Raw genomic sequence first — 57,671 nt, 5'->3', positions numbered from 1 at the left:
CAAGAACCGGTCGTTCAATAATGCCAAACAGAGACAGTGCGATCGCGTAATTGGCGATGATGATTTCCGCATGGTCCGCACGGCCGAGTGTTCCGTTGATGATCACATGGGTTATGGACGTCAGGCTGGCCGAGAAGCCCAGCGGGATAAAAAACGCGAGCATCTTCATCAGTGAAAAATTGGGGTTTACCTGTTCCAAGTTTTATGGCTCCCTCCTTTCTTATTCACCAACGCTATACCCAAATTCACACTATTTCAACTTTTTAAAATTGACAGGTGTATATTTTTGCAGTTATTCGATTCCAGGAATTAACTTATGCGCGAATTTGTAGTGATTATCCGCGAAACAGGAGCTTTTATCCGCTAACGGGCTCATTTTGCGTTTCCAAAAATTAACTTACTCTCAAATCGACATCAATTATTCTCAAAGATCCACGATTTATTCTCAAATCCGGTTCATTTATTCTCAAAAACATCCGATTTATTCTCAAACTGTTTAAGCCAAATGCATTTCAACAATTCTCGCTACGTTTATTTCATAATAAAAGGCTAACCCGTTACCCGGATTAGCCTTCATCTCTCATTCTATTACTTCAAATCTTCCATATTAACAACATCCATGTCATCAAAGGTATAATTTTCTCCACCCATAGCCCAGATGAATGTATAGTTGCTCGTTCCAACTCCGGAATGGATGGACCATGGTGGAGAGAAGACGACTTGTTCATTTTTCATAACGATATGGCGGGTCTCATTCGGTTCGCCCCTGAAGTGGAAGACGCGTGCCTTTTCGTCAAGATCAAAATACAGATAAACTTCCATTCGGCGATCGTGCACATGCGCAGGCATCGTGTTCCACATGTTATTGGGCTCAAGCAAAGTCATTCCCATCATAAGCCGGCTCCTTTGATACCGTTTTCGTGGATGTACTTGTAGATGGTACGCTTATTGGATTCGCTGTCGGCATCACTAAAAAAAGGCCCGCTTTTCGGGCCCTTTTCGGTACGGATCATTTTCTGGGTCTGGATCAGGAGTTTTTGTCGTGATTGTGAAAGTCGAGAACAGCGATTACAAACATTCCAAAGCTGAGCATTAACGAGATGACTTCAAATGTGTTCATCAGCATCGTCCTCCTTTACCTTCATTGTCCCCGGGACCAAACTTGTCCTATACGCGAAATTAGAAAATTTTTATTAAAAAGAAAAAAGGGTTTTGAAAGCTGAGTTTATGCGGTCGATTCGACAAAGTTGCCCGGACATTCGCCAAAGTTGCCGCAAACTCATGAAACTTGCCCGGAAAAGCCAGAAATTCGCCCGCAAATCTCTCAAGCAAACCAAAAGACTAGCCCGAATCCCGAGCTGCCAACTTCTTCCTGAAGGCACAAAAAAGGCCCTCAACAGGCCTTTTTCTTACTTCTTTTTCATGATAGCCATAGTGCAGCGGGACACGCACACCAATTTCCCGGCTTCATCGGTAATTTTAATGTCCCAAACCATGGAGGTTCTGCCCTTATGTAGCGGTGTTGCGGTAGCTGTTACGAGTCCATCCTTTTTGCCGCGGAGGTGGTTGGCGTTGATCTCCATTCCGACGGCCATCTCGGTGTTTTCATCAATAAAATGATAGGTTCCAATACTCGCAATGGTTTCTGCCAACGCTACGGATGCTCCGCCATGCAGCAGTCCAAACGGCTGGTGTGTCGCCGAATGGACCGGCATGGTCGCGACCGCCTTCTCATCGGAAAGTTCAACAATCTCGATGCCTAGCGCACCAAGCATCGTGTCTTTCAAATCTTTCATTTTCACTTCACTCATCCCCTCTCTGTTCCCATACCATCAGCATACCTCTCTGAAGCAAGAAAAGGAAGAAATCGCTTTCAATATAGCTAGTTTTTTAACAGTGGGGTCTCTAATTTCTTGATCCAATCCTTTGGGCACTCACATTAAAGATCTGTCGGGGCATTCTCTTTTTTTGCTGCAGGAGAAGTACCTGACCCGCCAGTATATCGACGGCTATTTCAAAAGCCGTGGCCTTCAGATCAAACCGGCCGTTGAACTGTCGGACATGCATTCGCTTCTTCATATGACCATATTGAACCAGGGCATCACCATTTTGCCCAAGTCCTATTTGAACACCGTTGACACCCGGAAAATACGCCAAATCCCCATCATTCCTTCCATTCCGCTGAAAGAAGCTGAATCGTATACCGGAAAAAAATTCATGGGTTCCACCATTAAAGAATTCATAGAACACATGCTGCAAAGCTATCAATCGGTATAAAAAAACAGCCACTCTGCCAAAAATACACAGAGTGACTGTTTACTTTCCATTCAATTAAACAATTGTTTAACGGTTCTTCCCTGCTTCCACTGCTTTCTCCAGTGTTTCAATCGGGCTATTTTTCGTTGACTTGATCTCATAAACCACTTTTCCTTTTTGCCACTGAACGGTCGTCACTCCGGAGTCTTTAAATCCATTAACTTTCACAATCCCTTTATCCTTTGGGGCCGGCAGATAGTGAGTTTCCAAATAGGCAACAATCTTCTTGGAAAACCCTAACCCATCTACATTTTTATCTATTGCATATTGGGGATCGGATGGATAATTCACCTGGATCAGCCAGCGGCCTTCATTCCATGAAAGATATTGATGACCCGCCGCCCCCTCAGCAAAAGCTTTAATATCATGCCCCAGATCCACATTCGTCTGCTCCATTTTTTCGTAGCCCTTTATCGCTTCCGCAGCTTCCTCGTTGGTTTTATAGGTTGTTTTGTTAACATCCTGGTCATGGACATCGTGTGATGAAGGTTTATCGTTGTTGTCCTCAGTGCTGTTATTTGCTTCGGCTGAAGGATCATTATCGCTTGAGGAGTCTCTTTCTTGATTCGCTTTGGAATCATTTGTTGCACCTTTCTCTTCCTTTGTAGACTGCGGCTTGCCGGAGGAGTTATCTTTGGATGCCGTATTTCCGAAATTGCACCCGGCTAGCATGAATACGGTCAATAGTATGGCTGCTGCCAAAAAACGAAACTTCATTTGATGAACCCACCCTTGTAAGGATTTGTATATTTTGTCTTCTCCTCCTTATGAAGGCAAAACATAAAAGAACTTATGAGGGCATATAGAAAAAAATAACTTATCAATTCACATTTCTAATGTTAACCTTTAATTATATAAAGTTTACATTAATAAAGAAAGGAAGACATGCTATGGACCAATCCACACGTTTGCGCACGACCATCATCTGCGCCTTGTTTGTGGCGATGACAGCGATTTTGGCGCAAATTGAAATCCCGCTTCCCCTTGTGCCCATCAGTGGACAGACACTTGCTGTGGGAATCACCGCTACCATTTTGGGTAGCCGTTTTGGTGCACTGACCATGATCGGCTATATGGCCGTTGGGGCTGCAGGAGTACCTGTTTTTGCCGAAGCAAAAAGCGGCTTAAGCGTCATTATCGGACCAACCGGAGGCTACATCATCGGATTTATCTTTGCCGCATTCATTACAGGCCTCCTCCTTGAAAAAACGTCTTTTACTCTTACAAACGCCATGATGGCCAACACTGCCGGAATGGTAATCACGCTTTTATTCGGTGTCATCCAGCTCAAATTTGTGGTCGACCTCAGTGGGACCAAGGCATTGGCCGCTGGGGCTTATCCGTTTATCGTAGTCGGGCTGATCAAAGCGTTCCTCGCCAGCTGGATCGGCATTACCGTTCGTTCCCGGTTGGAAAAAGCACGGCTACTGCCGAACGGCCGAGTGAAGAAGGCTGTGTAATAGACAAAGAAAAACCGGGAAGGGCAATCTCCTCCCGGTTTTTGGCTTGTAGTTAAGCTTTTCTAAATTCCTTAAGAAAACCTGCGATTGCTATTACAATACCAATGATACCTCCTAAATTCTGCAATATAAAAATCCCCATCTCGTAAATACCGAATGAGAAATCCTCCACCAAAAATGATGACCATGCCGACACCGAAAAATAGTAACCAATTCTTCAAATGCCTTCCCCCATTATTTTCTCATCTTCTTCAGTTCATTCCCGGTCTTATCATACATCGGGTGAAAAAGAATAATGGAACCGGGCTTCGCATTTTTCACTATATAATTCACCTTGTCTTCCACCGAGGTGTAATAGGGGTCCGGCTCGAGGCAAGTTAAAATACAACAAGGCAGGCTGCACGTGTTGAAAACAAACTTCAATAGAACCGAGGAATACCGTTTTTTCATTAATCATTTTGGAAGTCTACAATCGCTATCGAAAAAAACCCCAAGCTGCAAAGGATCATCAAACGTAAAAAAGTGACATGCGATTCTCTCACATGTCACTTTAACTTTTTTATCTGAACAAGTTGGTCTTGGCCAGATCGACCAATTCATCTCCTTTTCCGTTCAGCACAGTCTTGAGCATCCACATTGTAAAGCCGTGCGCCTGCTCGAACTCGATTTTCGGCGGAAGGGCAAGCTCCTGGCGGTTGACAACAACATCCAGAAGTACCGGACCGTTATGATTAAACGATTGTTTAACCGCATCCTCCAGGTCACCTGGATCCTCGACACGAATGCCTTTAATGCCCATTCCTTCAGCTATTGAGGCATAATTGAATTGCCCAAGCGAAGTCCCGGTCTCCAGATATCCGGCTGCCTTCATCTCCAATTCTACAAAGCTTAATGAAGTGTTATTGAAGACCACCACTTTGACCGGCAACTTATGAACCTTCAGGGTGAGAAGATCCCCCATAAGCATGGCCAGTCCACCGTCTCCTGATAAGGAGATCACCTGTGCATCCCTTCTTGATACTTGGGCGCCAATGGCTTGCGGCAAAGCATTGGCCATCGTTCCATGGTTAAATGACCCCAGCAGGCGGCGTCCTTCACTCATTTGAAGGTAACGGGCAGCCCATAACGTCGGCGTTCCTACATCACATGTAAAAATCGCGTTTTCCGAAGCATAGTCACTAACGACCTTGGTTAGATATTGAGGGTGGATTGGCCCCTTGCCTTTTTTACCAGTTGCCATCTTATCAAGATCTTTGCGCACCTTGGCGTAGTCTTTGACGTGCTTATCCAGATGGCCGGTATCTTTCTTCACCTTCAATAACGGAAGCAGTGCCTCAATTGTATGCTTCACATCACCAACCAGCCCATAGCTGAGCGCGGCTCTTCGTCCAAGGTGTTCCCCACGGATGTCGATCTGAAGGATATCCGCTTTTTCAGGGAAAAACTGACGGTATGGAAAGTCGGTTCCGAGCATGAGCAGCACGTCGCACTCCATCATGGCGTGATAGCCTGAGGCATATCCTATGAGCCCGGTCAGACCAACCGAATATGGATTGTCGTACTCCAGATGTTCCTTCCCTCTAAGCGCAATAACCATCGGTGATTTCAGGGCATCACAGAGGGCGATGACCTCCGTATGCGCGCCTGCACACCCTGCACCGGCAAGAATGGTCACTTTTTTTCCTTTATTTAAATAACCCGCCAGCTTTTCAAGTTCTTCATCCGATGGGCGCACGACTGGCTTGGTCACATGAATCACCTGCGGAGGTACCGTTTCTTCATCATGAAGTGAAGCCACATCTCCTGGCAAAATGATGACGGATACCCCCTCCTGGCTAATGGCGTGCTGCATGGCCATCGTGACCATGCGCGGCATCTGCTCAGGACGTGTCAGCACCTCGCAATAATGGCTGCAATCCCGGAATAAAAGCTCCGGACGGGTTTGCTGGAAGTATTGCCCGCCAAGCTCGTTACTTGGAATATGAGCCGCAATGGCCAGAACCGGTATCCGGTTACGGTGGCAATCATAAAGCCCGTTGATCAAATGCAGGTTCCCCGGACCGCTGCTCCCTGCACAAACTGCGATACTGTTGCTTAACATGGCATCTGATCCGGCTGCAAAGGCAGCAACTTCCTCATGGCGGACCGAAATCCATTCAATTTTTCCAGAACGACGGATGGAGTCCAGCACAGCGTTCAATGAATCTCCCACAATTCCGTAAATCCGTTCAATACCGGCACTTCTCAACGACTCGACCAACAGATCAGCAACTGTTCTCTTCATAAGCACACTCCTTTTTTGAATACTGTCACGAATAGTACAAATACTTCCATATTATCCCTTGGGCGGCAGAGAATATGCAGTTATTTTCCGTACAAACCACCTTGGAGAGACACTACCCATACAAATGAAAACGAAAACCTTTGTCTGAGGCGTCCAGAGACAGAACAGAAGCATCGGAACAACTGTTTTACTCACGGTTTCGTGCTGATTACTCACGGATTTTTTTGTCTTACTCTCCGTTCTCCTCCAATTACTCACGGAAATCAGGTCATTACTCACCATTTTTGAACAATTACTCACCAAACCAATCATTTTCATAAAAAAAGACGACGTAGAGATTCCGCGTCATCCAATTCGTTTTATTTAGCTTTTCACGGCGCCAACTTTTTCTTTAAAACTGAGCTTTCCAATCTCCGCAGCCGGCATCTGCCCCTCATTAAAAGGTTTCAGGCGGACGGCAAACTGAAAATCCCCCGTGTGCAGCTGATATTTATTCAATACATCCGGGCCGCAGCTGGCAGACCCAAGCCCATGCTGCTGATAATCCAGATGCAGCACAATATGATTTTCTTTTACTAACTCATGCGTATGCTTGGCGGCCTCTAACGTTTCCACCGAATAACGGGAAGCACCGAAATCGATCACGGGTATTCCTCCTGCAAACAATCCTGTGCCATAATGATTGGTAAACGACGCCCAGCGGACTTCGTGCCGGTTGCCGTTTTCCTGTGGCAACACGTATGGTGTGTAAAGCCCATTTACATTGGTACTCCAGACTCCAATTCGTCCAGCTTGCTTGCTGTCAATGTAGGATTCTCCTGGTCCGCGGCCATACCACTTCACCTGATCCAATTCGTTCGGCAGCTCAAGCTGCAGTCCGATTCTTGGGAGTGTGGCCGGATGGTTCCCTTCAGGCCGACCCTTAGCTTTTAAAACCATATCGCCGCTTCCATAGAACTCATAGGTTAAAGTTGCTAAAATCCCCCAGCTTAGCTTAGCCGGTGCAATCCGGTACTTTGCCTCAATTACAACGCTCTTATCATCAGCAGAAACCTCATATGTGAAAGAGAGTAACCTCTCCTGCAGATGGTTCACGCCGAATTCCACCCACTGGTCATAGGAAGATACCGCCTTCCATCCCGAATTTGCCAAAGAATCATTGTCAATCGGCGCCCTCCAGAAGTTTAGCTTTGGTCCTTTTTCCAGCACCGGAGACCCCTCATGTGTCCAGGATTCCATCCGTCCATTTAATTTGTTGAACACGGCCTCAAACATCTGGCCTTTTACGTGCACTTTATGCGGCTCTTCCACTGTTTTCAAATCGGGCATTAAACGTCTGTCCATTACCTGTGCTTCTGACTGAATAGGAAGCTTGAACTGGGACCAGGCGACCTCATGCCCCGCTTTTGCCCAAGCAGTATCAGTGATCAAGGTAAACGAAAGGTTCAGCCAGTAATCTGTTCCAGGCTGAATGACAACCGGAAGAGCATATGGAACAACGACTTCCTTCGTTTCACCTGCTTGAATATCCTCCAGTAACTCGACTCCACTGCTCATTCGTTTGCCACCGGCTTCAATGGACCAGTTTAACTGCAGATGATTGAGCGAGAGAAAATCGTAACGGTTCAGAATGGAAACTTTTCCGTTTTTCAAATCCCGTTCTTCCACGAAAACCGGCTCTATGACCTTTTTGTACTCGGCCAATGCAGGTGATGGTGTATGATCTGGCATAACCAGTCCGTCGATCACGAAATTTCCGTCGTGAGGCTGCTCGCCAAAGTCTCCACCATAGGCAAAGTACTCTTCACCATCTGCTGTTTGTTGGCGAATGCCGTGATCAAGCCACTCCCAGACAAAACCGCCCTGCAGGCGGGGGTGGTTATGGAAGGTTTCCCAATATTCCTTTAATGCGCCTGGCCCATTTCCCATCGCATGCGCATATTCACATAAAATATGGGGTTTTTCCAAATCGGTCCGGCTCCCCAATTGGTCCATGATCTCAACTGCGGTATACATGGTGGTAAACACATCAGAGGCAACGGGTTCGCGTTTCGGGTTGTTGTCATCCTTGACCATGATTTCCCGTACTTCTCCCTCATAATGAACGAGACGCGAAGGATCTCGTTGTTTGGCCCATTCTGCCATCGCCACATGGTTCTGGCCGAATCCAGACTCATTTCCAAGCGACCACATAATAATGGAAGGATGATTTTTATCCCGCTCGACCATGCGGCGCATCCGGTCCATATACGCTTCCTGCCAGTCCGGATCCTCACTGAGCTGGTGCATATTATCAGTAAATACAAAGCCATGGCATTCAAGATCAGCTTCATCTATCACATATAATCCATACTCATCACACAGGTCATAAAATTTCGGATCGTTTGGATAATGAGAGGTTCTCACGGCATTGATGTTATGAGTCTTCATCAACCTCACATCTTCGATCATCCATTCCAGCGGAACCGCACGTCCAAAATCAGGATGATGGTCGTGCCGGTTAACCCCTTTCAGCTTGATCGGTACTCCGTTAACAAGGAATAATCCGTCCTTTAGTTCAACACTGCGGAATCCTGTTCTGGCTGCTAGTTCTTCGATCGTATTTCCTTGATCATCTTTAAGCGTAAGAAGAAGGTGATACAAATACGGTGATTCTGCTGACCATTTTTCAGGATTCATTACGGGCATCGACAGCGTTAGCCGTGCTTTATCGAAAGGATCAACTGAGATTTCCTCTCTTTTATCAACACCATTTACAGCTTTAAAATCCGTGTCCAATAACGATACTTCTATGTGGTAGCCCTTACATTTTTTCGAATGATGATTATGCACGTCCACATCCAAATGAAGAACAGCGTCCTGATAGTTTTCGTCCAGCTCTGTCCGGATAAAATAGTCGTTCACATGAACCCGTGGCTGTGCAATCAAAGACACATCCCTGAAAATCCCGCTCAGCCACCACATATCCTGATCCTCTATGTAACTCGCTTCAGACCATTGATAGACTTGTACCGCCAGGGTGTTTTTACCTTCTCTGATGAGGGAAGTGATATCGAATTCCGAAGGCAAACGGCTCCCCTGGCTGTACCCTGCTTCCTCGCCATTCACCCACACGTGAAAACCGCTGTCCACACCTTCAAAACGGAGAAGGATGTTTTGCTCTTGCCAGCCATCCGGTACATAAAATTCCCGTCTGTAGGAACCCGTAGGATTCTCATTGGGAATATAGGGTGGATCTACAGGAAACGGATATTGGACATTCGTATAATGAGGATGGCCATAACCGTTCATTTGCCAGTTGGAAGGCACAGGGATCTCATCCCAGTTCTCAACATTGAATTCATCCCTTTGAAAACCAACAGGTGCCAGTGCCGGCTGATCTGCATAATAAAATTTCCACATTCCACTCAGCAGCTTAAACCTGGAGGATCTTCCTTTTTGATAAGATAGGGCAGATACTTTGTCTTCATAGGAGACAAAGAAAGAGCGTTCCGGCTCCCGGTTCCTTTCTAGCACCAGAAGGTTTTCCCAATCATTTTTTGTGTTCATTTTCTTCACTCCTTTCTTCAGTTTTCAGTGTAACGTTTTCTATAACCTTCCTCTTATTCCTGCCTTATTGCTTTAAATCGAAGAAGTAAAAAAAGATGGCACATATTTGTACCATCTTTCTCCCTCTTACACCAACAACTGAAACAAGGTTTTGTCCTGATTGACATTTTGATAGGCAAATCCTTTGCGGTTCATCCGCTCAATCAGCTCCGGATAGTCCTCTTTGTGCTTCAGCTCGATGCCGACCAGGGCAGGCCCGCTTTCTTTGTTGTTTTTCTTCGTATATTCAAATCGGTTAATGTCATCATCCGGTCCGAGCACTTCATCCAGGAATTCACGAAGAGCACCGGCCCGCTGTGGAAAATGAACAATGAAATAATGCTGCAAGCCTTCATAGATCATGGAACGTTCCTTGATTTCCTGCATGCGGCCGATGTCGTTGTTTCCTCCGCTCACAACACAAACGACGGTTTTGCCTTTGATCTCCCCGGCATACTCGTCCAGTGCAGCAAGTGCAAGCGATCCGGTTGGTTCAGCCACGATTGCATTCTTGTTATAAAGCGATAAAAGCGTGGAACAAACTTTTCCTTCAGGTACAACCACGATATCGTCCAAGATCTGCTGGCAGATTTCATACGTGATCTCCCCTACATTTTTTACAGCAGCACCGTCCACAAACGGATCAATACGGTCGAGGCATACATGTTTTCCCTTAAGCATGCATTCGTTCATCGCTGCCGCCCCAGCAGGCTCCGCGCCAATGACCTTCGTTTGCGGAGATACGCTTTTCATGAATGTTCCCATTCCAGCTGCCAGTCCGCCGCCGCCAATCGGGACAAACATGTAATCAATGTTATCATCACAGTCATTCAGGATTTCCACTGCGACCGTCCCTTGCCCGGCAATTACGTCCTCATTGTCATAAGGATGGATAAACGTCCGGTTTTCCTCGCGGCTGCTGGCAATCGCTTGCTCGTAGGCATCGTCAAACGTGTCACCTGTGAGCACTACTTCAACGTGTTCGCCGCCGAAGAACTTGACCTGGCTCACTTTTTGCTTTGGCGTAGTGGTCGGCATAAAGATCTTGCCATTGCTTTGCAAGAGGTGGCAGGAATAGGCAACACCCTGTGCATGATTCCCGGCACTGGCACAAGCGATGCCGTTGGCGAGCTCCTGCGGGCTAAGCTTCTTGATCCGGTTATACGCCCCGCGTATCTTGAAGGAGCGGACCACCTGCAAGTCCTCCCGTTTCAAATATAATTTACAGTCATACTGTGCGGACAATAAAGGATTATATTGCAAAGGGGTATGAAGGACCACATCCTTGATGCGCTGATTGGCGATCATGATGTCTTCTACCAGCACCGTTCTTTGTTTTTGCTGTACCTGTTCCATGTTCCTCTTCCTTTCCCGTTCGTTTTTTTACTATAAAAAGACTCATGTTTTTTACCCAATAAATTTTTACAAATAAAAAACCCATATTTTTTACAAATAAAAAACCCATATTTTTTACAAATAAAAAACCCATCCCTTTTTAGGGACGAGTTTGGCTCGCGTTACCACCCTAGTTCCGGAGCGAAAACAGGCTCCGGCTCTTAGTCAACCGACATTTTAACGGAAACTACCGACAAAGCTTACTTTATCGTTCAGCTTTGCTTCTCAGAGATGATCTTCAGATAATGTTTGTTCACCGGCTCCCACCCATCCCGGCTCTCTTTGGAACAAAAATATTATCCTACTGTTCTCGTCATTGAATTTTCTGATCAATTTTAAAATTAAGGTTAACAGCTTCAAAATGACAAGTCAATAAGTTTATTATAAATTTTGAATATTCTTTAAATGTAAGCGTAATCATTTTATTGTATGTACAGGCCTTTTGTTTAGAACGGACAAATTGAATCAAACCATATAAAAAGCCGCTCACAAAATGAGCGGCTTGTTCAATTATATTCTTTTTGCGCCAATATAGCGCGGATGCCAGTAGCTGTTGCTTGTTGTTGTAATGGAGACTCCGTGGGAGGTAGCGGCCTGAATCATTTTTCCGCTTCCCATGTACATGGCAACATGCGTAGGGCGTGAAGCTCTGTTGGGTGCGAAAAACATAAGATCGCCAACCTTTAGAGATTTTACCTTTGTTCCTTTTTTATACATTTCAGCTGCAGTACGAGGCAGCGTCTTTCCTGATTTGCTATATGAGTATTTTACTAGTCCGGAGCAGTCGAACCCTCTTGGAGACATGCCTCCCCAAAGATAACGGACGCCCAAATTGGACTTAGCGACAGAAATGGCTTTTGTATGGTATGTAGTCGAAGCAGCTTCACTCTTGGATGGTGATACTAGGAATGTAGTAAAAATAGCGGCAAGCAACAATAATGCTATAAGATTCTTTTTTAACATTGAGTTGTGTTCCTCCTGTTGTTTTCTACCTGTCTAACTATATAGCACTTAGGTAACAGGAATATAGCACCACCATTACATTTATATTACAAAATAAAGCAGGATTATCCAACGTTCGCTAAATTCTTTAAAAATATCTCCGACGTTTTTACTAGAATTACAAAAAAGCTGCCGTTTGGCAGCTTTTTCAATGCGTCTATAGAATTTGTTACACCATCTGCGTCTGCAGCAGCTGATAATAATCTCCTTCACCGGCAACCAGTGCTTCATGGCTGCCTTCTTCCTGAATTTGTCCGTCTTTGACGACAATGATTTTATCGGCATTGCGAATGGTGGATAAACGGTGGGCGATGATAATAGTTGTACGGTCTTTGGACAATTCATCGAGCGCCGCCTGGATCGCACGCTCGGTCTTCGTATCCAGTGCCGATGTAGCCTCGTCCAGAATCAAGATCGCCGGGTCTTTCAGAAACATCCGGGCGATGGAAATGCGCTGCTTTTGCCCGCCCGACAGCTTCACGCCGCGCTCGCCGATCGTTGTTTCAAGCCCTTCCGGCAAACTCTCGATGAGTTCTTCCAGCTGAGCGCTTCGGATGGCGTTCCACAGCACCTCTTCACTCGCTTCAAAGTCACCATACATAATATTGTCCCGAATCGTTCCGTCAAAAAGATAAATATCCTGCTGGACGATGCCGATCTGGCCGCGCAACGATTGCAATGTCAGGTCACGCACATCCATGCCGTCGATGGTAATCTTTCCTTCAGTAATATCATAAAAACGAGGAATCAAAGAGCACAGCGTCGTTTTTCCGCCGCCGGATGGCCCTACCAGAGCCAGCGTTTCCCCGGCCCGAACACGGAACGAAATATTTTCAAGCACAGACTGGTCCTCTTCATAATCAAAGCTTACATTTTCAAATGCAATGTCACCACGTACATGGGCAACCTCAATCGCATCTTCCTTGTCCTTAATGGATGGCTCCATATCCAATACTTCAAGGTACCGCCTGAACCCTGCATACCCTTTTGGCAGCAGCTCGAGAATTTGGTTGATGTGCTTGATCGGTGCGATAAAGACGTTAGAGAGCATAACAAACGCGACAAACTCTCCGTAGGTCATCTGGTCGTTGATAACAAACCAGGAACCACAGCCGAGAACCAGCAATAAGATGATCTTCATAAGGGCGAAGTTGATGGAGCTGCTCCACGCCATGATTTTGTAGGCAACCAGCTTGGCAATGCGAAAGCCGGCATTTGTGCCTTTGAACAAGTTAATTTCATGCTCTTCTTTTGTAAAAGATTGCACGATACGGATCCCGCCGATGTTGTTTTCAATCCGGGCGTTGTAACCGGCAATCTTTTCATACATCGTATGGAACGCTTTGGACATTTTTTTGCTGTAAAAGAGAGAAACAAAAATGATGATCGGAATCGCGACAGCAAGAATTAAAGCCAGCTGCCAGTTGATGTTAAACATAATGGCAAAGGAACCGACGATCGTCATCATCGCGATGAACAAATCCTCCGGACCGTGGTGAGCCACTTCGCCGATGTCCATTAAGTCATTCGTCAAACCGGATACGAGATGGCCGGTTTTATTGTTGTCAAAAAACGAAAATGACTGTCTTTGCAGCTTGGCAAACAAATCTCTGCGAAGATCCGTTTCAATGCCCACCCCAAGCCGGTGGCCGAAGTAGGTGACCACATAGTTCATGAACGTGCTCAAGATAAAAACAAACAGCAAAATGATACAAGCAATCGAAATCCAGCGCCAGTTGCTTGTTGGCAGCAAGTCGTCAATCACACGGTTCATGGCAACAGGAAACGCAAGCTCCAGCAGAGCAACGAAAACCGCACAGCTGAAGTCCAGAATAAACAGCCCTTTATAAGGTTTATAATATGAGGCGAAACGTTTAATCGTATCGATGGATGCCCCCTCCTTCTTGTTAAAATGTGAATCTCCAAAAAAAATGAGAAGGAGAAACTTCGCAATCTATTAACATCCTATCCTAATTGAGAATAATAATCAATTAAAATTACATAAATAGGGAGAAAAAAAGCACCTTTCAAAAGGTGCTCATGCAATGGTGACCACTTCATGCTCCTTTGCCGACTGATAGGCAGCATCCACAATTTTGGTGGCCGCCACTCCGTCCCAGGCATTCGCAAGCTCGGTCTGTTGATTTCCAATGGTTTCTACAAAGGCATTCATCATATACAAGTATTCAAAGTCACCGTAATCGTGGTGAAGGGTCTTCGTATTGTTGTATTGAGTCACCTTCTGTGCGTAGGCCCGTAAATCGACCGACCCTTGCGTTCCAGTAGCCCGGAGTTCTATTCCTCCCCATGTCGGGAAGCCTTCCGGCCGTGACCAGCTTGGGTCGATATCGGCAATGATGCCGTTATTAAACTCCAGCTGGACATGTCCCACATCGTCAATCGTAATGCACGGAACCAAAAAGGAATCGGCTTCTGCATATACTTTTGAAACTTCCGCTCCGGTCAGCCATCTCATCAAATCAGCGAGATGCACGATATGATCCATCAGTGCGCCCCCGCCTGAAAGCTTTTTATCAATAAACCAGCCTTTCGGGCATTGCCCCGGATTTACCCCATGAAAAGCGAGCACCTCCCCAATTTGCTTTTGCTCAATCACTCGTTTCATTTCCATGGCCGGAGTATTGAATCTCAATGGAAAAGCGGTAGCCAATACCACGTCCTGTTCCACAGCTTTTTTCGCCATCCGCTCCGCGCTGACAGTGGATATGGCCAGCGGCTTTTCACACAGAACGTGTTTATTCGCTTCAATGGCCGCAAGCACCAGCTCCTCATGCTTGGCATTCTCTGAACAGACGACCACCGCCTCACATACCGCCAGCGCATCATGGATATTTTCAAAGAAGACCGTCTGCAGGTCAGCCGCTTTCTTTTTTCCGCGATGGGCATCATCATCATAAATTCCGGCCAGCTCCGTACCCGCGCATGACTTTACGGCACTCGCAAATGCTTCAAAGTGGACGTGAGCCGTTGATAAAATAGAGACCTTCATCAGGTATTCAGCTCCTTTACTAAGGAAATAGGCCGTTTTTCGTCCGCTGACTTCAAGGCCAGCAAAGCCACCCTCGTGCTTTCATAGGCGTCCTCGAGTGTAATGGGAACCGGCCGGTCGTTCCGAATGGCGTCTATAAATTCCCTCAGCTCGAGATACCAAGGGTCATCCCGTAAAAGTACGGCCGGAATCTCGGTGGAATCTTTTGAAGCAGAGATATTTTTATGAACCTGTAGCGGCAAGACATCCTGGCTGTTGTAGGTAAAGAGCTCATTTTCCTGCGCGATTTCTGCCTCCTGAACAAAACCGCCGTCATACCTCCAGCTTCCTTCCAGCCGTGTGATAGACCCGTTCTCATGGCGAAGGGTCAGTAATGCGTAGTAATGCTCAGTGTCACTTTGCGCAAAGATCCGAGTAACCGGCCCAAACGCCCAGCGTGCAAAATCAATGTCATGCAGTAAAAGATCAAGAATGACGCCACCGCTGTTCTTCCGTTCCAACGACCAGTTTTTCGCGCTAACCGGCAGCTGTGACCTGCGTGATAGCAGCGAAGACGCCGGCTTTTCCGGATCAATATTTTCTTTTAATTGGCGGTACTCCGGAAAATAACGAAGCACCTGTCCGACCATGACTTTGACATCCGAACGCTGTTCCTGTTCCAGCATGAATCGGCAGTCTTCCTCTGTATGTGCCATCGGTTTTTCAAGAAAAATATGCTTGCCTTTGGCTACCGCTTTTTCAAAAACTTCACGGTGCATAAAGGTTGGCAGGCAAATATCTACCACATCCGCCTGCTCCAAGCACTCGTCCAGATCGTTGTATACCGGTATTCCCTCAATTCTCCCTGTTTTGGTGGTTGAGTAAATTCCGGCAACTTCAACGTCATTCATTTTTTGATAGGCACTTAAATGAATATTTCCAATAAAACCATAGCCCAAGATGACAACTTTCACAGCAGGCACCCCTTTCTTGACGAAAAATCATCTATTTTATACATTCCCTGTTCAGGCGGGAAGACCTGCTATATTTTTGAAGTGATGGGCGGCATTTACTCACGACTTTTGTTGGTTTACTCACGGAATTTCTATCATTACTCACCATTCGTTTACATTTACTCACCGAAATTCCTATTTCACTCAACGTTTTGCCTGCTTTACTCACCATACACATCATTTTCATAAAACGGCCCAAAAAAATACCGTTCGCAAACGGTATTTCTCTCACTCTGCTATTCTACTTGTTGCGTGCGTTCCTCATACTCCTCCTTAAGAATGCTATAGTATAAAGACGTAACTACTTTCCCATCCACACGCTCCAAAATTTTCTCTTGGCTGAACCGGAAATTGAAGCCGCATTTTTCATTCACCCGTTTGGAATTATGGTTAAAATCAAAATGGCCACACCATACAATATCGAGGTTCAGCTCTTCAAAACCAAATTGAAGCACAGTTTTCACCGCTTCAGGGACATATCCATTTCCCCAATATGCCGGATTCAGCACATAACCTATTTCTTTTTGATTTAGATATACGAGGGACAAATCAGGTGTACGGTCATGCAGGCCGATACTGCCGATGACCTTTCCTTCTGAAAGCAGCTCAATCGCCCAGGTCTCATCTTCTTTTAAAAATAAATCTATGATTTCCTTGCTTTCCTCTTCGTCCTTATGAGGCTTCCAGCCGGCATTCGGTCCCACCTGCTCACTCTTCGCATACTCGTATAAATCTTTGTAATCGGATGGTTCCCAAGGTCTCAAGCGCAATCTCTCAGTCTGCAATTCTTTCATCGGCATGCCCCCCTCTTATTTTTTTCAATTATAAGAACTTTGATTAAATAAAACAACAACTGTCTTATGCAGCATAGGTTTATGGGTATACATTCTTATTGTGTATGTTAATATTTAACTACTATATACTAAGGGAATTGTGACTAAATGATAAATACGCTATTAACGACGCTAAAGAAAAACCGCCTTTTAAGCTTAAGCCTGTTGGCCGGTTTATTGATTTGTGTAAGTCTGGTTTTCTATTACATAAATCAGAAGCAATCCTCATCCCCTGATATGATCAATGTTAAGGATTATGGAGCTAAAGGGGATAACCTGCATGACGATACAGAGGCTATTCAGAAGACCTTTAACATGGCCAAATCAAATAAAGGCCGTATTAAGATAACGATACCAAAAGGAACTTATAAGCTGACAAAAACGCTCCGAATCTACAAGAATACCCATTTATCATTACAAAATGGTGCCACACTAATGCGACATCACAATGCGACGATTCTTGTGAACGGAGACCCCGGAAAGATGTATCATAAGTATAACGGCAACGGACAGATCACCATTGATGGAGGAATATGGGATGCGAATATAACACAGTTTCCTGATCCAGCCAACGTCATTGGTTTGGGACGAGGAGAAAATATCAGAATAAAAAATATTGAGGTCCGAGATGTCCCGAGTGGGCATGCAATCGATTTAAATGCCGTTAAAAATGTGGTAATTGAAAACAGCAAGTTTCTGGGTTACAAAGATACTACACCCAATCATTCACGTTATTATGCCGAAGCCATTCAAATTTCTGAGCACACAAAATTGGGTTTCAGTCCTTTTGGTGACTATGACGGTACACCCTCAAAAAACATTTCCATTCGACATTGTTATTTCGGAAAAAGTGGAACCGAGGGAACTGGCGCATGGCCTGTAGCCGTTGGAAACCATGGCTCTGTCTACAATAAATTCAGTACAAATATTTCTATACACCATAACACATTCAAGGAATTAACATTTGTAGCCGTCCGTATTTTCAAGTGGAAAGACACTTACATTTATGATAATCAATTTCAAAATAATAACCGGGGCGTTGCTCTGTCCAATCCTGACGGAAAAGGGGAACCTTCAAAAACTGCAGAAGGGATCCAAACCGGCTTGCCTCAATCAGGCAGCCATACCACCATAAAAAATAACTATTTTCACAATACATTAAGAGAAAATATATTTGGTCAAGGATGGCCAAGCTCTGATTCTATAGCAAAAATAGAATCTTTGGATATTCAGAATAACACCTTTTATAACCAAAAGGGTGTTAATAAGCGGCCCAACCTATACCTGGGGTGGGTTGATGATGTTACGATATCAAACAATCACTTTTCAAAAATATACCTTGGAATGTATTTGACCTTTGCAAGCAATGTTAAAATCACCGGCAATACGTTGGATACAGTAGCTACTCACGCACTTCTTGTAACCGAACCAGACCCTTCGTATCAATTAAAAGGAAATACCCATACGATTGAAGCAACAGACAACAAAATCTCCAACTTCAAAGGAATCGGATTGTTTTTACAGTATACAAAAGGATTTTCCTTAACGAACAACACGTTCCATTCACCAGGTAATGATAACTACATAAACGTACGACTTCACTCATCCAATGGATCCATTCATAGCAATCAGGTAAACTAAAGCTAAAAAGTCTTCTCCCGGCCGGGAGAAGACTTTTTATACTAAGACAAATGTATTTGTGTTTTCTGTATGTCTTTCCTTCTGTAGATCCTGCATGACCAGTTTATTAAGACGATTCATAAACTCTTTGTAGTATCCAGAATGATAATGGGAAAACGTGTTTCCAAAAGGATGGTCATGCTGGCCAATATAAGAGGTATCCCTAAGGTCAATCACTTTACAACCCGGAAGGCATTCGATAAACCAGGCGTTCAACTGGTCCCAGAAATAATTGTTTCTTCGAATAATGTGCTCACGAGGAAATGCCTTAACAGAACCGTCATTATCCTGGTATTTGGTTGTAAATCCACCAACATTAAGAATAACTTTATCCTCTTGTATATAATTTGTAATCTTTTCTGCAAATAGAATCATTGCATCTTTCCACAATTTCAAATAATCCCGGTTATTATCATGGGTGATGAGTTCATTATCCATATAATGTTTAAAATGCTTGCTTTGTCTTAATGCCAAACTGGCACTAACATAAACATCATCTGCTAATTTCATAACATCCCTTGCAGCATCCGCATATAAGTCTACAATTAGATATTCAGGATCCTGTTCTTGGATCTGATCAAAAAAGGTTTTCTCAAAATCCTGTTGGATAAAATACTTGTTGTAATCTGATACATCATCCAACTGGTCGATATCAATGGTTGCAGGATTAGAAACCATACTGATGATTGAAGAGTGAAACTGAGTGAGAACACAACTGTAGTTTTTCTTGTAACCTGGATTGAAATAACTGTTTGAATTAAAAGGGTTTCGGCTAAAACACGAACCCAGAACTGCAACTTTAACAGAATCCGGCTGTTGCTTATTTGAATCAATAAGGTAAAAAGAGATATTACCTTTACCATTGATATAAGGTTTTCCGCGATAGAGTGTATTATTCATTATTTCATAAGTGAATACCACATCTTTTATTTTTCTTTCAGCACGGAGAACAATATCAATGGTGTTCTTACTTAATGTAGTTAGACGAACAAAAATATCCCAAACATCTTTATGGCGGAGAACCTCATCAGCTAGTAGCTCACCAACAGGAAGTTCCGCTTGAAACTGACCGTTAATTAAAGGGATCTCATGAGGTTTTTCTGAGTAGTAACCAATTTCTTTTCCGAACATATATCGTTTCTTTAACACGATTTGTGCATTTAGTTCGTCAACGTTCCAGACATCGTACTCATTGGAAACAATGGCACCCTCTAGTTTAATTGTGTTATTGATGGATTCGAGATGAGATACATTTGCCTTAATCTCACTTGGCCGGATAAACAGGGATAATGTATTTTTTCCGGTTACATAAGGCTTAAAGCGGAATAAATCATTATGTATGCAAGTAGCGTATTGGAAATTGAGAGTTTTCATATCTCCTATGCAAATTATAGGAGTTTCAATATATACTCCGTCAATTTCTGTTTGTATAAAAAAGTCCCATATCAATTTCCTATTTAGAGAATAGTCTTTCAGCATTTCATTGAAATCCATAGTAAAGCGAAGTGGATTTATGCCACGTTCAGCTTCAAACTCAACCTTCTCATAATACTCAAATAATTGTTCCTGCTCTCTTTTCTTTGCTACCAAACGAGTGGAGTAAGCTTCCCATTCTTCTGAATTAAAAACAGCAGCATGTGTCAGCTGTACAGTAAGGTCAAAGACTCCTTCCTCAAAAGAAGCGTTTTTGACAGCAGCCTTTATTTCATTCTTTTGAAATACAAAGGATACTCCATTTTCCCCCGTAATATACGGTTTTGTTTTATAAAGCTTATTGTCCATACTTTCATAAATACTTTTATACAATTGAAGGGATGAGTCAATTATTAATTTGAAATAATCAGTTCCACAAAGTAAAAATAAGTCCCATATCATTTCTTCTGACAACGAAATCCCCTGAAAGATCTCATTTATATTTTTGGTAAATGAAAATTCATTGTCTTTCCACTCCAATGGAAAAGTATACTCTTCCGGATATTCCAGTCCATGTTCGATTTCTCTTCTTCTAAAGCACAGGTATCCTTTCTCATATAAAAGATTATCTGTGTTTCCATTTACCGAAAATTCGCCATTATGAAAGCCTAAGTTCGTAACATGTACCTGCATTACACCCTCCTTAATAGTTCTGCCGGATTTTCTACAACCTGTTTATTCATACTTTGCGTAATCTCATCAATGGTTTCTTCCCAAATCTTTCCGATATTCTGAATCTCATACCTGGATACATTATGGAGGGCATTTTCAGCAAAAGTCTTTCGTTTCTCTTCATCTCCCATTAATTCCATAAGAGAGTGAGCAAATGCTTGAACATTACCATCTTCAACTAAAATCCCATCTTCATGCTGAGCGATGATTTCACTTGGACCTTTTGGGCAATCAAAGCTAACGACCGGTACGCCGCATTGCATTGCTTCTACGATGACCATGCCAAAGCCCTCAAATCTGGAGCTGAGCGCATAAATGGATGACTTGGATAGTTCAAGGTCAATATGTTGTGTAGGGCCCATTAGGATCACGTGATTGTACAGCTTATGTTTTTCGATAAGTTCCTGCAAATTATCTTTTTCGCGTCCGCTGCCAAAAATCTTTAGTTTCCAATCAGGAAAATGCTGATTCACCATTTGAAATGCCTCAATGAGCAGATCAAATCCTTTTTGAGGAACCAGACGGCCAGCTGCAATCACGGTTTTGGATTCCAGGGAAGATACCAGTCCCTGAAGTTTGGGAATAGAATTTGTAATCTTTTTTACCTTCACTTTCCCACCCTGCAAAAGCTGCTTGTAGTCTTCGGTATCTTCGTCTGTTAATGTCGCAAGGTAATCCAGTTTTTTGTAATACTCTAATATGGACTTCTTCATCTTTTCTGGATAAATGCTAAAGTTTAAGTGTTCTTGTCCGATAATAGAAACACCTTTATTCGCATGTTTGGCAGCAAAAATATTAAAGCTTGGCCTTGTGGTAACAAGGATGCCGGAATTGATGGTTTTAATATAGTTATATAGCTTTAGATCCGACAAAATCGAAAACAAATGAATGGCCTCATCCTCTGGGTGGATCATCTGGCTTTTAACACGAGATAAGCGATTCGCGACTTTTGTTTTCAGGCTTGTATCATTTTTACTCCTGCCCGCTATATCATGCAAAATCGTAACCTTGATCCGTGGATCAATTTCAAAAAAAGGAGCTTTCCGATAACGAAACAAGCTGATAATTTCTACATCATAGCCTGTTTGAGCCAGGTAATTGGTTACGTTCAGCACCGTTCGGACTGTACCGCCCATTCCATATACATCAAATACTAAAAAACGAATTTTCATCCCCTATCCCCCCTCTTATTTAAGTAATGCCTCTAACGTTCTACTGGACGCTTGTCCGTCTTCCAGATGACAGAATTTTTCTTGAAACTGCTTATATCTTTGCTTGTAAAGTTTTTTTACTTTATCGATATGTTTTATGTTATGAAACAGCTGTTCTTCGTTAAGAACAATAGGACCAGGCGCCTCTGCTTCAAAATCCATGTAAAATCCTCTGACTTGGGAACCGTACCGCTTAAGATCATACGTGAAGAAAATAATCGGCCGCCCTAAGTTTGCATAATCAAACATGACGGATGAATAATCAGTAATTAAAAGGTCTGAAATCAAATAGAGTTCCTGAATATCATCATAGCTTGAGACATTGTAAATAAAGTTCTCGTATCCTTTAATTTTAATCCGTGTGGCATCACGATAATGGAGTCTTAATAAAAGAACATATTCCTCTCCAAACTTCTCCTGGAACCTTTGAAGATCAAATTTAAACTCGTAGGGTTTGTGCTGGTTTCCATTATGAAAATCGTAATCTCTCCAGGTCGGAGCATAGAGAATGACCTTTTTATTCTTAGGAATAGTTAACTTCTTTTTTATGTTTTCCGCTTTTTCTGATATGCCCGGTTTGTAAAAAATATCATTGCGGGGATATCCGACATCCAGCATTTCTTTTTCAAATTTAAAGGCTCTTTTTAAAATATCAGAGGTGTATTGATTGGGACCTATAAGGTAATCCCATCTTGCATTTCTTCTGCTGATCTGTGGTGACGTATTTTCTGCATAGGATGGTGAATTTGGATCAATATCATATCCCAGCTTTTTCAGCGGCGTACCATGCCATGTTTGCAGATGAACCGTATTGGTTCTTTTTTCATAGAAATCGGGAAAATTCCCATTATTAATAAAAAACTTCGCGGTTGCCATATAATAGTAGTACTTTAAGGAATGCGGGCGAACGATCACAGCATTTCCCGGTACTTCCTGTTTTAACTGATTCAGGACCCATACTGCTTTAAAATCTCGTTTTTGTTCAACCATTTCCTCATAGATGGCCTTAGGGCTGCAGGAATAACTTTTACCATGAAAGCTTTGGAAAATAAAAGTGTTGGTATGGACTGGAAGAACCCGATGGCATACTTTATACAGCCGCTGTCCCCATTTTGCCAGGACGTTTTTATACTTGGCCGAATGTCTGATCCTGTCTTCTAACGTAACAATTACTTTAGCCGGGTCGATATTCATCATAAATGGAATGATACCGTCGCCTAAGGTGATTTCGCAGTCAATCAGATCAAAATTAATATCCTTCAACATTTCATCTGGTTCTATGCTATTCGTATCTCCTGATAGTTCAAACTGAAACTCCAGTTTGGACTTTCCGGTCTTTTTTGTATCCCATATGACCGGAATTTCATACTTCCGACCGTACCCGCCATTGATTTTGATTCTTCCTTCAATAGAAGATGGGAAATCTTTATTTGGAGGCTGAATATTAAGCTTCCCGCGAATCTTTAATCTATTTTTCTCTATTGAAACACGTTCGATAGATTTAACATTGATATAATCTCTGCAAAAAATAGAAACCTCTTCATGCAGTGTGTAGTACGGTTTGACTGCAAAAAGTTTTCCTTCCTTATCCTTAACGAGCTGCTGGGGGATGGAAAGAAACTTTTGTTTATTTGTTATACCGTCCAAACGGGTGACAAGCCTTATGTTCTGGTCATTGATCAATAGATACAGATCCCATATACCATGTGTAAACAAACCTTTATGTATAAGGTCTTCTATATTGAAGGTATATTTAAAAGCTGACTGAACAATCTTTGTCTCAAACGTGTATTCTTCTTCTGTATCACGATTTTTAAGAACAATAAGAGCATCCTGGGAGATGTTAGACGGTTCTTCATCACTGGAAACAACCCTCCCGAGCATAACAATTTCACCAGTCTCAGAATAAATAGCATCAATTTCTGCCTGTACCGTTTCCGTGGTAAGAAGAATCGCCATTGTACCGTCCTTTTCTTCACGGCTAATTAAAAGCTTTTTAATTCCCTTGGAAGTTTCAAAGACAGCTGATTGATTCATTTCGTTCAATGGCGGGATACTCACAGGTAAAACCATTTCCTTTTGTTCATAGGTGAATTTAACGGAGCATTCAATAGATTGCCCTTCCAGCTGGCTGAATTCTTTATCCTTCCAATCAAGGCGGGCTTCAAAATGTGTCGGATCATCCTGACTGACAGCTTTTCCTTTTGTTAGCCTTACTGAAATCTCTTGATTTTTAGATTTTAGAATAAGCTCCTTCTTTACTTGTTTTGCATCTCTAATTTTCCATGAAGGCACATTAAAGTTCCCACTGAAGGTTAAAACTCCGTTATCTTCTAAAGTAAAAATATTTATTTTCATAGTTGCTTTACTGGCGTCACATTTAAAAGAAAGGTTTCCTTTAATCGTGGAATAAGGCAGAAACGATTTATTCGTAGTCTTCACATAAAAAGGAGGAATTTCCATTACATCCGTAATCTTATCCCTGACTCTGAACTTTTTGGCATTCCCTTCTTTCCCCAGTTCAAGATAAGCATCCCAAACGCCAGTGATCAGATCGTCTAAATAATGTTCAACCGATACATCCGCAATCAATAACCCTTTTCCTCTATCTCCTCTTACCGGAAAACGCAATATACGTTTAGACACCCTCTCCATTAACGCAAACGCCATCGGTTCTCCCTGAAGATTTTCATCTTTTTTTATCGTTACAATCATTACTTTTTCTTGGTATTCGATACTGAATAAGGAGCATTCAGCCTGCTCCCGTGGACGCCATAACACTTTTAATGCTTTCATCTCACACCTCTCAAATTGCTGCTAATTGTGTTTTGTTCAAGCAAACGTTCTATTTCTTTTAGCAATGGAAGTTTAAGGGATTCATCCTTTAGGGCAAATTCTAATGTGGTTGTAATAAAACCCAGCTTTTCACCCACATCATATCGTGTGCCTTCAAAGTGGTACGCAAAAACACGCTGAACGCTGTTCAACTTCTGAATCGCATCAGTAAGTTGAATTTCCCCTCCTGATCCTTTCTCTTGGTTGTCCAAATATGTAAATATTTCAGGATTCAGTATGTACCTTCCCATAATGGCCAAATTGGAAGGGGCTTCTCCAGCTCCCGGCTTCTCAACAAAGTTCCGAACATTATATAACCGGTCATAGCTGAAATCAGGGTCTATTATGCCGTATCGCCCTGTTTCATCGTCTGGAACAGGTTGAACCCCTATAATGGATGATCCTGTCTGATCGTATTGTTCCATTAACTGCCCCAAACAAGGAGTATTCGCCTGAACAATATCATCACCTAGAAGTACAGCAAATGGCTCTTCACCGATAAATTTCCTGGCACACCATACGGCATGTCCCAATCCTTTTGGTTCCTTTTGGCGAATATAATGAATATCTGCCATCTTGGACGATTTTTGAACCTTTTGCAGTAATTCCAGCTTTCCTTTTTCAAATAAGTTTTGTTCCAATTCAAATGCATGATCAAAATGATCTTCAATCGCGCGTTTTCCTTTTCCCGTTACAATGATGATATCTTCAATTCCAGATTGAATGGCTTCTTCTACTATGTACTGAATCGTTGGTTTATCCACAATAGGAAGCATTTCTTTCGGCATCGCTTTCGTTGCCGGCAGAAACCGGGTTCCTAATCCCGCTGCTGGAATAATCGCTTTTCTAACTTTTTTCATCCTACCACCCTCCTCCATTTAACCCCTTGCCTACACGTTTTTCGCTTTTGGCAGAAAATCTTACAAAAAACTCCCCAACAAGCAGATGACCACCTTCTCCTGTTGAAGGTGGTTATTGTAAATAAAATATTTCATAAATTAAGAAATTTTAATTTTTTTGTATTATTTTGTAGTATAGCACATAATTATGACAAAAAGTGTCCGGGATTGAATATTAATATAATTTTTCAAAAATTACGGATAATACTTTGGTACAAATGGCTTGCTTTTCCGTCTGTATAACATTCAAAAAAGCAGTGCACCAGGGCACCGCTTTAAAATCTACCATTTTTTCAATCCAAGCAGCTTTTCTCCCAATTCTGTGAGCTGGGCCGTCTCATATTTTTGATGCTCCAGGTTGCGCGGATCTCCCGGAAAGGCTTTTCCGGTTGGAGGTATTCTTTCCTTCCATGATTGAATTCTCGTTTCCCTCAACTGATCGTTACCTTCTTGTGCAGGGAACATGGAGATATACTGTGCAAGACGGGGCTTATCCGAATAGTTTGGGCGAATACCGTGCGGCTGCATGCTATTAAAAATAAGCAGGTCTCCAGCCTTTGTAACAACCTTTGTCGGCGTATACCCGGTCGTATCCGGTTTATGCGGATCCCGGTCTTCCGGCTGTTTCTTCACCCACTCATCAAAATCACGGTAAAGTTCCGGAATGCATTGAAATCCGCCCATATCGACATCCGTATCGACAAGGGACAAGACTCCTTGTACATTGACCGGAATCGGATCAAGCGAAGTATCCACGTCCCAATGGATGAAGCTATTGTATTCATGGCCTGGCTTCATTGGAAGGTTGAGGTTGCACCGGTCGATGCTCGCCCACAATTTTTCCGTTCCCCAGATGTCTGTAAATGCCTCATAAACTTTCGGAAACATCCGGTTGTCCCACAGGTACTGATGATTGTAGAGCTCAACCATTCCTGTGTTTTTCAGCTCCTCCATTTGAATTTCTCGCCTTGCCGGCTTATACCAGGTGGAAGAATCCTGAGGGTCCTTTTCTTCAAAATCCCAAATCAAGTTGACCAGACGCTCAAGGTGATCCTTCGGAACGGCATCCCGCACAATCACATATCCGTTCTCTTTCCAAAACGACCAATCGTCTTCACTCAGCACACGCAGCGGTTCATTGTTCTTTCTCTCGTTTAACGGAACGGAGATTTCGAGAATATTATTGAGCTGTTGTTTGTTCATCTTTCTTCCTCCTTGTTTTTATTTATGGTTTGATGTTGATTTAATCGTAGTCCTCCGACTGTTTTCGTACAATTAACAATCTTGCCTTTCTTTTTTTAAATCTATACAATCTTGTGGTTACCTGGCTATGAAACTCGTAATCGTTTCCCTTTGTTTCCGTTCCCAACTCAGATATCACCACAATATTGCTCACTTTTACCAAAACCTTTCATATCTTGCGGTTCTCTATGGATTTCAAGCGTTTTCTCTTATACACTAAAAAGAACCATCCTGTTCAGATGGTTCTCAAACGAATTGGGAGGTTATTGTATTGAGAGACATACTTGATCACGAATCGTTCTCCCCTGAAACTTTGTTAATCAATAAAGACCCTCATCTTCTATATGCCGGGCAGATCTGCGACAATCCCTATTGGAAGTTTTCCAGCCACAAGCATGATAACTTAAGCGAGATTGTTCATATTTGTGCCGGTAAGGGAACGTTTACGATCGATGGTACCACTTATGAAGTATCACAAGGCGATACCCTCATCTACAATAAAGATGTCCTGCACGAGGAATGGTCCAACCCTTATCAGCCGTTAAAAACCTACTTTTGCGGAGTGACCAACCTTTCCATTGCCGGGCTGGATGATCTTCATATCATCCCTTCAGGCATCGAACCTGTGATCAGACGCAATAAATATTCTCCCAAAATAGAAACCCTGATAGCTGAGATCTTTGATGAAGCGGCACTAAAAGCGGATGGATATGAAACAGTCTCGAAACATTTACTGATCTCTCTTATTACCGTGATCTATCGCATCCTTCATCTGCATCCCAGTGATATTTCGGCTGAATCAAGAGACTCATTGGCACACCGGATAAAAGAATATATTGACAAGCATTATACGAAAAGTCTGTCACTGGAGGACCTTGCGGAGGCTTTTTTCATCAGCCCTTATTACCTTTCCCATGTGTTTAAGGAAGAAACAAACCTTTCACCCATTCACTACCTGATCACAAGACGAATGGGAGAAGCAAAACGGCTTCTGGTCTCAACCAATTTAAAAGTACGTGAGGTTGCCCAGCTTGTAGGTTACGATAATCCCAATTACTTTACTATGCTGTTCAAAAAGTTTACCGGTGAATCACCGAAACAATTTAAAATCAAGCATTCCGAAAGGCTGCATTACCCGAACACTAAGGAAGGCCCTTATTCCAAGTAGGAAAAGGGCCTTCCGTCAGCTTACAGAAGCATGATTCAGTTTTTGCAGGTTTGTGGAATAAGGAGCCTTAATCACTCCTTTTTCTGTAATTATTCCACTAATCATGGAATGGGGAGTAATATCGAACGAAGGCGGGGTGAATGGCGCCTACAGCCGAAAAAGCCAGGATACGCTCAATGCCCAGTTCTTTAATGGCCAGCATATTGGCACGGTAATTATCAAAAGGCGCCAGTGTATCATGATTTTTTCCGTGTCTCGGAAGAAAAATAATCTCCTTTCCTTCATGGACAGCTTGAAACACAGTAACCTCTCCGTATTCTGTGTTGACTGACTCCTCAGACACGTCATCCAAAAGTCCATAAAATCCGGTGCTGCCAATAATCCCCAGCTTCATTCCAACCGTTCCTTCCTTTTTTAATCGTGTCTTACTCATCCATTCATTCAACACTGTACCTTATCCAAAACCAACGAAATCAAGGAGGCTCCCAGCCAGACGCCAACAATGCCAATCACACCGGAAAGAACGGGAGGAGCAGGAATGGGAAGGCGGATCAACTTGAAAATGATTCCGACGACCACCCCGCTGAGCAGGGAAGGGATAAGTTCCTTCATTTCATATCTCCTCCGCCTGCCAGTACTTTCCCACTGACACCTTCTTCTTTTTTAACAGGCAGCATAAAATCAAAGTCGCACCCATCATTGGCCTGAAGAACATGCTGCCGGTATAAAAGCGGGTATCCGCGCAGATACGTTTCAAATGTGGGTGGATTCCATAGACGCCTTCTGTGTTCCAGTTCCTCTTTGGAAACCATCAGCTCCAGGGACCGGTTTTCCACGTCAAGCTCAATCCAGTCCCCGTTTTGCACAAGTCCAATGGCTCCCCCAACAGCCGCTTCGGGTGCCGCATGAAGGATCACGGCTCCTGATGCTGTCCCGCTCATGCGGCAGTCGGACAGCCTCACCATGTCCCTGATCCCTTGTTTCAGCAGCTTTTCAGGAATTGGAATTCCACCGGCTTCCGGCATTCCCGGTGCTCCGACCGGCCCTGCGTTCTGCAAAACGAGAACACTTTCAGCCGTCACGTCTAGTTCCGGATCATGGATTCTTTTTTCCATATCCTCGATTGACGAAAAGACAACAGCCTGACCGCGGTGGTTCAGAAGCTGATTGGAGGCGGCCTTTGGTTTAATGATCGCTCCGTCCGGCGCCAGGTTTCCGAACAATACCGCAATCCCACCTTCGTCAAAAAGAGGATTTTCGAAGGGACGGACAATATCTCTGTATTCTTCTGACAGCTCAAACCCAGCGATATTCTCACCCAAGGTTTTTCCTGTGACCGTAATCTGGTCGAGATGCAGAAGCGGGGAAAGTTCCTTAAGCACCGCGTTGATCCCGCCCGCATGAAACAAATCCTGCAGCTGATACTTCCCTGCTGGCCGTAAATTGGCGATAAACGGGGTATTTCGGCTAAGCTCATCAAATTCTTTTAACGTTAGGGACAGGCCCAGTCTTTTGGCGATCGCAATCAAGTGAATCACGGTATTGGTTGATCCTCCGACCGCCATGAGGGTCCGAATACCGTTCTCCAGTGCTTTTTTGGTCAAGATGTCAGACGGCCGGATGTTCTCCTTGACCTGCCTGACAATGGCGCGCCCTGTTTCTCTGGCAAGCCGCATCCGTTCATTAGCGGTCGCGGGTGTAGCAGCGCCTCCAGGAAGCATCATACCCATTGCCTCCGCACATGCAGCAATCGTGCTCGCCGATCCCATCACCATGCAATGGCCTGCCGTCGGGGCGAGCCGTTCATTAATTTCATTAATCTCTTCTTCACTAACAGTTCCTGCTTTATACTCTTGCCAAAAATGACGGCAATCCGAACAAGCTCCGAGCGTCCTGCCCTTGTATTCTCCATTGTTCATCGGACCGCCAGTGAACAGAATCGCCGGCTTATCCGCGCTTGCCGCACCCATGAGCTGAGCAGGGGCCATCTTGTCGCAACCACCAATCAGCACGGTTCCATCAATCGGTTGTGCGATGATCATTTCTTCTGTATCCATGGCCACCAAGTTCCGGTAAAGCATGGTTGTAGGACTTGTAAACATCTCACCGATCGAGATCGTCGGAAACTCCAGCGGGGTTCCGCCCTCCATAATCACACCTTGCTTGATCGCTTCAATCATCGGTTTTACATGACTGTGGCACCGATTAATTTCACTGAACGTGTTCGCAATGCCGATGACCGGCTTATCAAATTCTTCCGGTCCATGCCCCAGATGCCGGCTGAACGCCCGGCGAATAAAGGCACTGAACCCGGCATCTCCATAGGATGTTTGTGAATTCCCCATATCTCCACCTCATTTTTGCTTTATGTAAAAAAGGTAAGGTTTCCTTGCTCGTCAAATGTGAAAGATTCAGGTTCGGATTGCACGCTGACCGTTTGCCCAACTTCTGGAAGCAGCGTTTCAGAAAGGTAAAGCTTTTCCAGATGCAGTGTATTCTCAATCACAGCGATGCGCAACTGTTCAGGTAGATCTGACGCAAGGCTTTCAACGGCCATCGTTATGGCTTCCTGATCTGTACTCAGTATCATGGGAATCACCGCCCGTTGTACGTACGTGCTCGTCATACAATTCAAGTAGGTTTTTTCCTGTCTACTTTTTGATAAAGCTTTTCAGTCGTGAAGTCCGCCAATCCAATTCCAGTTGCATTACCATGGGAACCGTCATCCAGATTCCGAGGGTGAAAAAAGCAGCACCTGGTTTGCGTATGATATAGGCCGCAAGAACACCTGAAATACTATACAGCCCCAGCGTAATTGAAGTAAGAATAGGTCTCGTGCTTGCAGGTACAAACTTCTGTTAGCCAACTTCATTTTTTTCACCACTTATAATAAATTCAGACAACGTACCACGATGGTCGTTCTACCTCTATTATATTCGCAATTTTCTTTCAATTAAAACAAGTTTTTAAAAAGTCTGAAATTTGGATTTGTATCGAAAAAAAAAGCCTCCTTTTCTATTGAAAAAAAAGCTCTTAAATGTTGTTACGTTTCTGTCTCACTATTTCCCTGCAAGTCAAACAATTCTGCGACTTCCTTTTCCAGTTGGACATACAAAGTAATGCCTCTGACTTTTTTGCGTAGCGCTTGAACTCGTGAGCAGTAATACCATTGCTGCTGATCCTTTCCTCTGTTAAAATGCTTCCAGACAGCTTCCCCTTGTTTCTCCATGTCCTGTTTAAGTGAAGGCACATTGTGCAATCGGCACAAACGAACTGGCAGACCCGAGGTTGCCTCCTGTTCAATAAAAGAAATGGTATGCTCCGGGTTCCGAACATCCTCATGACAACCGGCATCCATGAGCAGCATGCCTACCATATAGGGATGAGAGATATAGGGTAAACCGTTTAAGGCAATTCAATGGCTGCGGTCAGTTTGGTTAACGATTCAATATTCATGATTCACACTTCCAATAGAATATTTTCCTTAAAACACACTACGCACAAGGCCGCCATCTACCCGGTAAGCGGCGCCATTAATGGCTGATGATAGCGGGCTGCTTAAGAAAACGGCAAGATTAGCAATCTCCTCTGGTCGAATCAGTCTTTGAATAATGGAAGTTGGGCGGTTTTCTTTCATAAACTTCTTTTCCGCTTCTTTCAGGGACAATCCTTGATCCGGATACAACTGATTCAGCATCTCTTCTACTCCCTCTGTTAAAGTAGAACCTGGCATGATTGTATTGACGGTAACGTTCGTACCGGTTGTCAATTCGGCCAGGCTTCTTGAAAGGGACAACTGCATCGTCTTTGTCGCACTGTAATGGGCCATTTCCTGTGACGGCATAACAGCGGCTTCACTCGCAATAAAAATGACCCTTCCCTCCCTCTTCTCAATCATTTGTTTAAGATAACGGCGGCTCAGCCGTACTCCGCTCATAATGTTCACTTCAAAAAACAGAAACCAGTCCTCATCGGGGATGTCAAAGTATTCTTTAGGTTCAAAGATTCCGAGATTATTGATAAGAATATCAATTTCCGGATACTCGCTGAGTATCTTTTCACAGCCTTCCTCTGTTCCCAGATCCGCTACAGCTTGAGAAAGGACTGCGTCAGGGTGAAGCTCCTGAATTTCAGCTATCGTACCCTTTACTGTTTCCTCGCGGCGTCCGTTAATGATAACCTCTGCTCCCTCTTTGGCAAGCTCCTTTGCCATCGCCTTTCCAATGCCTGAAGTCGACCCTGTAACAAGCGCTTTTTTTCCATTAAGACGTAAATCCATAGATGTGTTACCTCCTTAAAATACAGCCTAAACAATGTTAAAACTTTACCCCCCATAGCGTTCCTTTAAGCTTCTTCTGCCATTGGCTCCTGCAAACAGTTTGGTCCTTCACATCCATCATTTATACTATGTTTATTTAGTAGTATTTATAAATACTACTAAGTTTATTATAGTAGTCATATGAAAAACCCCTCTCCTATTTTTGAAGAGGGGCTCAACACTTCTCACAAAATTAAGCCGCTTTATTTTTATTATAGATATCCAGCGCCACGGCAGCGAGAAGGACAAAGCCCTTGATGCCCTGCTGCCAGTCGATGCCGACGCCAAGGAGGGACATGCCGTTGTTCATGATTCCCATCACAAGACCGCCAATAATGGCTCCTGCAACGGTTCCGATCCCCCCGTAGGCTGAAGCGCCGCCGATAAAGCAGGCAGCAATGGCATCGAGCTCAAACAGGTTACCTGCTTTAGGGGTAGCCGCGTTCAGACGGGCAGCAAACAACAGGCCGGAAAGCGCAGACAATACGCCCATGTTGACGAATACCCAAAAGGTAACCTTCTTGGTTTTGATGCCAGAAAGCTGTGCGGCTTTCTCGTTTCCGCCAATCGCATAAATATGGCGGCCCGCTGTCGTCTGATTCGTAACGAAGCTATAAAGGAGAACAAGAACGCCAAGGATCACAAGAATATTGGGAATGCCCTCATAGGTGGCCAAAACATAGGCAAACAGATTCAGCACGATAAAAATGGCGGCAAGCTTTGCGATAAACAAGCCGCCCGGTGGTATATCAAAACCATAGGAGATTTGATTGTTCCTTGCTTTCCATTCATTAAATACATAAAGAAGGGATAACACAAATCCAATGACCATCGTGGTCACGTGCAGCGAACCGCCGCCAAGCCAGTCAGGAATGAATCCCGCACTCATGCTTTGAAACGCATCGGGATACGGTGCAATGGACTTGCCTTCCAGGGCGACCATCGTCAGTCCGCGGAAGATGAGCATGCCGGCCAGGGTGACGATAAAGGCCGGAATTTTAACATAAGCGACCCAGAATCCCTGCCAGGCACCGATCGCTGCCCCAAGAATGAGCGAAATGATGATGGCCAGGAAGGTAGGAACATTATGGTTAATGATCATAATGCCCGAAACGGCACCCACAAAAGCAGCCACCGAACCAACGGATAAGTCAATGTGGCCGGTAATGATGACAAGGACCATTCCAATAGCGAGGACCAGAATATGCGCATTTTGCAGAATGAGATTGGTAATGTTAAGCGGCTTGAGCAGCAAGCCATCGGTTAACAGTTGAAAAAAAAGCATAATGACGATCAAGGTAATAATCATCGTGTACTGTCTCATGTTATTCCGGATAACCTGTCCTACGGAAAGCTCTTGCTGTTTATCTTGCTTTTTCGGTACTTCCAGCTGACTTTGCATGTTGGTCACTCTCCTTACGTTTTGTCATGTATCTCATCAGCACTTCCTGGCTTGCCTCTTCGCGCGTGACTTCACCTGTGATCCGGCCTTCGTTCATGACATAGATCCGGTCGCACATACCAAGCAGCTCGGGCAGTTCTGAAGAAATCATGAGGATTCCTTTTCCTTGCTGTGCGAGTTCATCAATGATTGTATAGATTTCATATTTTGCGCCAACATCAATCCCACGTGTGGGTTCGTCCAGAATCAAGAGTTCAGGATTGGAAAGAATCCATTTGCTCAGTACGATTTTCTGCTGGTTCCCTCCGCTTAGAAGTCCTGCCTTTTGGTGGACACTCGGTGTTTTAATGTTCAGCTTCTTCCGGTATTCCTCGGCCACCTGCACCTCTTTGTTTTTGTTCACCACAAACCGGCTGCAGAATTGCTTTAAGCTCGCAAGCGAGATATTCGTTTTGATATCCTCCATCAGAATCAGGCCGCTGTTTTTTCTGTCCTCGGATACATAGGCAAGGCCATGGCCAATCGCCTTGTCCACCCCATCGAGCACCACTTCCTCCCCTCTCAGGAAGGTATGGCCGCTGATTTTCTTGCCGTAGCTTTTTCCGAAAAGGCTCATCGCAAGCTCCGTGCGCCCGGCCCCCATCAACCCTGCGATTCCGACAATCTCACCGCTTCGGATATGAAGATCAACGTCATCAATCACTTTGCGGTGGGCATGAAGAGGATGATGCACATTCCATTTTTTTACCTCGAAGATCGTTTGGCGGATATTCGGGTGGCGGTCAGGATAACGATGCGTTAGATCGCGCCCCACCATTCCTTTAATAATCCGGTCTTCATTCACTTGTGAATCCTTCATCGACAGCGTTTCAATGGACTGCCCGTCCCTCACGATCGTAATCGAATCGGCGACCTTTTCGATTTCGTTCAGCTTATGGGAGATGATGATGGAGGAAATGCCCTGCTTTTTAAACTCCAGCATCAGCTGCAGCAAATTTTCACTGTCCCTTTCATTGAGTGAGGCCGTTGGTTCGTCCAGAATCAGCAGTTTCACGTTTTTGGATAACGCTTTTGCAATCTCCACAAGCTGCTGCTTTCCGACCCCAATGTCTCCCACCTTTGTATCCGGATTCTCCTTCAATCCCACCTTCTCCAGCAATTCCTTGGTTTTCATGGTGGTTTGGTGCCAATTGATGATTCCGCGCCGGGATCGCTCGTTTCCAAGAAAAATGTTTTCAGCGATCGACAGGTAAGGAACAAGCGCCAGCTCCTGATGGATGATGACAATGCCAAGCTGTTCACTGTCCTTGATCGTTTTGAAGGCACACGAATTTCCGTTGAACAAAATTTCTCCTGAATACGTCCCGTGTGGATATACGCCGCTCAATACCTTCATAAGCGTCGATTTGCCGGCACCATTCTCCCCGCAAAGCGCATGAATTTCTCCTTCTTTCACCTTGAGGGATACACCGTCAAGCGCTTTGACGCCCGGAAACTCTTTGGTGATGTTTTTCATTTCCAATATGATGTCTGACATGCTATTTAAACCTCCCAGCTGCTATTTGATCCCAAGCTGTTCTTTCGTATAATAGCCACTTTTGACAAGCACATCTTCCACATTGTCTGCATCCACCGAAACCGGCTGCAGCAGGTAGGCAGGAACAACCTTTTTGCCGTTATCGTAGGTTTTCGTATCGTTGACTTCCGCTTTTTTGCCATGCAGCAGCGCCGCAGACATGTTAACCGCCTGCTCCGCGAGTTTTCTCGTATCCTTAAAAATAGTTTGCGTCTGCTGGTGCTTGAGAATGGATTTGACCGAGGCCAGCTCGGCATCCTGTCCGGTAATAACCGGCAGCGGCTTATCCGGTTTTCCGTACCCCACTCCCCTTAATGAGGAGATGATTCCAATGGAGATGCCGTCATAAGGAGACAGCACTGCATCCAGCTTTTCATCAGAATAGTGGGCACTGAGGAGATTATCCATTCGGGATTGTGCGAGCGAACCATCCCATCGGAGGGTTGCGCCTTGATTGAATTTATCCTGCCCGCTCGGAATCTTCAGCTTGCCTTCCTTGATATAGGGCTTCAGCACGCTCATCGCGCCATCGAAAAAGAAATACGCGTTATTGTCATCAGGTGAACCGGCAAACAGTTCAATGTTAAACGGACCTTTTTTCGTTTTCAGGCCGAGCTTCTTTTCGATGTACTTTCCTTGAAGAACACCCACCTTAAAGTTGTCGAAGGTGGCGTAGTAATCAATATAATCCGTGTTAAAAATCAGCCGGTCGTACGAGATAATTTTGATGCCTTCACGATGCGCCCGTTCAAGGACATTAGTGAGGGCTGCCGTTCCATCGATAGGGGCCACGACGATCACGTCGACCCCCTTGGTCATCATGTTTTCAAGCTGGGCTGCCTGATTTTCAACCACATCCTCCGCATACTGCAGATCCGTTTTATACCCGAGTTTCGTAAATTGCTTTTTCATATTTTCACCGTCATTGACCCACCGCTCCGACGACTTAGTTGGCATGGAAATGCCCACATAGCCGCTGTTGGTGCTTTCTGCTTTTTCCAAACTACAAGCAGAAAGCACCAGTACCATCGTAAGCAGCAGAAGGACAGAAAGGATTTTTTTCATTAAAATATCTCCTTTGAAGTCTGAAATATTACTGTCCGATCATGGAAGACATCTTTCCGGTCGTGCGTTTCATGTTCTCTATTTTTTGAAACGAGTGATCACATACGCGATATATGAGATACGCTATAGGGCTTATTACAATAAATACAAGGAAGGGCGCAGCAAGTATAAGCCAGGCCGAGAGTGAAAAAAAAAGCAGACAAAGAAACGCGGCGTGTGGCTGGATCACCACGAAATACAGGGTGTTTTTCAAAATGCTTCTAAGACCCAGCTCGTAATGCACCATAAAAGGAAAAGAGAGCAGCAGGACAAAAACAGCGGCGAGAAACAAAGCCACGGTAACCGGCAGCAGCATCCAGCGCAGCACCGTGCCGAGCTGCAGGATAATGTCCACATTCAACAGCAGTGCCAGAATCCATAGCGACATTGCCAAGCCAATGATCAAACTGACTTTCAAGTTTTCCCTGAAATGTGACCAGTAGCAGCTGACCAGGGGATACTCCTTTTGAAGCCTCCAGTCCCGGATGACACCGAGCATTGCAGCCGTTGCCGGGAAAATCGTGACAATCGGCAGTGAACAAATCAGCCACATCGTATTTAACAAGAACAGCCGCACCATACCATTTACCGTCCGTTTCATACCTGCCTCTCCTCCTCTTCTTTTATCCCTTGATACCCCCGGAGGTTAAGCCGGAGATAAAGTACTTTTGAAAGAATAAAAAGATAATGATGATTGGGATAACCGCCAAAACCGCTCCGGAAATAAGCAGATCGTAATTATTGCCGTACGGGCTCAAGAGTGAAGCAAACCCAATGGGCAGGGTAAACATCTCTTTGGACCGAAGCACAATGAGCGGCCAGAGAAAGTTGTTCCAGCTTCCCATCGCCTGCAAAATGGCCATGGCTCCAAACGCCGGCTTCATGAGTGGCATCATGATCCGGAGGAAAATGCCAAACTCTGTACAGCCGTCCACCCGGGCGGATTCCAGCAATGCTCTTGGCAGGCTGAGCGCATATTGCCGGAAAAAGAACACCGCAACAGGTGCCACGATAAAGGGCAGGATTACCCCAGTGTAGGAATCAACAATCTTTAGCGCTACTGTCATCTTGAAAAGGGGCAGCATCATAATCTCAAGGGGCACCATCATGATAAAAAGAACCAGAAGAAAAAGGACGTTTTTGCCTTTAAACGAATAGACGGCAAGACCGTATCCCACCATCGATGAGAAAAACAGCGTAAGGGCGGTTGAAATAACCAGAAGCAGAAGGCTGTTTTTAAACCACTCGAAATAAATGCTTCCTCCCTGAAACAGATAGGCATAATTCTTAAAGCTCATCACATGAAAATCCAGTTTCATATTCAAACCAAATCTCAGCAGTTCTGTGGAAGGCTTAAGTGAAGCAAGAACGAGAGAAAACAATGGAAACAGCGTGACGAGACACAAAAGGATAAAAAACGCGTTGACCGATACTTTTGAAAGGGCTGTGTTTTGTTTTCTGTTCATCTCAGTGTTCCTCCTTAAATGAACCGGAGATTTTGAGTGAGATAACGCTTACAATTAAAATAATGACTAGCAAAACCATACCGATCGCGGCGCCAAGTCCCATATTGTTGTAAGCCAATCCCTGCTGGTAAATGTAGCCCACAAGCGTTAATCCAATATCGCCAGGAGAGTAGTTTTGCCAGAAGACGAAGCTTTCCTCAAACATTCGGAACCCACCGACAATGCTGATCGTCAGCACATAGACGGTTACAGGCTTCAGGCTCGGCAGTGTGATGTGAAAAAACTTCTGGAAAGTGGAAGCACCGTCGATATTCGCTGCTTCATACAAATCATTTGAAATGTTTTGCAAGCCCGCCATGAAATAGAGCATGTTCACGCCCATCCACCGCCATGAGGCCAGCAGCACCATGACAAACATCCCTGTACCCTCACTCGACAGCCACATCTCCGGCTTTAAGCCCATCTTGATCAGAATGGAGTTCATGAACGCAGAATCCATGTCGCCAAAAATCAGCCGGAACACAATTCCAGCAATAATGGTCGACGTGAGTGCAGGAATGAAAAGCGCCGATTTAAAAATGTTCTTGAACCTCGCCATCCTGGAGTTTAATAATACGGCCAGCACCAATGGAATCGGAATTAATACCACAAGTGTCCAGAAGGTGTATATAATCGTGTTCATCAACGCGGTATAAAACGTCGGATTATTCAGCCTCCTGTAATTTTCCAATCCCACAAAGGTTGTTTCACCCGGGAGAACCTCCTGAAAGCTCATAATAAAGGTTTGAATGAGCGGATAGGCAAAGAACACCAAAAAAGATACAATAAACGGAGCAACGAACACATAAGGAGCCACTTTTCTCGAATACAGCAAGCCGGATAACCGGCTTCTTTTCTTCTCCTTGGAAAGGATGACAGACTGGGCATTGCTTTGAACCACCTTCATCAATATCCCCCTCACTTGGTTACAGATTTCTTCTTAAAATCGGGCTATTTAAGTTCCTTTGCTGCATCATTAAGTGCTTTCTTCGGTGATTCATTTTTCAGTTTAATGGTCTTGTACATGATTTGCGTCGTGACCTTATCCGAAACCGCTGGGAAATCCCCCGTCATATAAAGCGGATTGATTTCATCCTTCAGCTGGAGGAGCATATTAAACAAGCTGGTGCCGTTTTGAAAGTAGGCCGTGTATTTATTCTCCTGTTGCAAAGCCGGATCATCCCACACATCCCACCTGAGCGGATCAAAGCCGAGTACAGTCCACAGCTTGATGTTCCCTTCCTTGGACACCTTGGTATATTTCAAAAAGTCTTTGGCAAGCTCTATATGCTTGGATGCCATCGGGATGGAAGTAGCTGTACCGCCCATACCGGCTGACCGGTCTCCGCCTTTTGTCCAGGCAGGCATCGGACGAATGGCGATTTTCCCTTTCAAATCAGGCATATAATCTAGAAAACGCCCCATGTACCAGATGGGCATCAGGACAGAGCCGGCGCCTCCCTGATTCATGAACCCGTAGTATTCCTCTGCGTGATGGTTCCCGCCGGGAGTAGGAATGGCAATTTTGTCCTTGTACACTATATCCCTGAGAAACTCGAGCGTCTTTACGTTGGTTTTATTGTTCAGAATCAGCTTTCCGTGCTTATCGAAATATCCGGACTTCTGCTGGACAATCATGGGCAGGTACGTAAATGAATCCTTTGTTTCCACCGTGGTCATCGGCTTTCCGGTTTTTTTGACGACCTTCTTTCCAGCTTTCACATAGTCTGCCCATGTCTGAATTTGGTCAATGTCCACCCCGGCTTTTTTCATAATATCCATGTTGTAATACATGACGGTTGTTCCTACATGAGTATCAATGCCATACAGTTTTCCGTTTTTGCTGTACATGGTCAGCCGCGATTCAACGAACTTATCCCGGTCTTTTGCGACTAAAGAGGTCAGGTCCACCAACGGGATATGGCTGCCCTTGATCATCGTAGGGAACCGTTTCTGTTCAATATCCACAATATCGGGCACACCTTGGTTCGCAATGAGCGAGATCGACAAATTGTCATGCATCTGACCGTATGGATAAACCACGGAATTCAATTTGATCTTCCGGTCTGGATGATGCTTGTTCCATCTTTTTGCGGAATCCTGAAACAATGCCTCGTGCAGTCCGTTAAATGTCCAGTACGTTAATGTCGTTGTCTTTGACTCGGACGGATTTCCAGCGGTATTAACACTGCTGCATCCGGCTAAAAGAGAAATCACAAGCAAAACAGCCAAAACACATGAAACCTTCCTCTTCATCATTAACCCCCCAGTATTCATTATTTTTTACTGCTGTGGTGTTAATCTGAGCTGGTTTTTCATTTTCAAGCCGGTCCACCGGTCTCTGATGGTATGCGCCTGCTGCAATGCCTCTTCCAATAGTTCTTGGGTGATTCCAAGCTCTTGTATGGTGGTGGGTCCCCCAACCTTTGCTAGCCATTCTTGCATCTGTTTTTCAGCGGGCAACTCACCGTACGTTTGGGCAATCTCCATTTGATGCTGCTGATATCTACTGTTTTTTACCGGATCTATGAATTCTTGATTCCTGTTCATTTCTTCTATTAATCTTTTATATATTGAAGTAAGAAGGGCAGAGGCCACTCCCACCTTCGCACCATGCAAGAGCTGGGGAGCGTCCCGTTTTAATAGATCCATCTCCCAGTAGTGGGAGAGATGATGCTCCCCACCTGAAGCGGGCCGGGAATGATCCAGGACGAGCATAACAAGGCCGGAGATAATCAGAGACTCCAATAAAACAGTCAGACCTTTTTCACTCCGTGCGGCAATCTCCTCCAAATGAGACAGGCAGTTTTCCAATGCCTCTTTTGCAAGATCAGCTCCTGTCGGGCAATACGGTTCATTTGCCATCCAGCGGGAAATCTTCCAATCAGCGAGCGAGGTTATTTTTCCAAGCATGTCGCCAAACCCTGCCGCGGCCAAATCTGGCGGTGCATTTTTTAACACAGTAATATCTGTAAACAATGCGATGGGTGCGATGCACTGAATGGTTTTCTTTTCTCCCCTCACAATCAATGGGGCACCCGCTGAGGTGAATCCATCCACAGAAGCGGCGGTTGGGAAAGAAATAAAGGGAATTCCACGCTGATGTGAGGCGAACCGGACCATATCATGCAAGGTACCGGAGCCGACAGCCACCAGCACATCCGTGTCCTTTGGCGTTTCCAGCAGCGTTTGAATCAGTGATTTTTCATCTGCTGCAACGTCTCCATGATGATTCGGCAAAATCAGGGACAGAGAAACTGAAATCCCCGAGGACTCCAGTGTCTCTCTGACCTTGTTCCCTGCGCTTTTCAGCGTACTCTCGTCACAAACAAGTACCGTTTTTTTGAACCCCTGTTCCTTGATAAAAGCGGCCATTTCCCTGTACACCGTCTCATCCGAAATCAAGATTTTTTTCATGTTAATTTCATGGTGAATCGAACCGCATGAACAGGACTGAAACGCCGATGTGACAGACTCTATGAATGACATGCCAGGCACCTCCCCTTTATTTGGCCAGGCGAATCACATTCCAGGACGCCTTTGAAAGCTGAGCTTCAATGATTCCATCCTTAAGCTCGGCAGAACCATTTCCATGAGGTTTTACTTTTTCTTCATTCAGCGAGTTAACCGCTTTTAAATCGTCATTCTCAAGCACAATGTGCTCTACCAATCTGTAATCTGCGAAACTGCGAACATCAGCAGTCAGCGGAAGAGATTCAGAGAGATGGCGGTTTAAGGCAAAAATCGTCACTTCTTCTTTTTCTTCGTTGTAAACGACAGCTGAATCAAGATAAGGGACATCTGTATAATCCTTCGTGTCATGAAGAGGTGAAGAAACAACCGGCTGAAGAGAAACTCCTCTTCCAAAAGCAGAAGCGTGCATGTATGGATAGAAAATCGTCTGTTTCCAGGATCCTCCCTGCTCGGCCATAATCGGGGCAATAACATTGACGAGCTGCGCCATACAGGCCATCTTCACACGGTCCGCATGCTTCAGAAGCGTGATCAGCATGCTTCCGACGAGCAATGCGTCTTCAAAATTGTAATGATCCTCGAGCTGTGGCGGTGCAATGGTCCATGGATCCAGCTTGGCATCATGGTCTTTGGAATGGTACCAGACGTTCCATTCATCAAAGCTTAAATGGATTTTTTTCTTGCTTCGTTTTTTCGCCTGGATATAGTCACAAGTGGAAATAACGGTTTTGATAAAATGATCCATGTCCATGGTTTTGGCTAAATAGTTGGCAGAGTCATTGTCCTGGTTGCCATAATACTGATGAAGCGATACAAAATCCACGTAATCGTAGGTATGATCAAGTGTTTTTGCTTCCCATTCCGGGAACGTCGGCATGCCAATACTGGAGCTTCCGCATGATACCAGTTCAATAGAAGGATCCACCAGCCTCATTGCTTTGGCCGTCTCTGCCGCCAGCCTGCCGTACTCATCTGCTGTTTTATGGCCGATCTGCCAAGGACCGTCCATCTCATTGCCGAGGCACCATGTCTTGATTTTGTGCGGTTCCCTGTAGCCATGCTTAATGCGAAGATCACTATAGTACGTGCCCTCCGGGTGGTTGCAGTACTCCAGGAGGTTGCGGGCCGCATCGATGCCGCGCGTTCCCAGGTTCACGGCCATCATCACTTCGGAATTCGCTTCCTTTGCCCATTGTGCGAATTCGTTCGTTCCCACGTCATTGGTTTCAATCGTGCGCCAGGCGAGCTCAAGCCGTCTTGGCCGCTCCTCTTTCGGCCCAACTCCATCTTCCCAGTTATAGGCTGACACCATGTTTCCACCGGGATACCGGACGATCGGTACATTCAGCTGTTTTACAAGTTCAATGACGTCCATCCGAAATCCGTGTTCGTTTGCTGACGGGTGGTCCGGCTCATAGATTCCTCCATAAACGGCGCGCCCCAGGTGCTCAATAAAAGACCCGTAAATCCGTTCATCAATCTCTGCAATGCGAAAATCCTTGTCCACGATCATTTTTGCTTTGTCCAGTTGTGCCATCAATCACCACTCCTTGATATTTTATCGGTAAAGCAGGTCATTCCAGCGAAGTTCATTTTGGAAAGCATGAAATTTTGTATCATTGTTGATCAGTACACATTCGATTCCGCACATTTCTGCAAAATCTCTCAGATTCTCCGGCGTCAATACGGTAGAGTAGCACGTATGGTGTGCACCTCCCGCTATGATCCATTGTTCCGCCGATTCAGCAAGTGACGGCTGCGGCTTCCATAACACGCGTGCGACCGGCAGCTTCGGCATATTCTCGACCGGCTGAACCGCATCCACTTCATTAATGACCAGACGGAAGCGGTGGCCCAGATCTATGATGGAAGCATTCAGTCCGCGGCCAGCTTTGCCGTCAAACACGAGCCGGGCAGGATCCGCTTTTCCTCCGATGGAAAGCGGGTGGACTTCAATTCTTGGCTTGGTCGCTGCAATGCTCGGACAGACCTCAAGCATGTGCGAGCCAAGGACGAGCTCATTGTTCGGCTCAAAATGATACGTGTAATCCTCCATAAAGGATGTATCCTTGTTGTTGGCCATCATTTTCATGACACGCACAAGGGCCGCCGTTTTCCAGTCTCCTTCACCGGCAAATCCGTACCCGTCTCCCATCAGCCGCTGTACGGCAAGTCCCGGCAGTTGAGGAATCCCATGAAGGTCTTCAAAGGTTGTTGTAAACGCGGTGAACCCGCCGTCTTCGAGAAAAGCTCTCATGCCGAGCTCAATGCGGGCCTGCTCTAAAATGGACGTATGCTTGTCCCCGCCTTTTCTTCCACTTTCTGCGATGTCATAAAGCGTGCTGTATTCCTCGAAAAGCTGATTGACCTCCGAATCACTGACAGCCTGCACATATTCGGCCAGCTCTCCCACTCCATAGCCATTGATCGACCAGCCAAACTTGATTTGCGCTTCGACCTTGTCGCCTTCGGTTACCGCAACTTCACGCATGTTGTCACCAAAGCGTGCCACCTTCAGATGCTTGCTTTCTTCAAAAGCAGCCGCCGTTTGCATCCAGCCGGACAGCTTGGCATGAACCTGTTCGCTCTCCCAATGGCCCACCACAACTTTGCGGGCAATGTTCATTCGCGAATTAATGAAGCCATACTCCCGGTCACCATGTGCCGACTGGTTCGTGTTCATAAAATCCATATCGATGAAATCCCACGGGATGTCCCTGTTAAATTGTGTATGTAAGTGCAAAAGGGGTTTTTGCAGGGATTTCAGGCCGGAAATCCACATTTTAGCTGGAGAAAAGGTGTGCATCCATGTCACGATCCCTGCACATCTTTTATTCAGATTCGCCTCCAGAAAGAGCCTTTGAATCTCTTCCGGCTGGGTCAGAACCTGTTTGAAGACAATTGAACCCTCTCCAGCGATATGGTCATTCAACCCTCTCACCATGATTTTGGAGTGCTCCTCTACATCGCGGATCGTTTCCTCTCCGTAAAGATGCTGGCTCCCGGTTACAAACCAAAATTCATACGATGCTGTTCCAATCATAAGCTCCTCCTCTTTCTACTCATACGGACAAGTTGGTCTATTGTTTCTGGCCATAATAGGCATTTACACCGTGCTTTCGCAGGTAATGCTTGTCCAAAATGGCCTGGCTGATTGCCGGAATTCCAGGATTCAGCTGCAGGGTATGATGCGCCATCTTCGCTACTTCCTCAAGAACCACCGCATTATGCACCGCCTGGTCCGCATTCTTCCCCCAGCAAAACGGCGCATGGTTGGTCACAAGCACCCCAGGGATGGCAGAGGGCTCAAGTCCCCGCTCACGGAACGTTTCAATGATCACCTTGCCTGTTTCCACTTCATAATCCTGCTGAATTTCCAGGTCAGTCAATGCCCTCGTGCACGGAATTTCGCCGTAATAGTAATCAGCATGCGTGGTGCCAAGCGGCGGTATCGCAAGGCTGGCCTGCGCCCAGCTGGTTGCCCATGGTGAATGGGTATGGACGATGCCGCCGATATCGTGAAAAGCCCGGTACAGCGCAACATGGGTTGGCGTATCAGAGGATGGATTTAAGTTCCCTTCCACCACATCACCATTCAGATCAACCACCACCATATGCTCTGTTTTCAGCTGATCGTAAGGGATGCCGCTCGGTTTGATGACAACACGGTCCGTCTCGCGGTCGATACCGCTTACATTTCCCCATGTAAACGTAACAAGCTGATGCTTTTGCAGCGCAAGATTTGCTTCCAACACTTCTTCTTTCAACTGATCAAGCATGGTGCATAACCTCCCCTGCTTGTTTCTTGATCGTTTTCAATGTCTTCATCACGTTGTTTTCTCCGCGTCCAAAATAGTGATGCAGCTTGGCATATTCATCATACAGCGCGCTGTAGACCGCAACGTTTTCCTCCCGGGGCTGATACACCTGATCCTTAATCCGCGCCATATGTTTGGCCGCTTCCCGGATATCTTCATAGCCCCCGTTCTCCTTGCCGGCAGCCACTGCTCCAAACATCGCACTTCCGAGCGCCGGAGTTTGCGCCGAATCGGATATCCGGATCTCCATGTTCAGTACATCCGCATACACCTGCATCATGAAGGCATTTTTCTGAGCAATGCCCCCGCAAGCGTAAAATTCATGAACCGAGACACCGGATTTTCGGAACGTTTCCACAATCATTCGGGTGCCATAGGCCGTCGCTTCAATGAGCGCCCGGTAGATTTCTTCCGTCTTGGTGGCCAGCGTCGTGCCGATCAGCAGTCCAGTAAGGTCCGCATCCACAAGCACCGAACGGTTGCCATTCCACCAGTCGAGCGCCAGAAGACCACTTTCGCCGGCTTTCAACGCCCCCGCTTTTTCGGTAAGGTATTGATGAATTTCCTTGCCTGCTTCTTCCGCTTCTCTTTGATAGCTTTCCGGTACAGCGTTTTTAATGATCCATTCAAAATGGTCACCTACACACGATTGGCCCGCTTCATAACCGAGATACCCCGGAATGACGCCATCTTCCACCACACCGCACATGCCTGGCACGATTTCCTCTTTTTCACCCAGCAGGATATGGCAGGTGGAGGTTCCCATCACGGCCAGCAGCTTACCCGGCTCTGTGATGCCAACAGCCGGTACGGCGACATGCGCGTCTACATTTGCGACCGCAATGGCTGTCCCTGGATTCAACCCGGTCAGCTCAGCTGCTTTTTCTGTCAGCTCTCCGGCTTTCGAACCGATCGGGACAATCGGTGCACTCAGCTTTTCCTCCACCACGTATTCAAGCCTTGGATCGAGTGCTTTGAAAAAGTCGTTTGGCGGATAGCCTTCCTGCTTGTGCCAAATCGCTTTGTAGCCCGCAGTACAGCTGTTTCGCTGAATCAATCCAGTCAATTGGGAGATCACCCAGTCGGTCGCCTCAAGCATATGAGCGGCATCTTCGTACACTTCGGGTGCTTCATTTAAAATCTGCCAAATCTTTGGAATCAGCCATTCCGATGAAATTTTCCCGCCATACCTCGCCAGGAAATCTTCTCCCCGTTGTTCGGCGGTTACGTTGAGACGATTGGCCTCCTCCTGTGCCGCATGATGCTTCCATAGCTTCACATAGGCATGTGGATGATCCTGATATCCTTCATGCATGCAAAGTGGTGTGCCATCATGATCCACCGGCAGCATCGTGCAGGCGGTAAAGTCGATGCCAAGCCCGATTACATCATTGGCGGATATCCCTGCTTCCTTCAACACTTGGGGAATGGTGGTTTGGAGCACCTCAAGGTAATCCTGAGGATGCTGCAACGCCCAGTCCTCTTCCAGCTTTTTGCCGCTGGGCAGCTCGCGGTCCATCACTCCATGAGAATATTCCTTTACCGCGGTTGCAACCTCCCTGCCCGTGGCCACTTCCACCAAAAGCGCCCTTCCTGATTGCGTGCCAAAATCCACGCCGATCGAATACTTACTCATTCATTCACCTTCTTACACTCAAGTTTTTAGTAAGCGTTTACAAACAAAGAATGATGTACGTACAAGTCGAAACAAAAGCGTACGTATTGTGAGATGACAAAGGCGGTAAGTCATTAATCACTTTCATACATAAGCTTCTATGCACAATAACTTGTACGCATCACTTGTTTTTTATTGTAGCACCGTTTCTACAAATTTCAAGGAGAAAATTCAAAAAATTCATGTAATTATTTTGGAAGCCAGCCTTTTTGTCGACTCTCTTACAATCAGTTCGGGCTCATAAACCATTGAATCTGTCCCACTCTCCAACGATTTCCCTTCGATTTTGGCAATAATCCGTTCCGCTGCATCTTTGCCCATTTGTGTTTTTGGATGGGCGATAGAGGTGAGCTTAACTTCAGATGCTGTTGCCAGCTGGGAGTCATCATAACCCACAATCGAGAGGTCTCCCGGGACACTTAAGTTCAGGCTGCGGACGATGTTCAGAACACTCAAAGCCACGCTATCGTTATAGCAGACCATTCCGGTCGGACGGTCTTTCCCTTCAAGCAAGGAACGAATTTCAGCAATCTTTTCTTCTTTGTTTTCCGTTGTATAGGTCACAATCATGTCAGGGAAAAATGGGAGATTGTACTTCCGAAAGGCATCAATATAGCCTTTCATCCGGTTAACACCCTGCAGATCATCACTTTTAAAAATACCAATAATCTTATTATGGCCGTATTGAATCAGATGCTCGGTAGCCAAAAAGCCTCCCTTTTCATCATCGATGACAAGATGCGGCGGATTGATTTCCTGGTAGTACTGGTTGATCATCAGGTAAGGAATATGGTGCTGCTCCAGATTCAAATAATAACTGATGTTCGGGTTCGCGGAGCTGCTTTTTGTCGGCTCAACGATCAAACCATCGATATTTTTGCTCAGCATCGTCTGCAGGCATTGTTTTTCTTTTTCCAAATCGTTATTGGTACTGGCCATGATCAACGAATACCCCTGGCTGGAAAGATACTGTTCAATCCCGCGGATAATCGATGGAAAAATATAATCCGACATATACGTGGTAATAACCCCGATGTTCTTGCTGCTCTCTCGTTTCGTTTGTTGAAGCAGCCGGTTGGAACAAAACGTTCCGGATCCGTGCTCACGGTACAGCCAGCCCTCATGAACCAGTACGCCGATCGCTTGCCTTACCGTATGGCGGCTCACGCCAAATCGTTTAACCAGCTCATTTTCCGAATAGATCTTTTCTCCCGGTTTGACTTTCCCCTCCAGGATCCAATCTTTTATCTGATTTTTCACTTGTATGTACTTTGAGTTTTCCTTCACCCTTCATCCATCCTTTGTTTTCTTTACTTGTATGCTGAATTTTCGAAGTTGTACGTAACTCTGATATAGTAAAAATAACACAGACCGGGGAGGGTTACTAGTTTTTCTGTCAGAATTGTTAGAGGAATTGGGAAGTGCGGGAGTTTAGTTGCGGTTCGACAAGGAATACTTGCATATCGCGAACTACAACCGTAAAAAACGACCACCCACGCTTCATGGATGGCCTTTTTGAGTTCCCTCTTAATCATCAAGGGACATCATGTAACGTCTATTTTTATATGAGCCTGAATATGGGAGATTCATCGAATGAAGAATTCTGGAGCTTGCATACATGGAGGACAAATGAAGAAAATCTTTCAGTTCTCGGTTTGAGATGGTGAGATTAATGAGGAGCTTGTAGTCGTTGAGGGCAGAGAAATGTGCGTCTCTTGACAAGGAACCGCAGCTTGGACAGATCCACTTGGCATGCAGTCTGATCAGTGGCAGTGAAGAACATTCGGGACATTGGACACCAGTTAGAATTTCATGTGACTGGATTTGCAGTTGCTGAAGAACATCTGGGTTAGAAATGGTATGGCTCATGAGGAGTTTTCTCGAAATCTTTTTTAGTTGCTGGGGAGTGAGAAGGGGCTTGCTGTGGAGGGTTTCAAGAGCTTTGATTTTTGTAAGTAAGTTGCCACTATGAATGACCTTTTCTGATAAATGGGGCGCCAGATTCAACAGCGTGTTTTTAATCACTGTATTGGGATAGCTGATCACCACCAGCGTTTCGATCGGAACCTTTTCAAGTTTTTGTCCGGAAAGCCAGCCTGACAATTGATCGCGGTGGCGTTCTACCTGGAGAATCGGATCCGGAAAGCCTTCCTCTTTTTCTGGAGTAACGCGAATCAGCTGTTTAAAGTGGTCATCAAAAATGAGAGTGCCTGAAATGTTTTTCACTTCTAAAATGAGGATGAAAAAAGGAGAAATGAGAAGCGTATCAAGCTGGAAGTGATGATCTCGGTCTGGGAGCCGGAGGTCATGGAGAATGAAATAATTAGTAAGAAACCCAAGATAATAGTCCAGGGATTGCTCTCCCCGGTATCCAGCCATTCGGCGGGCCAACTGTTCCTCAATCTCTCTTCGTTTCACATGTTCCGTAGGTAATCTCCGTAATAATGCTTCTAGTTTTCGTATATGGATCGGTAACTTTTGGTTTTTCACGATCAAATGCACATCAGCTCCTCTATTTATTGATGAAAAAGTTCGCGCTTCCTATTGGTTTATCCTTCTTTTTGGCGTTGTGGGATGTGGCTGGGCCTTTGCTTGCGGTTCGACATGAAATACTTGCGGTAAATCGTGAAATACTTGCTGTTCAACACAATTTAGTTGCGGCACAGCTGGATTTACTTGCGGTTCGACAAAGAATACTTGCATATCACGACATTTTCATAAAACGGTATACAGCTCCCACAGCAAAACAGACAAGACGGGCGTGGTGAAAAACATGCAAATTCCCCCCAAAAGAAGGAGGTTATGGTTGATCCAGATTATCTCTTAATAAAATCCTTAATTGATGGATTCGAAACTTATGAGGGTTTGTTAACTCTATCAATTACACACTGGTTTAAATTCCATGAAAAACTTAATCCTAACTTACTTCCAAATAAAGTTTATACATGGCTAGAAAAAAATAATCATAAACCCAATCAGGCCTTGATAGTTAAGTCTATTAATAGATTAGATAAAATGCATGTCAAATCAGAAAATTTATCATTAGACCTAATGTGATTATATTGAATCAACACTCATAAATTATTTATGAGTGTTTTTCAATAAATTGCATAGTCAGAAGTGTCTCTCTTTGGTTGCTAAATAAAAATTATCAAAACTTGTAGTTCACCTTATTTTAAAGATAAATTTCAGCAATATGTAGAAATGTTTTTTAGAGGACATTTAAACAAAAATGGTTCAAGTCTAAAAAGAAATAATAAAAAACGCCCGGCATTGGCCGAACGTCATGGTGTATATTCTTCTGATTTTTTCTTATAAGCTGGCAGATTGATCGTAAAGCATGTTCCTTTCGTTAACTCGCTGTTAATCAAAATTTGCCCACCCATCTGCTTTACGATTTGATGGCAAACGGTCAATCCCAATCCGGTTCCCTTTTCCTTTGTTGAGTAATAGGGGCTGCCCAGCTTTTTGAGCTGGTCTTTAGTCATGCCTACTCCATTATCTTTGATTTGAATGGAGACCAAGCCATCGGCCGTTTTACTGCCCGATATCCCGATTTCACCATCACTTTTGATCGCTTCAATCGCATTTTTGATGATGTTGATGAATACTTGCTGAACTTCAAGCTTCAATCCTTCAATTTTGAGAGACGGCTCTACTTCCTGTGTGATCTGTATGCTGTTGAGAAGAGCATACGATTGCATCACGTCAATGGATTGCTGAATAAGGGATGTTAAATCAATAATCTCATATTGATCGGTTTGGGGCTTGGCAAGTGCCAGATATTGATTAATGATTTCCTGAGCCCGGTCCAATTCCTCAATGGAGATGTTTATGTACAATTGCTGCTCCTTCGTTAACTCTTCTTTTTGCAATAACTGCATAAATCCCCGCACCGATGTCATAGGATTGCGGATTTCATGTGCAACAGAAGCCGCCAGCTGGCTCACCACATTCATTTTTTCCGCCCGGATCAACTCCTGTTTCATTTCAAGCTGCTCATTCATATTTTCAATTAAATAGACGATGGCAATCAAGGTGGCCAAAACAATAAGAGAAGAGCCAAACACGAAATAGGTTTGCCGGTAATCACCTTTCAATTCAAGAAAAATCCCTCTGGTAATCGGGATCGTCATATAAAACAAGCTGATGACCAGGACTTTTCCCTTTATCTGATAGCGGTGAAACATGCGGGTAATGCGGAGCAACAACAGACAATACACCGTATAATTCCCTACTAGGACGGGCAGCCTCTGGTCCGTAAAGAAGCCCGTGATAAGCAATGCCAAAAAAGCAGCAAACCCTACCTTTTTACCTCCATATAAAAAGGACAGGATAATAACAACTGCTTTAAAGTCATACTTATAGATTTCGGTATAAAGAACAGGCTGGCTCATTGTAAAAACTAATATCAGGAGCATAAACAGAAAGAATTTCGAACGAATTTTTTTCCGTTTCTCTTCTCTCTCTTTGAAAAAGACTTGGTAAATAAGAATTGTAAAAAGAATGAATACCACATGCAAGCACATGCTTTGGATAGACTCCCACATACCGTTCCCTACTTCCTGGATTTACATGGCTTATTTGGTTTTCGACAAATTTAAAAATATCCCTGTAAACAAAACCAAATTCTAAGTGTTCATTCCAGAAACAGAGCCACAATAAAAGCCAGAGAGAGGAATTCCCTTTTCTGGCTTCATTTTTGGTACAACCTTGTATTATATAGTAATACCCTGTTTTTCTAAATCCTCACGCAAAACTTCAGCCATGATATCATACCCCTGCACATGCGGGTGAAGGCCATCGTCAGCAAGTTCCGGACGAAGCGTTTTGCCATCGGGCTCTGTCAGATGAGGATGGTAGTTTACATAAGGAATGTCTTCGTTTTGTACCAGCTCTTTCAACTGCTCATTGATTTTAAGAACAAGCTCATTGCGGATGCCGGTCTGCAAGTTCGTTTCAATATTTGTTGGAAGAAGCGAGCAAACTACCGGGATAATCCCGTCGTCCTTCGTCTTTCTGACCATCTCTGCAATGTCAGAAACTACCTCTGCAAGAAGTTGTGTCTGATCCTTTCTTTCCCCTTTTACAGGAGCATCAAGTGCCCATAAATTGTTGATACCGATTTTCATGACAGCATATTTCGGTTTGAGCTGAACGCAATCAGCATCAAAGCGCTTCAGCATGTAGTTGGTCGTGTCTCCCCCAATTCCCCGGTTCACGATTCGGTTTCCTTTTCCGCCAAAATACGTTTCTGTATCCCACATTTCTGTTATGGAATCTCCGATAAAAAGAAAATCAATGTGTGCCTGCCTGGCAATCAGCACTTCATTGTGGAAATCAAATACCGTTCGTCTGGAATCGGCGGCAATCACGCTGCCAAAAAAACCTGGGGATATGACTTTAGGGCGTTGCATTGTTTTCATAATTCATCTAGCCTCCAACGTTGAATTCAGTGTCTCTTTATACATTCGCCCTTGTATCTACCCATACCTTCATTTCTCCAACTCCCCGGTTGGCCCAGGCGAAATAAGGTATCTGTTTCTTTATCAGTTCCGCGCTGATACAGTCCTGTTCCCCAATCCTCTGCTTTCTGACGCTCCCCTTCTCCCGTAATCACCACTACACCATTCGGCTGGACCAAAACCGATCCTTGATCTGGACTGATTTCAGGGGCAGTGTATGCAGTTGCTCAGCCAACTTCTCCATCTTCACATGTCTCCTTCACTCTCATATTTTGTTTTTATCCTTTTCTATGAAAGTGCTTACAAAAGCTGATATGACATATTAGATAATGTTCACCTAAAAATAAGGAATCTACTTCGCTTGCAATTCCAAAGCCACAGGTTCCGGGCGATCACAGGTGCTTTGCATGATATAGTGTCTTCCGCTGTCTGAGGAATCATGGAATCCATGCATGGCTTCTAGAACATGATAAGCCAGCCTGCCATTTGCCCGGTATTTTCCGCCTTCAAGGATGGCTTTGGCCATATCGGCAACACCCAGTCCTCTGCTGTTTTGATCATTACCAAACGTTAGAGGTACCTCTTTAAATTCCATCTCGTCACGTTTTCTTATTTTTACGGGACCTCCAAAAGTATTCGGGTCAGGCACAAGCAAAGTCCCTTCGCTGCCATAAATTTCGATTGGAGGAAGTGATGTACCGCCAATGGCATCAAAGCTGGTTGTCATATTTCCGATTACTCCCGATTCAAAGTCAATCACGCCTGAAATATGAGTCGGGGTGGACACTTTAATTTTCGTTCCTGCTTTTGGTTGGCTAAGCACTGTTCTTTCAGGGTAACTAATGCGAGTGGAACCAGAAATTCGTTTAATCGGTCCTAAAAGAGCTACCAGGGCCGTTAAGTAATACGGTCCCATATCAAACATCGGCCCCCCGCCAAGGTCATAATAAAATGCAGGGTCTGGATGCCAATGCTCGTGCCCGCGGGAAATCATGAAGGCAGATGCTCCAATTGGCACACCTATTTCACCTTGTTCGATTAATTGGACCGCCGTTTGTATGCCAGCTCCCAGGAAGGTGTCTGGTGCACTCCCAACAAGGAGATTATGTTTTTTGGCCGTTTCTAAAATTTGTCTTCCCTCTTCACGTGTAACAGCGAGTGGTTTTTCCGTAAACACATGCTTTCCCGCTTCAAGCGCCTGGATGCATACAGCAGCATGGGCTTTCGGAAGGGTTAAATTAATAATCAACTCGATTTCCGGGTCAGAAAGCAGTTCTTCGACAGAGCATGACTTAGGGATATTAAACGTCTCTGCTTGTGCTTTTGCCCGCTCTAGATCCAGATCAGCACACCCAACCAACTCCAGGTGCTCAAATTTCGGACAATTTTGCATGTATATAGAACTAATGTAGCCACAGCCGATAATGCCGATTTTAAGTTTTTTCATTTTAGACCTCACTATTTATAAATTTTGTGAAAAGCTTTTATCCAATCCAGCAACGGCAAAGGATTATTGACTATCTCCCATTCCTGTATAGATGCGGCCGTTTCCGTTACCTGATGTTCCCGAAGCTGATACTAACAGATCGTTGGCTCGTTTTTTGCCTTCAGCAGCCCAAAGAAAACCACGACGCATTATAAGAGTAACCTCTGGCATAGCCACAATATTTGCTTTATGGCCTAAAGAATTATAGAAAACATGTCCCTGACCCCAGCGTTTTGTCCAGACAACAGGCATGTCCACCGCTTTATTTGCAGCATGCGGTCCTTCAACAACCGGGAAGCGTGTCGTCGCTAATACTTCAACAGCCGGATCAACGTGGAGGTAGTATTGTTCACTCACCACGTTAAAATCAGAGAGACCTTCCAAGAGAGGACTTGTGGAATGCTTAATGTTTACCATGTATTCCACTCCATCATTTCCAGGGTGCGCCACCCAATTCCCCCCTGTCATGAATTGCCAGTCTACATTGTTTCGGAAGGAGTCGCACATCCCGCCATGGCACCCCGCCAATCCGACACCATTCATGACCGCTTCAGAAATATTAAGAACATATTTCTTTTCAATCTCGCCCATTGTCCAGTGCGGAACGATCAAATCCAGTGATTTTAGTTTTTCTGCATCCGCATAAGAGTCAAGAGAATTTGAAACCTCTACATTGAAATTTTCTTCTTCAAGGATTCCTTTGAAAATTTGAGAAATCTGCTCCGGTTCATGACCATCCCAGCCGCCCCAAACAATTAACGCGTTTTTTTTCATGGTATAATCGCTCCCTTTTTTTCTTCTGACCCATTGTTTTTTTGATTCTAATAGAACTCTTTCAATACTCTTCTGCATATACAAAACATTTAGAATATTATATCACTTTATCTTAAGTTTGGATATCCAATAAACTAAGTTCTTGAGCCTTTCGCAGGGATAAGTAACCTTTAACTAGAAAATGTAACGTGGGAGAAATGGATTAGAGGACGGATATTAGGAACTGGAGAGCGTGATTGGGCGTTATACAAGGCAGAGAATTTGGGAGGATGAAGAATATTTAATCTCGACAAATGACATCTGGGTCAGTAAGAGCAGTGAGTTGCCTTTGGCTTTTTACTTGCGGTTCGACATGGAATAGTTGCATAACACGTCATTTTCAAAAAAAAGCACCCCGACTCATGCGGGGTGCTTCCGATCTAACTTATGAAACCTGCTTAACAGACGACATGGCCTCTGTCTGTCCAGGGCTTGTTTTGATAAACAGGGAGATCACGAATCCAGCCGCCATAAAAAGGCTCAGCCATTCAAAGGCGCTCTGATAGGAGACGCGGCTCATTAAATAGAGGGCGGCGGATGGTCCGGTGCTCGCGCCTAAAAACAAAATAAAGGCGTTGAAGGAAATGGCGCTTCCCTTTGCGGCTCCTGCCAATTGATTGATGAGCGTAATCGAAATGGGTGTAATCAACGCGATTCCGGCAACAAACAGGACAGTGGTCACTATAAGCATCGGCAGATTATGGCTGAAACCAAGTCCTGCCAGACCCGCAACACTTAACACCAAACTGCCGCGGAACATCAGGCCATTGCCCAGTTTTCCCGCGATCCTGCCGGCAAACGGTGAGAGCAGCATCCCAATAATACCGAAGGCCCGTACCCACAAGATCTGCTGGGCAGACAATCCCCATTCAGGAGAAGTCAGATAATTGCCCAGCACGGAATACATGCCAACCAGGGACAACAGGAGAGTAAATGTAATGATATAGATCATCATCAGCTGTCTGTTCCGGAACAACAGTTTTGTTTGTTTAAATTGAGCAAACACGCTGCCCTTTGCTCGCGGAAGATCATCCTTTGGCAAAAAGAAAATGACAAGCAGACTTGATACCAGGTACACAACACCCAAAATGGTAAAAATAGCGTGCCATCCAAACGCATGGTTGACGGCCCCGCTGAACACTTGCCCCACCACGCTTGCCATCAAAAGACCGGAGCTGATAAAGCCGACTGCTGTCAGACGCTTTTCAGGCGGAAACATTTCTGCGGCATAAACAAAAGAGATGGGAGCAAAGGCGGCAGCAATCAGACCTTCAAGTGCCCGGAGCATCACTAATCCTGAAAAATGATCAATAAATCCGATGATAAAAGAAACAATCGCTAACGCACTTATGCTGCTGGCAAGAAAAATTTTACGGCCATACTTGTCGGAAAATGGTCCGTACAGCAGGCAACCGATCGCGTAGCATAATGAAAATGAACTTCCAATCCAGGCTGCCTGATTGGCTGTAACATGAAAAGTGTCCGTGAACACGGTGGTAAGCGGGATGGTCACATACATGCTTGATATGATAACCAATCCGCTCCACAGTAAAATAAGGGTCATGATGGAATATTTATTATTATTATTTTTCACTAAAGGTCTCCTTTACTTGCTTACTTTCCACTGCATGCCGGCAAAATACCAGCAATCACATGGTCCACCAGCTCAGAAATAAAGCGTTCATCTGGTGTTTGTTTATAAATGAGAATGCGAAAATAGATCGGACCAAAGAGCATATCGAGCAGGATATCGATATTAACTTCCGCTTCAATCCCTTCTCTTTCCATGGCCTGGCGCAAAAAGGCAGCTGAATCCTTTCTGCGCAGACTCAGGTACGAAGTATAAAACGCATCAGAAATTCCCTTGTCCTCCACAATGATGGCCAGCATCGACCGGCCGAGTGTCGTACTGAACACATCGGCCAGGTTTTTTAACTGTTCCACAAAATTGTTCTTGATCGAATCATTGAGATCGAATGGAAACGCAGACTCTGTCACCATTAAAAAAGCATCCAGTACAAGATGCGCCTTCGTTGGCCACCATCGGTAAATGGTCGCTTTTCCCACACCGGCTTCAGCCGCAATCCCCTCAATCGTCAAACACAAATAACCTGTACCGTTTAATACGCTGATGGTTGCTTCTAAAATCTTTTCTTTATTTCTCGGCTGTTTGGTTTGAATCATTAGTTACAACCTCCAAAACCTTCTTAAACGAAACGATACGTATCGTTTCACTTTTGCTATTATACTCGCGTTGTTCATCATAAAGCAACTCTTTCGTTCCAAACAAAAAAAAGCTGGCAAACACCAGCTCCTTTTAATTACAAACTTAGCGGTTCAATTTTCACCGAGTATTTCACATGAACCTTCATTTTTTCATAATGGTCCAGCCATTCCCTTCTTGTCATTGGATGAACCAAGGGAGAGAGCGTATGGGCTCCCACTTCCAGCGGTTCTATCTTTAACCTTTGTGTTTCCTTAACAAGCCCCGCGGTTTCCCGTTGTAAATAAGACTCGATATCGTGGGTCATCCTATTCATTTCACTTCTATCGAGTATGTTTCGGTGTCCTCGGTATTCATCGATTCTTCCCTTTAGCTTAACATGAATGTTTAACGTTTTGAATTGATCATCGACCTGCATATGAACCTTGGAGCGTACCTGGCCCAAGGAAACATTTAGATGCGGGATGGGAAGATTCTTTAAATAGTGGTCATTGGCAATAAGCTGAAACATTTGGTCTTCCCTTTTATTAATGGAACCGACATACTTATTTTCATTAAATAAAGCAGTTCCTTCATACGTAAAATTATCTTTGTCTGCCTTAAATATCGGAAGCACTGGATCAGAGTAAGGAGAGTAGACCTTTTCCATAAATTCATGCAGATTGACGATGGTCATTTCCCCTTGATTTCTTCTTTCATAATGCAAGAACATCCGGTAAAGGTAATAATCCAGGTTCTTCTGCACTTTCCT

52 protein-coding genes, 3 pseudogenes and 1 other annotated feature (2 of these 56 only partly in view) are annotated in these 57,671 nt (G+C 44.7%); of the genes and pseudogenes, 6 read left to right on the top strand and 49 right to left on the bottom strand.

Going from position 1 to position 57,671, the window contains the following annotated elements; translation table 11 throughout:
- The 4 genes and pseudogenes from DMO16_RS19455 to DMO16_RS19445 form a co-directional block, all read right to left on the bottom strand.
- A protein-coding gene (locus tag DMO16_RS19455; protein ID WP_129479562.1) for a hypothetical protein crosses the window boundary here: on the bottom strand, window positions 1–199 show its 5' portion. It extends 47 nt beyond the left edge of the window; only the first 199 of its 246 coding nucleotides appear in the window; it begins with the start codon at window positions 197–199; its stop codon lies off the left edge, out of view.
- A 389-nt stretch (window positions 200–588) separates the two neighbouring features.
- Window positions 589–962, bottom strand: a pseudogene (locus DMO16_RS19450) (5-deoxy-glucuronate isomerase); the annotation flags it as partial.
- 65 nt (window positions 963–1,027) lie between these two features.
- A complete protein-coding gene (locus tag DMO16_RS25010) occupies window positions 1,028–1,120 on the bottom strand; it encodes a putative holin-like toxin (protein WP_240482436.1) in 93 nt (30 codons plus the stop codon).
- A gap of 289 nt (window positions 1,121–1,409) precedes the next feature.
- Window positions 1,410–1,796 carry a hotdog fold thioesterase gene (locus DMO16_RS19445; protein WP_241840603.1) on the bottom strand — a complete coding sequence of 129 codons (387 nt, stop codon included), beginning with the start codon at window positions 1,794–1,796 and terminating at the stop codon, window positions 1,410–1,412.
- 130 nt (window positions 1,797–1,926) lie between these two features.
- On the opposite strand from DMO16_RS19445, the gene DMO16_RS19440 reads away from it, so the two are divergent.
- The gene (locus tag DMO16_RS19440; RefSeq protein WP_129479558.1) at window positions 1,927–2,277 is read left to right on the top strand and encodes a LysR family transcriptional regulator substrate-binding protein; all 351 of its coding nucleotides are present in this window, start codon (window positions 1,927–1,929) and stop codon (window positions 2,275–2,277) included.
- 66 nt (window positions 2,278–2,343) lie between these two features.
- Here DMO16_RS19440 and DMO16_RS19435 read toward each other — a convergent pair whose 3' ends face one another.
- Entirely contained in the window at window positions 2,344–3,033 is a 690-nt protein-coding gene (locus DMO16_RS19435) for a hypothetical protein (RefSeq protein ID WP_129479556.1), read from the bottom strand.
- Between the two features lie 173 nt (window positions 3,034–3,206).
- On the opposite strand from DMO16_RS19435, the gene DMO16_RS19430 reads away from it, so the two are divergent.
- On the top strand, window positions 3,207–3,776 hold the full coding sequence (locus DMO16_RS19430; RefSeq protein ID WP_129479554.1) for a biotin transporter BioY: 570 nt from the start codon (window positions 3,207–3,209) through the stop codon (window positions 3,774–3,776).
- Between the two features lie 249 nt (window positions 3,777–4,025).
- Here the strand turns inward: DMO16_RS19430 and DMO16_RS25005 are convergent.
- From DMO16_RS25005 to DMO16_RS19385, 9 genes and pseudogenes are all read right to left on the bottom strand, one after another.
- Window positions 4,026–4,148, bottom strand: a pseudogene (locus tag DMO16_RS25005) (polysaccharide deacetylase family protein); the annotation flags it as partial.
- Window positions 4,149–4,335: 187 nt separating this feature from the next.
- A complete protein-coding gene (gene poxB / locus DMO16_RS19420) occupies window positions 4,336–6,060 on the bottom strand; it encodes a ubiquinone-dependent pyruvate dehydrogenase (protein WP_129479552.1) in 1,725 nt (574 codons plus the stop codon).
- A 363-nt stretch (window positions 6,061–6,423) separates the two neighbouring features.
- Window positions 6,424–9,609: a glycoside hydrolase family 2 TIM barrel-domain containing protein gene (locus DMO16_RS19415; RefSeq protein ID WP_129479550.1), complete on the bottom strand. Its 3,186-nt coding sequence runs from the start codon at window positions 9,607–9,609 to the stop codon at window positions 6,424–6,426.
- 126 nt (window positions 9,610–9,735) lie between these two features.
- Entirely contained in the window at window positions 9,736–11,004 is a 1,269-nt protein-coding gene (ilvA, locus tag DMO16_RS19410) for a threonine ammonia-lyase IlvA (RefSeq protein ID WP_129479548.1), read from the bottom strand.
- Window positions 11,005–11,142: 138 nt separating this feature from the next.
- Window positions 11,143–11,369, bottom strand: a binding site (T-box leader).
- Between the two features lie 184 nt (window positions 11,370–11,553).
- On the bottom strand, window positions 11,554–12,006 hold the full coding sequence (locus DMO16_RS19405; protein ID WP_129479546.1) for a C40 family peptidase: 453 nt from the start codon (window positions 12,004–12,006) through the stop codon (window positions 11,554–11,556).
- A 208-nt stretch (window positions 12,007–12,214) separates the two neighbouring features.
- The gene (locus DMO16_RS19400) at window positions 12,215–13,933 is read right to left on the bottom strand and encodes an ABC transporter ATP-binding protein (RefSeq protein WP_129479544.1); all 1,719 of its coding nucleotides are present in this window, start codon (window positions 13,931–13,933) and stop codon (window positions 12,215–12,217) included.
- Between the two features lie 150 nt (window positions 13,934–14,083).
- Window positions 14,084–15,055: a Gfo/Idh/MocA family protein gene (locus tag DMO16_RS19395; protein WP_061975250.1), complete on the bottom strand. Its 972-nt coding sequence runs from the start codon at window positions 15,053–15,055 to the stop codon at window positions 14,084–14,086.
- Window positions 15,055–16,008, bottom strand: coding sequence for a Gfo/Idh/MocA family protein (locus DMO16_RS19390; RefSeq protein WP_164988966.1), 954 nt, complete (start codon window positions 16,006–16,008; stop codon window positions 15,055–15,057). The genes DMO16_RS19395 and DMO16_RS19390 overlap by 1 nt, the downstream gene beginning before the upstream one ends.
- Before the next feature lie 275 nt (window positions 16,009–16,283).
- The gene (locus DMO16_RS19385; RefSeq protein ID WP_129479540.1) at window positions 16,284–16,841 is read right to left on the bottom strand and encodes a GNAT family N-acetyltransferase; all 558 of its coding nucleotides are present in this window, start codon (window positions 16,839–16,841) and stop codon (window positions 16,284–16,286) included.
- Window positions 16,842–16,988: 147 nt separating this feature from the next.
- Here DMO16_RS19385 and DMO16_RS19380 point away from each other — a divergent pair, with 147 nt between their 5' ends.
- The gene (locus DMO16_RS19380) at window positions 16,989–18,521 is read left to right on the top strand and encodes a right-handed parallel beta-helix repeat-containing protein (protein WP_129479538.1); all 1,533 of its coding nucleotides are present in this window, start codon (window positions 16,989–16,991) and stop codon (window positions 18,519–18,521) included.
- A gap of 36 nt (window positions 18,522–18,557) precedes the next feature.
- Here the strand turns inward: DMO16_RS19380 and DMO16_RS19375 are convergent, their stop codons facing one another.
- The 5 genes from DMO16_RS19375 to DMO16_RS19355 all read right to left on the bottom strand — a co-directional run bounded on the left by DMO16_RS19375 (window position 18,558) and on the right by DMO16_RS19355 (window position 26,853).
- A complete protein-coding gene (locus DMO16_RS19375) occupies window positions 18,558–20,666 on the bottom strand; it encodes a DUF6270 domain-containing protein (RefSeq protein ID WP_129479536.1) in 2,109 nt (702 codons plus the stop codon).
- Complete coding sequence (locus tag DMO16_RS19370) at window positions 20,666–21,877, bottom strand: glycosyltransferase family 4 protein (protein ID WP_129479533.1); 1,212 nt, start codon at window positions 21,875–21,877, stop codon at window positions 20,666–20,668. The genes DMO16_RS19375 and DMO16_RS19370 overlap by 1 nt, the downstream gene beginning before the upstream one ends.
- A gap of 15 nt (window positions 21,878–21,892) precedes the next feature.
- A complete protein-coding gene (locus DMO16_RS19365) occupies window positions 21,893–24,712 on the bottom strand; it encodes a CDP-glycerol glycerophosphotransferase family protein (RefSeq protein WP_129479531.1) in 2,820 nt (939 codons plus the stop codon).
- A complete protein-coding gene (galU, locus tag DMO16_RS19360) occupies window positions 24,709–25,611 on the bottom strand; it encodes a UTP--glucose-1-phosphate uridylyltransferase GalU (RefSeq protein ID WP_129479529.1) in 903 nt (300 codons plus the stop codon). Before galU ends, DMO16_RS19365 begins: the two co-directional genes overlap by 4 nt.
- 321 nt (window positions 25,612–25,932) lie before the next feature.
- On the bottom strand, window positions 25,933–26,853 hold the full coding sequence (locus tag DMO16_RS19355) for a phytanoyl-CoA dioxygenase family protein (RefSeq protein ID WP_129479526.1): 921 nt from the start codon (window positions 26,851–26,853) through the stop codon (window positions 25,933–25,935).
- A gap of 310 nt (window positions 26,854–27,163) precedes the next feature.
- Between DMO16_RS19355 and DMO16_RS19350 the strand changes: the two genes are divergently transcribed.
- On the top strand, window positions 27,164–28,060 hold the full coding sequence (locus DMO16_RS19350; RefSeq protein WP_129479524.1) for an AraC family transcriptional regulator: 897 nt from the start codon (window positions 27,164–27,166) through the stop codon (window positions 28,058–28,060).
- Window positions 28,061–28,075: 15 nt separating this feature from the next.
- Here DMO16_RS19350 and DMO16_RS19345 read toward each other — a convergent pair whose 3' ends face one another.
- The 22 genes and pseudogenes from DMO16_RS19345 to DMO16_RS19240 form a co-directional block, all read right to left on the bottom strand.
- Window positions 28,076–28,165 (bottom strand): hypothetical protein, encoded by a 90-nt coding sequence (locus DMO16_RS19345; RefSeq protein ID WP_129479522.1) that lies wholly within the window; start codon window positions 28,163–28,165, stop codon window positions 28,076–28,078.
- Window positions 28,158–28,493 carry a hypothetical protein gene (locus DMO16_RS19340; protein WP_129479520.1) on the bottom strand — a complete coding sequence of 112 codons (336 nt, stop codon included), beginning with the start codon at window positions 28,491–28,493 and terminating at the stop codon, window positions 28,158–28,160. Before DMO16_RS19340 ends, DMO16_RS19345 begins: the two co-directional genes overlap by 8 nt.
- Window positions 28,494–28,501: 8 nt before the next feature.
- On the bottom strand, window positions 28,502–28,672 hold the full coding sequence (locus tag DMO16_RS19335; RefSeq protein ID WP_129479518.1) for a XapX domain-containing protein: 171 nt from the start codon (window positions 28,670–28,672) through the stop codon (window positions 28,502–28,504).
- Window positions 28,669–30,405 carry a dihydroxy-acid dehydratase gene (locus DMO16_RS19330; protein ID WP_129479515.1) on the bottom strand — a complete coding sequence of 579 codons (1,737 nt, stop codon included), beginning with the start codon at window positions 30,403–30,405 and terminating at the stop codon, window positions 28,669–28,671. The genes DMO16_RS19335 and DMO16_RS19330 overlap by 4 nt, the downstream gene beginning before the upstream one ends.
- A 20-nt stretch (window positions 30,406–30,425) precedes the next feature.
- Window positions 30,426–30,686 (bottom strand): hypothetical protein, encoded by a 261-nt coding sequence (locus tag DMO16_RS19325; RefSeq protein ID WP_206738138.1) that lies wholly within the window; start codon window positions 30,684–30,686, stop codon window positions 30,426–30,428.
- Window positions 30,687–30,711: 25 nt separating this feature from the next.
- Window positions 30,712–30,891, bottom strand: a pseudogene (locus tag DMO16_RS19320) (ECF transporter S component); the annotation flags it as partial.
- 212 nt (window positions 30,892–31,103) lie between these two features.
- Window positions 31,104–31,436, bottom strand: coding sequence for a hypothetical protein (locus DMO16_RS19315; protein ID WP_206738137.1), 333 nt, complete (start codon window positions 31,434–31,436; stop codon window positions 31,104–31,106).
- A 108-nt stretch (window positions 31,437–31,544) separates the two neighbouring features.
- Window positions 31,545–32,339 carry an SDR family NAD(P)-dependent oxidoreductase gene (locus DMO16_RS19310; RefSeq protein ID WP_129479509.1) on the bottom strand — a complete coding sequence of 265 codons (795 nt, stop codon included), beginning with the start codon at window positions 32,337–32,339 and terminating at the stop codon, window positions 31,545–31,547.
- Window positions 32,340–32,571: 232 nt separating this feature from the next.
- Window positions 32,572–33,780 (bottom strand): multiple monosaccharide ABC transporter permease, encoded by a 1,209-nt coding sequence (mmsB, locus tag DMO16_RS19305; protein ID WP_129479507.1) that lies wholly within the window; start codon window positions 33,778–33,780, stop codon window positions 32,572–32,574.
- The gene (gene mmsA / locus DMO16_RS19300; RefSeq protein ID WP_129479505.1) at window positions 33,743–35,317 is read right to left on the bottom strand and encodes a multiple monosaccharide ABC transporter ATP-binding protein; all 1,575 of its coding nucleotides are present in this window, start codon (window positions 35,315–35,317) and stop codon (window positions 33,743–33,745) included. Before mmsA ends, mmsB begins: the two co-directional genes overlap by 38 nt.
- Window positions 35,318–35,338: 21 nt before the next feature.
- A complete protein-coding gene (gene chvE, locus DMO16_RS19295; protein WP_129479503.1) occupies window positions 35,339–36,421 on the bottom strand; it encodes a multiple monosaccharide ABC transporter substrate-binding protein in 1,083 nt (360 codons plus the stop codon).
- A 28-nt stretch (window positions 36,422–36,449) separates the two neighbouring features.
- A complete protein-coding gene (locus DMO16_RS19290; RefSeq protein WP_129479501.1) occupies window positions 36,450–37,061 on the bottom strand; it encodes a YesL family protein in 612 nt (203 codons plus the stop codon).
- 22 nt (window positions 37,062–37,083) lie between these two features.
- Entirely contained in the window at window positions 37,084–37,926 is an 843-nt protein-coding gene (locus DMO16_RS19285; RefSeq protein ID WP_129479499.1) for a carbohydrate ABC transporter permease, read from the bottom strand.
- A 1-nt stretch (window position 37,927) separates the two neighbouring features.
- On the bottom strand, window positions 37,928–38,875 hold the full coding sequence (locus DMO16_RS19280; protein WP_425590042.1) for a carbohydrate ABC transporter permease: 948 nt from the start codon (window positions 38,873–38,875) through the stop codon (window positions 37,928–37,930).
- Window positions 38,876–38,916: 41 nt separating this feature from the next.
- Complete coding sequence (locus tag DMO16_RS19275; protein WP_129479495.1) at window positions 38,917–40,221, bottom strand: ABC transporter substrate-binding protein; 1,305 nt, start codon at window positions 40,219–40,221, stop codon at window positions 38,917–38,919.
- A 27-nt stretch (window positions 40,222–40,248) separates the two neighbouring features.
- A complete protein-coding gene (locus DMO16_RS19270) occupies window positions 40,249–41,454 on the bottom strand; it encodes a sn-glycerol-1-phosphate dehydrogenase (protein WP_129479493.1) in 1,206 nt (401 codons plus the stop codon).
- Window positions 41,455–41,470: 16 nt separating this feature from the next.
- On the bottom strand, window positions 41,471–42,976 hold the full coding sequence (locus DMO16_RS19265; protein WP_129479491.1) for an alpha-N-arabinofuranosidase: 1,506 nt from the start codon (window positions 42,974–42,976) through the stop codon (window positions 41,471–41,473).
- A 21-nt stretch (window positions 42,977–42,997) separates the two neighbouring features.
- Complete coding sequence (araA, locus tag DMO16_RS19260) at window positions 42,998–44,482, bottom strand: L-arabinose isomerase (protein WP_129479489.1); 1,485 nt, start codon at window positions 44,480–44,482, stop codon at window positions 42,998–43,000.
- 37 nt (window positions 44,483–44,519) lie between these two features.
- Window positions 44,520–45,218 carry an L-ribulose-5-phosphate 4-epimerase gene (araD, locus tag DMO16_RS19255; RefSeq protein WP_129479487.1) on the bottom strand — a complete coding sequence of 233 codons (699 nt, stop codon included), beginning with the start codon at window positions 45,216–45,218 and terminating at the stop codon, window positions 44,520–44,522.
- Window positions 45,211–46,893, bottom strand: coding sequence for a ribulokinase (gene araB / locus DMO16_RS19250; protein WP_129479484.1), 1,683 nt, complete (start codon window positions 46,891–46,893; stop codon window positions 45,211–45,213). The genes araD and araB overlap by 8 nt, the downstream gene beginning before the upstream one ends.
- 219 nt (window positions 46,894–47,112) lie before the next feature.
- A complete protein-coding gene (locus DMO16_RS19245; protein WP_129479482.1) occupies window positions 47,113–48,219 on the bottom strand; it encodes a GntR family transcriptional regulator in 1,107 nt (368 codons plus the stop codon).
- Window positions 48,220–48,459: 240 nt separating this feature from the next.
- Window positions 48,460–49,350 carry a nuclease-related domain-containing protein gene (locus tag DMO16_RS19240; protein ID WP_206738136.1) on the bottom strand — a complete coding sequence of 297 codons (891 nt, stop codon included), beginning with the start codon at window positions 49,348–49,350 and terminating at the stop codon, window positions 48,460–48,462.
- A 104-nt stretch (window positions 49,351–49,454) separates the two neighbouring features.
- Between DMO16_RS19240 and DMO16_RS24670 the strand changes: the two genes are divergently transcribed.
- Both DMO16_RS24670 and DMO16_RS19235 read left to right on the top strand, forming a co-directional pair.
- Window positions 49,455–49,700: a hypothetical protein gene (locus DMO16_RS24670; RefSeq protein WP_206738135.1), complete on the top strand. Its 246-nt coding sequence runs from the start codon at window positions 49,455–49,457 to the stop codon at window positions 49,698–49,700.
- A gap of 34 nt (window positions 49,701–49,734) precedes the next feature.
- Window positions 49,735–49,989: a hypothetical protein gene (locus DMO16_RS19235; protein WP_129479478.1), complete on the top strand. Its 255-nt coding sequence runs from the start codon at window positions 49,735–49,737 to the stop codon at window positions 49,987–49,989.
- Between the two features lie 227 nt (window positions 49,990–50,216).
- Here DMO16_RS19235 and DMO16_RS19230 read toward each other — a convergent pair whose 3' ends face one another.
- The 8 genes from DMO16_RS19230 to DMO16_RS19200 all read right to left on the bottom strand — a co-directional run.
- A complete protein-coding gene (locus tag DMO16_RS19230; protein ID WP_206738134.1) occupies window positions 50,217–51,353 on the bottom strand; it encodes an ATP-binding protein in 1,137 nt (378 codons plus the stop codon).
- Between the two features lie 297 nt (window positions 51,354–51,650).
- Window positions 51,651–52,358, bottom strand: a complete 708-nt coding sequence (locus tag DMO16_RS19225) for a GDSL-type esterase/lipase family protein (protein ID WP_129479474.1) — start codon at window positions 52,356–52,358, stop codon at window positions 51,651–51,653.
- Between the two features lie 37 nt (window positions 52,359–52,395).
- The gene (locus tag DMO16_RS25465) at window positions 52,396–52,482 is read right to left on the bottom strand and encodes a hypothetical protein (RefSeq protein WP_425590078.1); all 87 of its coding nucleotides are present in this window, start codon (window positions 52,480–52,482) and stop codon (window positions 52,396–52,398) included.
- Window positions 52,483–52,749: 267 nt separating this feature from the next.
- On the bottom strand, window positions 52,750–53,844 hold the full coding sequence (locus DMO16_RS19220) for a Gfo/Idh/MocA family protein (RefSeq protein ID WP_061975275.1): 1,095 nt from the start codon (window positions 53,842–53,844) through the stop codon (window positions 52,750–52,752).
- 63 nt (window positions 53,845–53,907) lie between these two features.
- Window positions 53,908–54,657, bottom strand: coding sequence for a ThuA domain-containing protein (locus tag DMO16_RS19215; protein ID WP_061975277.1), 750 nt, complete (start codon window positions 54,655–54,657; stop codon window positions 53,908–53,910).
- Between the two features lie 424 nt (window positions 54,658–55,081).
- Window positions 55,082–56,290: an MFS transporter gene (locus DMO16_RS19210; RefSeq protein ID WP_129479472.1), complete on the bottom strand. Its 1,209-nt coding sequence runs from the start codon at window positions 56,288–56,290 to the stop codon at window positions 55,082–55,084.
- A 20-nt stretch (window positions 56,291–56,310) separates the two neighbouring features.
- On the bottom strand, window positions 56,311–56,880 hold the full coding sequence (locus DMO16_RS19205; RefSeq protein ID WP_129479469.1) for a TetR/AcrR family transcriptional regulator: 570 nt from the start codon (window positions 56,878–56,880) through the stop codon (window positions 56,311–56,313).
- 137 nt (window positions 56,881–57,017) lie between these two features.
- Window positions 57,018–57,671 carry the 3' portion of a Ger(x)C family spore germination protein gene (locus DMO16_RS19200; RefSeq protein ID WP_129479467.1) on the bottom strand. It continues 411 nt past the right edge of the window, so 654 of the gene's 1,065 nt are visible here — the last part of the coding sequence; its start codon lies beyond the right edge, outside the window; it ends in the stop codon at window positions 57,018–57,020.

Source organism: Fictibacillus sp. S7, from assembly GCF_004127935.1.
In the GTDB taxonomy this organism is placed as follows: domain Bacteria; phylum Bacillota; class Bacilli; order Bacillales; family Fictibacillaceae; genus Fictibacillus_C; species Fictibacillus_C enclensis.
This window is presented reverse-complemented; position numbering and strand designations above follow the sequence as displayed.

Coding starts and splice junctions, on each gene's coding strand:
- DMO16_RS25010 (WP_240482436.1), bottom strand. CDS start 1,120: ATGAACACATTTGAAGTCATCTCGTTAATGCTCAGCTTTGGAATGTTT.
- DMO16_RS19445 (WP_241840603.1), bottom strand. CDS start 1,796: ATGAAAGATTTGAAAGACACGATGCTTGGTGCGCTAGGCATCGAGATT.
- DMO16_RS19435 (WP_129479556.1), bottom strand. CDS start 3,033: ATGAAGTTTCGTTTTTTGGCAGCAGCCATACTATTGACCGTATTCATG.
- DMO16_RS19430 (WP_129479554.1), top strand. CDS start 3,207: ATGGACCAATCCACACGTTTGCGCACGACCATCATCTGCGCCTTGTTT.
- poxB (WP_129479552.1), bottom strand. CDS start 6,060: ATGAAGAGAACAGTTGCTGATCTGTTGGTCGAGTCGTTGAGAAGTGCC.
- DMO16_RS19415 (WP_129479550.1), bottom strand. CDS start 9,609: ATGAACACAAAAAATGATTGGGAAAACCTTCTGGTGCTAGAAAGGAAC.
- ilvA (WP_129479548.1), bottom strand. CDS start 11,004: ATGGAACAGGTACAGCAAAAACAAAGAACGGTGCTGGTAGAAGACATC.
- DMO16_RS19405 (WP_129479546.1), bottom strand. CDS start 12,006: ATGTTAAAAAAGAATCTTATAGCATTATTGTTGCTTGCCGCTATTTTT.
- DMO16_RS19395 (WP_061975250.1), bottom strand. CDS start 15,055: ATGAAGGTCTCTATTTTATCAACGGCTCACGTCCACTTTGAAGCATTT.
- DMO16_RS19385 (WP_129479540.1), bottom strand. CDS start 16,841: ATGAAAGAATTGCAGACTGAGAGATTGCGCTTGAGACCTTGGGAACCA.
- DMO16_RS19380 (WP_129479538.1), top strand. CDS start 16,989: ATGATAAATACGCTATTAACGACGCTAAAGAAAAACCGCCTTTTAAGC.
- DMO16_RS19375 (WP_129479536.1), bottom strand. CDS start 20,666: ATGCAGGTACATGTTACGAACTTAGGCTTTCATAATGGCGAATTTTCG.
- DMO16_RS19370 (WP_129479533.1), bottom strand. CDS start 21,877: ATGAAAATTCGTTTTTTAGTATTTGATGTATATGGAATGGGCGGTACA.
- DMO16_RS19365 (WP_129479531.1), bottom strand. CDS start 24,712: ATGAAAGCATTAAAAGTGTTATGGCGTCCACGGGAGCAGGCTGAATGC.
- galU (WP_129479529.1), bottom strand. CDS start 25,611: ATGAAAAAAGTTAGAAAAGCGATTATTCCAGCAGCGGGATTAGGAACC.
- DMO16_RS19355 (WP_129479526.1), bottom strand. CDS start 26,853: ATGAACAAACAACAGCTCAATAATATTCTCGAAATCTCCGTTCCGTTA.
- DMO16_RS19345 (WP_129479522.1), bottom strand. CDS start 28,165: ATGATTAGTGGAATAATTACAGAAAAAGGAGTGATTAAGGCTCCTTAT.
- DMO16_RS19340 (WP_129479520.1), bottom strand. CDS start 28,493: ATGAGTAAGACACGATTAAAAAAGGAAGGAACGGTTGGAATGAAGCTG.
- DMO16_RS19335 (WP_129479518.1), bottom strand. CDS start 28,672: ATGAAGGAACTTATCCCTTCCCTGCTCAGCGGGGTGGTCGTCGGAATC.
- DMO16_RS19330 (WP_129479515.1), bottom strand. CDS start 30,405: ATGGGGAATTCACAAACATCCTATGGAGATGCCGGGTTCAGTGCCTTT.
- DMO16_RS19325 (WP_206738138.1), bottom strand. CDS start 30,686: ATGACGAGCACGTACGTACAACGGGCGGTGATTCCCATGATACTGAGT.
- DMO16_RS19315 (WP_206738137.1), bottom strand. CDS start 31,436: ATGGTAGGCATGCTGCTCATGGATGCCGGTTGTCATGAGGATGTTCGG.
- DMO16_RS19310 (WP_129479509.1), bottom strand. CDS start 32,339: ATGGATTTACGTCTTAATGGAAAAAAAGCGCTTGTTACAGGGTCGACT.
- mmsB (WP_129479507.1), bottom strand. CDS start 33,780: ATGCAAAGTCAGCTGGAAGTACCGAAAAAGCAAGATAAACAGCAAGAG.
- mmsA (WP_129479505.1), bottom strand. CDS start 35,317: ATGTCAGACATCATATTGGAAATGAAAAACATCACCAAAGAGTTTCCG.
- chvE (WP_129479503.1), bottom strand. CDS start 36,421: ATGAAAAAAATCCTTTCTGTCCTTCTGCTGCTTACGATGGTACTGGTG.
- DMO16_RS19290 (WP_129479501.1), bottom strand. CDS start 37,061: ATGAAACGGACGGTAAATGGTATGGTGCGGCTGTTCTTGTTAAATACG.
- DMO16_RS19285 (WP_129479499.1), bottom strand. CDS start 37,926: ATGAACAGAAAACAAAACACAGCCCTTTCAAAAGTATCGGTCAACGCG.
- DMO16_RS19275 (WP_129479495.1), bottom strand. CDS start 40,221: ATGAAGAGGAAGGTTTCATGTGTTTTGGCTGTTTTGCTTGTGATTTCT.
- DMO16_RS19270 (WP_129479493.1), bottom strand. CDS start 41,454: ATGTCATTCATAGAGTCTGTCACATCGGCGTTTCAGTCCTGTTCATGC.
- DMO16_RS19265 (WP_129479491.1), bottom strand. CDS start 42,976: ATGGCACAACTGGACAAAGCAAAAATGATCGTGGACAAGGATTTTCGC.
- araA (WP_129479489.1), bottom strand. CDS start 44,482: ATGATTGGAACAGCATCGTATGAATTTTGGTTTGTAACCGGGAGCCAG.
- araD (WP_129479487.1), bottom strand. CDS start 45,218: ATGCTTGATCAGTTGAAAGAAGAAGTGTTGGAAGCAAATCTTGCGCTG.
- araB (WP_129479484.1), bottom strand. CDS start 46,893: ATGAGTAAGTATTCGATCGGCGTGGATTTTGGCACGCAATCAGGAAGG.
- DMO16_RS24670 (WP_206738135.1), top strand. CDS start 49,455: ATGAAAAAGTTCGCGCTTCCTATTGGTTTATCCTTCTTTTTGGCGTTG.
- DMO16_RS19235 (WP_129479478.1), top strand. CDS start 49,735: ATGGTTGATCCAGATTATCTCTTAATAAAATCCTTAATTGATGGATTC.
- DMO16_RS19230 (WP_206738134.1), bottom strand. CDS start 51,353: ATGCTCCTGATATTAGTTTTTACAATGAGCCAGCCTGTTCTTTATACC.
- DMO16_RS19225 (WP_129479474.1), bottom strand. CDS start 52,358: ATGAAAACAATGCAACGCCCTAAAGTCATATCCCCAGGTTTTTTTGGC.
- DMO16_RS19220 (WP_061975275.1), bottom strand. CDS start 53,844: ATGAAAAAACTTAAAATCGGCATTATCGGCTGTGGCTACATTAGTTCT.
- DMO16_RS19215 (WP_061975277.1), bottom strand. CDS start 54,657: ATGAAAAAAAACGCGTTAATTGTTTGGGGCGGCTGGGATGGTCATGAA.
- DMO16_RS19205 (WP_129479469.1), bottom strand. CDS start 56,880: ATGATTCAAACCAAACAGCCGAGAAATAAAGAAAAGATTTTAGAAGCA.